Below are 57671 nucleotides of genomic sequence, written 5' to 3' on the forward strand. Positions count from 1 at the left end.
CATGCGCATGCGTTAAGATTATGCGTGTAAGCTTCTTATTTAGCTTCGCTTCAGTCTCCATAATTCCTTTTAGACTAAATGGCATAGCCGCATCTATTAAAGTCAATCCATCATTTTCCTCAATAATGTAACAATTCACTGGAAAAAAATTAGGCATCCAAGTCAACTGCAATAAATGACCTTCACGTGTTACTCTCATCCTTACCCCTCCGATAAACTAATGGTATTAGCTTAAATATAAACTAATAACATTAGTTTTGCAAGAGGTGGTTATCTTTAATCTTTAATCTTTAATTCTTAATGTTCTTGTCAGCATTTTTGTTGGATTTATTAATTATGTACCACATCGCCCAAGTGACCCCTATGAAAAAAACAACCGACCCCACGAGAGTACTCGATATATTTTTTCTAATATCCGCTTCTCTAAAATCAAGCAAAAATGTTAGCGTGGCCCAAATAATCGTGCTGATAACTCCCGATATTAAATGAATCTTCTTAAACCGTTTGAGTTCTCCTTCCTTACTTGGCAGCAGGTATATCCCATCTTTGACACAACGAACGGTAACATACAAGCAACCTAACAGCATAATCCCAAAAGTATCAACCCAATATTTGATGTCCCACTCCAGGATAAATACTTTTACCAAAAGGCTAATCATAAATCCCACTAACACAATCAACAATCCGTGCGTACTAAACTTCTGAATTTCTGTGATAATTCGTTCATCTTTAATCTTTGGCCCTTTCACAACTAATCCTCCCAAAAAATATCGTTTAATGACGTATCCAACGCCTTGCAGATGGCTATGCACAGCTTAATCGTCGGGTTATAGTTACCAGCTTCAATCAAGCCGATCGTCTGCCGTGTAACCCCTACAACTTCCGCTAACTGTTCTTGGGAAAGATTCTTTTGGATCCTAGCCAGCTTCAACTTGATGTTTTTGTTCTCTCCCACTCCATAACCCCTTTTAATGTTTGTCATGCATTCCATTTTCCACCATTGTAATCTATATCGGTCATTATGTACATTATATATTGCATTTAATTGGTGGGATCAACGTTTGACTTTAGGATCGACGTGTCATATTAGGATCGACGTTTCTTATTAAGATCAACGTTTCATATTAGGATCCAGACTTCATTTTCCATTCCCTGTCCGTCAGGAAATACTTTTCTCCCCACCGTTGGATCAAATTGTGAAGAGTGATTGTAACTGAGTACATAGCCAGTCAGCTGCGATGCCTAACTCACCGCCTTTGCTAGTATGTAAGCACACTTTTGCCAATGGTTCGGACTCAGATGACCTTATTTCTCCAATTCGCACTTTTTAGGCGAGCTATCGGACCCAATTGCAGCTATTTACTCAAAATCACACCAATTCTGCGACGTTACATGGTAATAAGAGCTATGCGGTCCGATACTTCTGCAAAATGACTTAAAAAGCTCAAATAGCTGTTATACGGTCCGTAACATACTGAGGGTCTTTAGTTAGTTTGGGTAGTTTAGGTTAGTTTGGAGTTAGTTCACTTATTCGCCGTTGCATCGGACTGAGGAGTCCTTATTTCGTAGATTTGCAGCTAATTGACGTGCTATCGGACCCAGTTGCAGCTATTTACTCATAACCACACCAATTCTGCACAGTTACAAGGTAATAAGAGCTATGCGGTCCGATAGATCGGCAAAATGACTCAAAAAGCTCAAATAGCTGCAATACAGTCCGATACGGAGATTTGTAGGAAGCCCACAAGAGGTCAGTAGGATAATCACTAGGAAGCCACTAGGAAGCCACTAGGAGGTCAGTAGGAAGCCCACAGAAGGTCAATAGGAGATACTATGAAGTAAGTAGAAGGTTGAGCCACATAAGCAGAGGACCGGCAGCGAAACGTGATCAGCACCCAGTAGCCCTTCCCCCCTCACCCGACTACGGCTATTCTAAGCAACAAAAAAAAGCATCCCTAAGGATACTTTTGATAATTCGACGCTTATGATCTTTTTGATATTTCGACGCTTTTACGATACTTTCGATCTTTCGATCTTTTTGATCTTTCGACGCTTTTTCGATACTTTTGATCTTTCGATAATTATGATCTTTCGATCTTTTTGATCTTTCGCCGCTTTTAATATACGAATGCCTTCGACTTTCCTTATTCCACTACGCCATTCTCTGGATAGAAGTCTACGATCTTCAGCAGCTCCGAAGCGTCTGTGCGTGGACGGCTGTCAGGTACAGTCTCCGGATATCCGGCATGGATCATGGCTACAATTTTTTCGCCAGGCTTCACACCAATTTTAGTGCGAAATTCAGGGTTGTTGATGTAGGGATCAGTCTTCCAAATCGTTCCTACACCTTGCTCCCAAGCTGCGAGCTGGAAGTTCTGTACAAGTGCAGACGCTGCTGCAAAATCCTCGTCCCACTCTCTCTGCCGAGGATCTTCAGGCATCACTACGATTACTGTTAATGGAATATTCGAGATATATTCTTTACGTTTAGCAGCCACTTCTGGATCAGCTATAGCACGTTTTACAAAAGCAAATGCAGATTCAGCTAGGAATTTCGAACCTTCCCCTTGAAAGGCAATAAATCTCCACGGCTCACGCACACCATGATTCGGTGCCCATACCGCTACATTTAATAATTCCTCTAAAAGGCCTTGTGGAAGTGGATCTTTTTTAAAAAGCTTAATCGAGCGTCGTTCTTTTATTATTTCGGCCACACTATTCTGTTGAGTCTGTTGAGATTGCGTCATAAGATCCACTCCCTAATATAGTAATAATGATAATCATTATCACAAATGATACAGCATCTTTCTACCTTTTGCAAATAACAGGTAACCATTCGAATCACAGTTAATTTCATATAAAAACAACCGATATACTTCGCAGAAACTTTCGGATGTTATTGTTTCTCTGCATATTAACTCTTGAATTCACAAAAAAACACCGTTCCCGAAGGAACGATGTTCACAGCTTCAGCCGAATCGGCCCATGATATATTCTTGCGTCATTTGATTCTCTGGATTGGTAAAGACTTTATCCGTCTTATCATATTCGACAAGGGAGCCAAGATAAAAGTATGCAGTATAATCAGAGATCCGAGCTGCCTGCTGCATATTATGTGTCACAATAACGATGCGAAGCTCTTCTTTTAACTCCTTGATTAGCTCCTCTACTTTACCTGTGGAGACCGGGTCTAGAGCTGATGCTGGTTCGTCCAAGAGCAGAATTTGCGGGTTAACCGACAACGCTCTAGCAATACAAAGACGCTGCTGTTGTCCACCGGAAAGTGCAAGCGCTGAATCTTTTAAACGATCCTTTACCTCATCCCACAATGCTGCTTTGCGAAGACTGCTCTCAACAATCTCATCAAGAGCCTTTTTACCTTTAATGCCATGATACTTAGGTCCAAAAGCGATGTTATCGTAAATCGATTTATAGAACGGATTTGGCTTTTGCCATACCATCCCGATCTTCTGACGCAGCTTAATCACATCCGTACCCGGAGCATTAATATCCACTCCATCAATCCAGATGCTTCCTTTTGTTTTTGAGCCAGAAATTTCGTCATTCATCCGGTTCAAAGAACGAAGAAAGGTTGATTTACCGCAGCCGGAGGGGCCGATCAGTGCAGTAACCGTATTTTCAGCAAATGGAAGGCTTATCCCCTTTACTGCCTCATATGTTCCGTAAAAAATACTCAGGTCTTCGGTTTGAAAAGATTCACGCACTGCTGTTGCCGACGTTCCCATCGATTACTCCTCCTACATCTCTACTTTAATTTGTATGATTAGTTCATTCTTTTTGAAGCTGTAAGCTTACGATAAATAAATCTTCCGAAATAACGTGCTGCCAGATTGAAGATTAACACCATAATTACAAGCACCGCCGAAGCTCCCGCAGCAATTTGTGCAGCATCTGGAGCTAGACCTTCACTGTTGACCTTCCAAATGTGGACAGCCAGCGTTTCCGCTGGACGGAAGGGATTCAGTGGTGAATTCGCACTAAGTGGATTCCAGTTAGTGAAATCTAATCTTGGACTACTCATCCCTGCTGTGAACATCAACGCAGCTGCTTCCCCAAAGACACGGCCAGCAGACAAGATAGTACCTGTAATAATTGTAGGTAATGCTACCGGAAACAACACCGAGGTAACAATTTTCCACTTGGACAATCCTAGTGCAAAACCAGCCTCTTTTTGTTGTTTTGGAACACTACGGAAAGCTTGCTCTGTAATCCGCACCATCAGCGGCAGATTAAAGACCGTCAATGCCAGCGCACCGGAGATTAAGGAGAAGCCCAGATTGAAATAGTTAACAATCAGCAATAGACCAAACAAGCCGACTACGATGGAAGGGAAAGATGACAATACTTCAACAATCAAGCGAATAAAGCCGGTAATCTTACCGGGACGAGCATATTCCGCCATATAAATACCGGCACCCAGTCCAAGCGGAACTGTAATAATAAGCGTCAGTACTAACAGGAATAAGGAGTTAAATAGCTGCGGTCCGATCCCTCCACCTGCACGAATCTTTTGCGGTGCGGAGAAAAGAAAGTCCCAACTGATATGGCTTAAGCCTCTAAAGAGGATATATCCCAAAAGTCCAAGTAGAATGACAACGATGAGCATCGCGAAAAATACAATAAGACTGGTGGCAATTTTATTTACGGTTCTCGGCTTCAAATTTTATTTCTCCTTTCAAGCATTCTCACAAAGAAGACAAATACGAAAGTCATCAGCATGAGAACCAGTGCCATACTCCACAGTGCATTATTGTGAGGTGAGCCCATGGTCGTGTTCCCCATACCGAGTGTGATCACACTGGTCAAGGTAGAAGCTGACTCAAAGAGTGATTTTGGTACGAATGGTGCGTTCCCGATAACCATTTGTACAGCGAGTGCTTCACCGAAAGCCCGCGCCATTCCCAATACAATCCCTGTCATAATGGCAGGAAAGGTTGTTGGAATAATCACCCGCGAAATCGTCTGCCACCGGGTGGCACCAAGCGCATAGGAAGATTCTTTTAAGTTTTGCGGCAATGAAGCCAGCGCGTCTGCAGCCACGCTTGTAATCGTCGGAAGAATCATTACCGAGAGCACAAGCGCGCCTGCAGCTACCCCGATGCCTTGGCCCGGCAGGTTGTTGCGTAGAAACGGTACAATTACACTTAATCCGATGAAACCATATACTACCGAAGGAATCCCTGCTAAAAGCTCAATAACAGGTTGAAGTAATTTTTTGCCCCACCCTGGAACAATCTCAGTCATAAATAACGCAGCGCATAAGCTAAGTGGACTAGCAATCAATGCGGCAAGCAAAGTAACCAGGAAGGAGCCCGAGATAAATGGAAAAGCTCCGAAGGAAGGCGTATCCGCTTCAGGCGACCACTTTGTACCGAAGAGAAATTCAGAAACTGTAGCATTGCCACTTGTGAAGGTTGAAATTCCTTTAGACGCTACAAAATATACCATCGATACAATGATTGTTATCAACAGTAATACACAGAAGGACATATAAGTACGTCCAACAAAATCTTCAATATGATGTTTTTCGAATCGTGAGTTCTTTAGTTTCACCCTCAATTGCTCCCTCTTTCTAAAGTGAAAAGAGAGGCAGATGTATCCGCCTCTAATCACTTGAGATTCTAATCAATAACATTGCCTAGAATTAAATTACTTAGCGGTAACAGTTCCTGCAACGTCGCGAACAACTTGCATTTTAACAGCTGGGATGTATCCAAGTTCAACAACTTCACCTGTTTGCACTTCGTCAGTTAAGAAAAAGTCGAGGAATGCTTTTACTGTTGCATTAGGTTCACCATTTGTGTACATATGCTCGTAAGCCCATACTGGGTATTTACCCGAAACAACATTGTCAACAGATGCTTCTACACCGTCAAGACTAAGTGTTTTAATGGAATCATCCAGGTAAGAAAGAGCAAGGTATCCGATTGCCCCTGGAGTTTCACCGATCATTTTCTTAACCGTACCGGAGGAATCTTCTTGAATCGAACCTGGGATATCTTCTGTTTTGGTTCCAAGTGCAAAGCTTTCAAAGGTAGCACGAGTACCGGAGCTGCCTGGACGGTTGATGATTTGGATTTTTTGATCCGCTCCGCCGACTTCAGACCAGTTAGTGATTTTACCAGTGAAAATGTCCACCAGTTGTTGTTTAGTCAAGCTATCCACACCAGCATCAGGATGAGATACTGCTGCGATCGCTACTACTGCTACTTGATGATCTACGAGTGCTGCTGCTTTTTCCGCATCTGCATCTTTTAATTTTTCTTCTGCGAATACGTCAGAGTTTCCGATATCTACTTGTTTCTCAGCTACTTGAGTAAGACCAGTACCACTGCCACCGCCTTGAACTTGAATGTCCACGCCAGTGTTTTTATCCATGAAATTCTCTGCTACCAGCTCAACCAAGGGTTGTAATGCTGTTGAACCTGAAGCCAGAATCGAACCACTTATTTCAGCGCCGCCGCTTCCTTCGTTAGTTGCTGCAGCGTTTCCTCCCGTGTTGTTAGCCCCGCCGTTACCGCAAGCCGATAGTGCCAGTACGCTTGTTAAAGCCAAAGTCATGATCCATGATTTTTTGAATTGCATTGTTTTGTCTCCTCCTAAATGGTTTGTTAGCATGGCTCCCTGATCAGTTCATACCAAACTGGCTTCGAAAGCTTTAACATGGTGTTGTGGAGCTTGGCCCCCATATGCATGGTTACTGTAAAAGTTCATCAAACGCATATGTTATATGTTGTCCGGGACTTCTTGGCCCCTCTGACTCTTCTTATTCTAGAGCTCGTTCGTTAGAGAAACTTCTTATCTTTGTAAAGCGAACGAAAAAAATACCAATATAAAGTGTATATCTGTATAGATATAATCTATAATGGAGATATAATTTATAATCCAACTTAGCATTATGTGGAGGAAAGTCATGAATATTATGAAATTGAACATCGTAGTTCTAATTGAAAAATATAAAAAAGTAACCGATGTAGCCGCAGAATTAGGCCTTAAACAACCTACTGTATCTTTTCATATGAAGAATCTGGAGGCTGAGCTCGGAACCCCTCTATTTCTTTACCGAAGCGGAAGAGTGCTGCTTACGGATGCTGGACGGGCCCTTTATCAATACGCCCTCAAAATCGTCTCTCTCACAGCAGAAGCTGAGCGCACAGTTAAACAATTTTCTTCCCCCTCAAAAGGAACATTAGAGCTGGAAGCCAGTTTTATTCCTGCAACTTATATTTTACCTAATGTGTTAATCCAATTCATGAAACTCTATCCGGGGATTAACAACTCTTTGACTGTTCAAAGCGATGCTTTGTTACGTGAGCGTCTCCGTAGTCGGGATATTCAGATGGCCATTTTACATACTGCGGATTGGCAGGACGAATCTTTTGATTTTCAGCTTATTGTCCGTGATGAACCTGTCCTAATTTTTGCAACTGGTCATCCATTTGAAGTCCTAGAGAAATTAACACCTGAACTAATTGCCAATGAGCCGTGGATTCAGCATGAGCAAGGATCTTGTTTACGAGGGTATGCCGATCAATGGGCACAATTCAATCAAATCCGTTTATGGAACCGATCCGAGTTGAATTCTCCAGAAGTGATTAAGCAGTTAGTTAGCGGGAGTGATTGTGTTGGTATATGTTCTAAAGCGGCGGTTAAAGCTGAGATTGAGCTAGGCAAGCTTAGCTATGCCAACCTGCCAGGGATTCTGCCTGAAAGCGGCGGGTTTGTGCTCGGCTGGCGTAAAGATCATATTTTAACACCGTTGCAGCAATCCTTTGTTGATATAGTAACGACTCTTGATCTTTAAAAAAACAAGGAAGCTTCTAAAGCCGCAAACGGTTTTAGAAGCTTCCTTGTTCATTTATTCTATAAAAGGAAACATTAATTTCTCATTTTCACTTAAATACATATTCTCCTTTGTGATGATCACGGAGCCTGTATCTATTATCCGTTCCACTTTCTCACCCTCAACAGCTTCAATCGCCGTCTTCACAGCTAAGTACCCCATATTAAAAGGCTTCTGCATTACCGTGCCAAGCAAGATCCCTTTTTCGAGGAGCTTCACCTCATTGCTAGAATTGTCGAACCCAAATAATTTCACTTTGTCCTGAAATCCCATATCCATAATCGCCTGCCCAGCACCTAGTGTAGAAGGTTCATTAAGACCTATTATCCCCTTTAGATTTGGCTCGTCCTTTAGTAAATCAACAGTTAACTGGTACGCTTTTCGCACGGAACCATCACTGTATAATGTAGGCTGCACATCATGAACTCCATTCTCTAAAAGGGCATCACGAGCCCCTCTTTCCCTCTCAATTGCGGTGGCAGAGCCTTGTACAAAGTTAACGATAGCGACTTTATCCTCTGGATCGATATATTTTCTTAACTCCTGCCCTGCCTTACGTCCTGCTTCATAATTATCTGTAGCAATAAAACTCTCTGATACACCACCGCTCAAGCCCGAATCTACAGTAATAAGTGTAATGCCAGCTGATTTGATCTTTTCCGCGATTGGAATGAGGCGATAATAATCTGTAGCAGATAAAATAATGGCGTCAGGCTTCTCCTTAATTGCTTGCTCCAGCAGTTCTATCTGTTGATCTACATCAAGCTCTGTATCCGTTCCAACCGTGCGAACCTCTGCGCCGAACTCCTTAGCCGCTGTTGCCACACCTTGTTTCATCACTTCCCAGAATTCAATACTGCTATCGATAGTCTTGGGTACATAAATAATGGTCCTTACCTTTGCGTCAAGCTCATTTGTAAACATACGATAGGCTAATAAACCCAAAGTAACAATGAAGAGCAGCAGCAGAGTATACAGGCCAATTTTTGACCGTAAAGCGCTCATTGACTCTCCTCCTCATAAATCACAGGTATTCGTAAAGTGGCCGTCGTTCCTTCCTCCATCTCGCTTGCAAAAGACAAACCGTATTTCACACCGAAATACAGCTGGATACGATGGTTCACATTCGCGACACCTACACCGCTGCCAGTCTTGAAATCTGATTTTTGCAGCAGTACCTTACCCATTTGCTCTTCATCCATCCCAATACCGTCATCAATGACCTGTACGATAATATCGTTCTGTTCTTGTCTTGCTCGGATCAGAATGTGCCCTTGCTCAGGATTATGTTTTATGCCGTGATAGATCGCATTTTCAACCAAAGGCTGAAGTACCATTTTTAAAATGCTGCTGGTTAGGATATCTTCTTGTACCTCTATGGAATAAGTGAATTTATTACGATAACGCATGTTCTGAATCGTTAAATAGTGCCGAATATGCTCTAATTCTTTGGCCAGCGGAATCAATTCCTCACCCTCACCAATTGTTGAACGAAGCAGCTTGGATAGAGATGAAGTCATCTCAACCACTTCCTCCATCTTTCCTGTCTCTGCCATCCAAATAATCGAATCAAGTGTATTGTACAAAAAGTGAGGTTTAATCTGCGCTTGCAGTGCCTTCAGTTCACTCACACGTTTCATCTCTTGCTCCAGAACGATCTGTCCCATTAACTCTTTAATCTTCATCATCATGAGATTAAACGTACGAGCAAGCTTGCCGATTTCATTCGTGCTCTCAATCTCCACGCGTATGTCGAACTCTCCACGTTCCGCTTTTTTCATATTCAGCTCCAAATTCTTCAGCGGTTTGGTCAGTGCGTAAGAGAGAAATATCGATATAGCCATAGCAAAAATCAAACTAATTGCTCCCCATAAGGCGGCGGTTCCTTGCATACGTTGCTTGTTCGCGACCAAATCATCCGGATAAGTGACTCCAACTATTTTCCAGCCAAAGCTGGTAGTGTCCACAGTGTACAGTTTCTGATCATTCCCCGTGTTAACCGTAACAGATCCACTCTTGATCCCAAGGACCGTCTCTAATTGTTCGAACTTGAGCTGGGAGTAGATCAACTGCTGTTGTGGATGATAGACAAGGCTACCTGCGGGATCGACGATAAAAACATAACCTCGTTTTCCCAGTTCGATTTGTTTACATAGATTATTAATTACACTGTAATTGAGATCTACGAGCAGTACACCTTGTTGATCCGCTTCCGTCATAGCAATCGCATTCGAGAGTTTTCGGCTGATCGAGACTACCCACCGGTATTCATCTTGAAAGATGTGCTGCACATGAGAGGAAGAAACTGCAACGTCAAGTTGATTCATAGCTTTTTGATACCAATCTTGAGCTATTAGTTCAGGAAGCGGTTTCAAAACAGCATGCTGTCGATCCGAAACGGTCATGCCATCTGAGCCTGCATATAATATAGAGGAAATATCCGAGCGGGACTGAACGACTGACCGGAGATAATGACTGGCAAGCAGTTTATTCTTAAGCGCCTCTTCTTCATCTAATTTCGAGCCTTTTATATATTTCTCTAGATCACTGCTAGTTAACACCAGAGCAGCTATGCTCTCCATATTACCAATGTAATTCTCGATATTTAGTTTTACTTGTTCTATTAATTGTGAAGTATAGGCTACAGAATTGCCCTTGACCGCGGCTGAGGACAGGCGATAGGAAGTATAACTCAGGACAATAGTTGTGCAGAGGATAAGAAGTGAAAAGGAGATTGCAATATTAGTATGAATACTTCGGCTGCGGAAAAAGCGCTGTGATCTCATAGAGAGAGATTCTCCTTCTGCCGGTGTCGATATTCCTTCGGTGTGCTTCCTACATTACGTTTGAAAATAACACTAAAATACTGTGGATCAGCATAACCAACTCTGGCAGCGATATCATATGTCTTCAACTGTGTGACCGTAAGGAGTTCTTTTGCTTTTTCCAAACGGAGTCGAGTCAGATACTCTATAAATGTTTCACCGGTATGCTGTTTAAAAGTTGCACTGAAATAACTGATGCTCATAAAAATATGGCTGCACAGCTCATTGAGTGAAAAGCTGTCATTACAATAATTCTCGCGAATATAAGCTTCTGCGGCTTGCATCTGAGAAGTCCGAACCGTTGTTCTCTGTTCCGATAGTTTAAGTATCAGCGCATGGCAAGTCCTCTCCAGATAATGCCTTGCTTCATCTAACGTCTTAAGCGTAGCAACCTCTGCAAACATATTATGCGAAACAACTACTGTATTTGGGAAGCCGATGTCGACCACATAGTTCATCAAAGAAACCAGCAGCTGATAGATGCTGCTACGGCAGCCTTCTATAGAGGAGGTATTACTTTTAAGCTCCTGAAACCACTTCAACAGAATTTCCGATACAGCAGAAGCTTTACCTGTCTTTAAAGCGGATATAAATTGCTTTTCCCATGAGGTGAAATGCGCCTGATCCAATCCCTTGCCAAACTCAAGATCCTGTATGGAGATAACTTTATCTATGCCTAAAAGGTAACGATATTCTATGGAGGAGATCGCTTCTTGGAAGGATTGTGGAATTTGTTGCAAAGTATTATATTTTCTACCGATGCCTATGGTGGATGACAGCTTCAAATATTTATTTAAGCTACCCTGGACTTGCTCTGCAAGATGCTGCGTTGCTACTTCTACCGTCTCTAAATTGCCGGATAATATCGCAGCGATTTTTCCATCTCTCGTCTGGAATACCACTCCCTCTTGCTCTTTCTCCAGCTGCTCTTGAACAATGTTAAAGGCACCGAAACGCAGTAGCTCTGCATCAAAAGCTAGGTCCTGGCTTCGTTTCTCCAGTTCTATATCTATAACGAGCGCAAGGTACACTTGACCCTGCAACGGAATATGAAAATAACTCAATTTATTCTCGATTTCTTCGCTTTTCATTCGAGTAGTTACCAGCTGCTCCAAAAATCGTTCCCGCAGCAATGGAAGACTCTGATTAAGTTGCATACGAAGCTTAACTAAATTCGCTTTTTGTAGATGCTCTTCATCTAAATCCTGCTTCATCTTACTTAGAAATTCAGCAAACTCACGTGCATTAATCGGTTTTAATAAGTACTCAGTCACCTTCAGTGTTATGGCCTGCTTCGCATATTCGAAGTCTTCATATCCAGTGACGATAATGACCTTCATATCCCGGTACCTATCCATCACAGCTCTGGCCAATCCCAGTCCATCCATAAAAGGCATACAAATATCAGTAATAATTACGTCAGGACGATGCTGCTCGATTGCTTCCAGTGCATCTCTGCCATTATCAAAATCACCAACCAGCTCAAACCCATATTTACTCCATGAGATCTTTTGTTTGATCCCTTCACGAACCTCATCTTCATCATCAACCAGAATTATCTTATACATCCAACACCTCCACAACTTTGAACTTATCAGCATAAGCATAATAGAGGCCGCCTGCGGGAGGCAACCTCTATTATTAAACTCTATTCGTATAGTAGAGGTTTGATCTCATCGGAATCCATATTGTTTTTATCATACCAGTGGAACCCCGTGTCGATGTTCTTTTCAACCGCTTCCCCTTTAATCGCTTGCACAGCTGCCTTCACAGCTTGATAGCCAATACCAATGGGGTCTTGTGTAACAGCACCAGCCACAACACCACTGCGGATAGCATCCATCAACTGCTTGCCAGAGTCAAAGCCGACGACTACGATCTTACCATTCATTTGCAATTCATTTACTGCATTAGCCACACCTACAGCAGAGCCTTCATTAGAGCCATAGATTCCTTTCAGATCCGGATTTGCCTGCATCATCGCTTTCGCAAGGTCTGTGGACTTTAACTGATCTCCACCTCCATATTGCGGCTCTAACACTTGAATATCCGGATATTTTTCTTTCATTTGTTCTAAGAATCCATCGCGACGCTGTTGCCCCGTGCTGCTTGTTTGGTCATGTATGACAAGACCCACTTTACCTTTCTTGCCAATCAGTTCAGCCATTTTATCTGCGGCCAACGCCGCTGCTGCTTTATTGTTAGTCGCTGCTGTTGCTACAGGGATATCACTGTCTACACCAGAGTCAAAGCCGATGACCGGAATCTTATTTTCCTTTGCCTTTTCTAGATAAGGAATCGCAGCTTTGCTGTCCAGTGCGGCTAGCGCAATTGCTGCTGGCTTCTTGTCGAGAGCGGTTTGCAGCATCTCAATTTGTTTATCCACCTGACTCTCATTTTCTGGACCTTCAAAGGTAATCTCAACATCAAATTCCTTAGCAGCTTTCTCCGCTCCTTGCTTCACCGCTTGCCAGAATTGATGCTGGAACCCTTTTGATATGACTGGAATGTATGGTTTGTCTGAACCGGATGCACTCTTGTTACTATCATTGTTGTTACATGCACTCAGCAATGTAGTGACTAATAATAGACAGGCAAGCATGATAAACCCTCTACGACGCAGTTTCATTTGAATCTTCCCCCTCGTCATTTGCTTTGTATATCACTCCGGATGGAGATCATACCAAGTTTATTGCTTACGGCGGCGTAGAATATCAGCGTAAACCGCAATAATGATTACAACACCGACAATGACCGTCCGCCATTCCTGAGCCACGGACATAATCTGCAAGCCATTCGTCAGCACACTCATAATCAGTGCGCCAATAATCGTGCCTAGAATAGAACCTACACCTCCACTTAAGGAAGTTCCGCCAATGACCACTGCCGCAATAGCCTCTAGTTCATAGCCAGTGCCCAGTGATGGCTGAGCTGAATTCAAACGTGATGCCATCAGAATACCTGCGATTCCACTAAAAATCCCTGTAATGGAATAGATAATAATCTTCCATTTGACTGTGTTCACACCTGATAAGCGAGTAGCTTCTTCATTACTGCCAAGCGCGAAGTTGTAACGCCCAATAATCGTCTTAGACAAGATTATGCTTGCGATCATACCGAGTAATAAGAAGATAACGATGGTGTTGGGTATACCAGGGATCATTTTACCCATGGCGATCTTGGCGAAGATCGGATCATCGTTGAAATAAATAGGTTTGGCTCCGGTGATGACAAGCGACAAGCCTTTGGTCACCATCATAATCGCCAGAGTGGCGATGAAGGGTGGAATGTTCATCTTCGCCACCATCAAACCGCTGATAAAGCCGCACAGTGCTCCAGCCAGAATCCCACCTACAATGCCTAACGGGACGGGCAGACCCCAGAAGGTAATAATGACTCCAACCATAACAGATGAGAATGTCATAACAGTACCGAGAGCAAGGTCGATGCCGCCCGTAATAATAACAAAGGTAGCTCCAAGCGCTAATACTCCGATTACAGCTGTAGAAACTAGAATTCCGACAAGATTTGAGAATTGAAAAAAGTTGCTGGAGGATAAAGAAAATACGATGACCAATATGATCAGACTGGCAAATGCCAATAATTTTTGTTTGAATCCGGATTGCCCTCCCGTTTGCTTCATACCCGCTGGCTGACTAATCTCTTTATCCGCGATCTTCATAGTCCTGACACCTCCGGTTAACTCTTGAACAGTTATGAACGTTTCGTCGCATATTTCATAATCGCCTCCTGCGATGCTTCTTCTGCGGGGAGTTCTCCTGTTATACGCCCTTCACTCATAATGATAATCCGGTGGCTCATTCTTAGAATCTCAGGAAGATCTGAAGAAATGATAATGATCGCCTTCCCTTCGCTCGCAAGCTGATCCAGCAGCTTATAAATTTCACTTTTCGCGCCTACATCAATACCTCGTGTGGGCTCATCGAAGATGAGTACATCACAGTCTCTAGTCAACCACTTGCCGATGACCACTTTCTGTTGATTACCTCCGGACAGAAACTTAACCTTTTGACCTACACTTGGAGTTTTGGTGGCTAGCGCTTCAACATGCTGCTCCGCTGAGCTTCGCATCTCCCGCTCCTTCATCCAGCCAAATGAATTACGGAATTTATAAAAGGAGGCAATCGCATTATTCATGCTGATATCCATATCCACAAGCAATCCGAAACGTTTGCGGTCTTCGGACAAATACCCAATACCATGCTGTACCGCTTGATGTGGCTGACGTATCCGAACCGATTTCCCATGGAGCATAATTTCACCCTCATCGATGGGATCCGCACCAAATACGGCACGTACAACCTCGGTACGTCCAGCTCCCATTAAACCAGCGAAGCCCAAAATCTCACCTTTATACAGATGAAAGCTAATATCCTTGAACGCATGCCCTCTAGAAAGCTTCCGAACTTCTAAGACAACTTGCTGAGTCTGTTTCGCAATCGTTGGTTTCGACGTTTGATATAATTCACGTCCAACCATCATGCTGATGATCTGATCAATCGTTATTGAATCGGTACGAACGGTATCTACATAACAACCATCACGCATTACTGTAATGCGGTCTGTAATTCGCTTCAATTCATCCATGCGGTGAGAGATATAAATAATTCCCACACCTTTATCTCGTAGCTGCTCAATCATTCGAAATAACTCGTTAATTTCTGTATCTGTTAACGCGGCGGTTGGTTCATCCATGATCAATACCTCGGCTTGGAAAGACAAGGCTTTAGCGATTTCAACCATTTGCTGATTAGCAACGGTCAGGTCTGATACCAAAACTCTGGGATCCAGCTTCAGATTCATTTGATCAAACAGTACCTGAACTTTTCGGTTCATCTCCACATCATCAACGAACCATTTCAGACCTTTTCGCGGCTCTCGTCCAATGTAAATGTTCTGGGCGACCGTAAGATGAGGCATTAAATTCAATTCCTGATGGATGATACTAATTCCAAGCTCCTGTGCTTCACGGGTATTAACAATCTCCACTTCATTTCCCTTGTACCACATTTGACCAGCATCCTTGGAATAGACACCTGTCGCAATCTTCATAAGGGTAGACTTGCCAGCGCCATTTTCTCCTACTAACGCATGAACTTCCCCACGCTTCAGCTCAAATTGACATTCATTCAAAGCATGAACACCTGGGAAAAACTTGTTGATTCCCTCCATACGAAGCAACACTTCGTTCATTTTGATATCCACCTCAAATTCTTTGAGAATGCCTTAACCCTTAAAGTAATCGCTTTCAATCCGGAATGTAAAATCATTGTATTCCCTATAAGTTGCCATTGTAATGGAATAATCTCCGTAAAAAAGTTTAAAATTTTATGTTTTACATACAAAAAAAGCTGAACCGAGAGCACCTCAGTTCAGCACAAATGTTATACCCTAAAAATCACATGTCAGCGAACCCTCCTAAAGGCTTGCGCCATTTCCAGCCACCAATGTGAAGGTCTTAGGAATTCCCTTATCATACACGTCGGAAGATAGATTAGGTTCTTCTACTAATTGGCGGATCACTAGTCCGCTATTAGCTGCTGCGGTTACAATTTCTCCGAGTGTCCAGCGGCGCCAATACACAACACTATGCTCTTGTTCACCTGCTGGTTTACCTGTGGAAGGCAAATACTTGGAATAGGATACCTTCTTCTCTTCCAATGATGAGTCAAAATAATCTCCGTTTACTTTGTGTTTGCGTACCTTCGCAGTAGATCCCTTCGAGGAAATAAGCTTGGTCGTTACCGGATGAAAATCGCGGAGTACAAATACACCTCCAGGAGATAGCAATCGGCGAGCTGTTTCCATGAATAGTGTAAGGTTGGTAAAGTAATGAACAATGCCTAACTCTGCAAAGACGATGTCATATGAACCATCAAGGACGTCTTCTGGCAGCTTAAGAATATCTGAGACGATATAGGTTAGTGGTACCCCTGCTTCTTGGGCAAGATCAGCCGCATATCGCGCATTGGCTTCCGAGAAGTCAGCAACCGTTACTTCCGCACCTAGTAATGAGAGTGCCACGGCCTTCATCCCGTTTGAGCCCATTAAATTCATCATTTTCTTACTCTTCACCTCTCCAAAAAAAGAAAGGAGCGGGTGAAGCTTTGCACTTGGTTCCTTTATTAATTTTGCAGCTGCTTCTGACGGTGTACCAAACCGAGTTACCCAAGCGGTATAAGTATCTTCGTTCCAAAGCTCTTCGCTTGTTGGCACAGCGTTTTTTTCTGCCTGATTATTTGAATATTGATTCTGCTCTTCCATCCATTGCTACCCCTTTATGTGTAAAATATCTGTTATGAAGCATTCTGAATGGCATCAGCCATCCGGATAGTTTTCCTTCTTCCCGCGTACAAATATACTGCGAGGCCAATCATAACGAGCAGCCCACCTGCCCATTGTAAGGTTGTTAGCTGCTCACCCAAGAGTAAATACGCTAAGATACTGGCACCCACTGGTTCTCCTAAAATGTTCATTGAAACCGTAGTCGCGGATACATATTGTAGTAACCAATTAAACAAAATATGGCCAAACACCGTTGGCACCACTGCTAACAATACAAAGATTCCCCATTCCTTGGCCGGATAATTAAAAAAGGAAATCCCCATGAACAGATTGTATACGGCAAACACGCCAGCGGCTGATAGGAAGACAATCAAGCTATATAAGTAAGAGGGCATACGCACCACTAGCTTTTGACCGATCAGCATATGTACAGCTACCGCGACAGTGCCTCCGACCGATAATAGATCACCTTTTAGATTATCCGCAGAGATGCCGATATCCCCCCAGCCGATAAACACGACACCGCCAATCGCAATGCCAAGCCCTAGAATAGCGGACAGAGCTGTCTTTTCCTTATACAAAAAATAAACACCCAGCATAATGAATACAGGCTCCAGGGCCATGATCATTGTTGAACTAGCTACCGAAGTATACTTTAATGATCCCATCCATAGCAAAAAGTGCAGCGCAAGCATTGCGCCTGAGAGGATGAGCATTAGCCAGTCTTTTTTACGAAGAGCAAAAGCAGCTCCACTATAGGGTCTTGCAAAAGGCAGCATCAGCAGTGAGGTAAATAATAATCTGTACATGCCTTGTATAGATGCAGGTGCATCAGACCATTTAATAAAAATGGCGGAAAAAGAGATGGCCACAATCCCTATCAACATTAATAGTGGAATCGGAAGTGGCGGTTTTTTAAGTTTCACATGTTACGCGTCCTTTCAATATCTTAAGTCACTTATGTTAATTTAACGCAGACCGTGAAAAAATGCATCTATTTTCATAAGATTTCACTAAAAAAAGCACAAGCAATGTCATTTCTGACGAAAGCTCATGCTTCTTAAAAGGCTACGGCTTCAGAACAACCTTGATGCAATCCTCTTTTTTCTCACTAAAAACGTCATAGCCATGCTCCGCTTTACTAATTGGCAGGCGATGCGTAATGATATCTGTAGGATCAAATTTATTTTCTTTAATCATCTTATACAGCAACGGCATATAGTGAATCACCGGCGCTTGTCCCATTTTTAAAGTAATGTTGCGTTCAAATAGATGACCCAAAGGGAACATATTGTAATTAAGCCCATAAACTCCCACAAGCTGAATAGTTCCGAATTTACGTATGATATCCGAGGCCATTCTAAATGCACTGAGTGAGCCTCCCTGTAGCTTCAGAGTGGTTTCCACTTTCTCCAAAGCAGATATTTTGGCATCTAAACCTACACAGTCAATAACCACATCTGCGCCCCCACGAGTGATCTCCTTCAAATGAGCCCCAATGTCCTTGATCTCTTCGAAATTATAAACTTCAACATTATTGGTCAGCTTCGCATGTTGCAATCGGTAGCCGATATGGTCAACAGCAATGACTCTAGAGGCACCTTTGATCCAAGCAAACTTTTGAGTTAGCAGTCCAACGGGCCCGCAGCCGAGAACAATGACTGTATCTCCCGGCTTCACTCCCGCGCTTTCTACTCCCCACCAAGCAGTAGGAACGATATCCGATAAGAAAAGAAGCCGCTCATCTTCCATTTCTGCATCCTCCGGAACGACAAAAGGGCCAAAATTACCATAAGGTACCCGCAGCAATTCAGCTTGTCCGCCTGCAAAACCGCCATAAGTATCGGAATAACCAAGATAACCGCCTGTGTCCTTGGCGTCATTAGCATTGTCGCATTGGCTCTCCATCTCATGCTGGCAGAAAAAACACTGCCCACAGGCGACATTAAAGGGGATGATGACTCGGTCACCTTTTTTGACTTTAGTTACGTCAGGACCCACTTCCTCAACAATCCCCATCGGCTCATGACCAATAACATAATCATCATGCATACCTGGAATTTCCCCGTTATAAATGTGCAGATCCGAGCCACAAATCGCCGTAGTGGTAATCCGAACAAGGATGTCATCTTTTTTCTCAAGCGTCGGATCAGCTACTTCTTTAACTTTCACTTTTTTCTTCCCTTGGTAGGTTAGTGCTTTCATGCTGTTAATCCGCTCCTTTGGAGATGGTCTAGAGATATAATTTTCATGCCTTTCTATGTTATATCCCTAAGCCCTAACCTCTTATCCATGAAGAAGCGGGAAATACATCATTAGTGCGTAATTATCAGTTACAGCTTCATCTCCAATTAGTTCTCCAGAACGTGTATATACTTTTCGACTGATCTTGTTACTGCGTATATATCCGCCCCAAGGCTCTAGACTAATCCTATGATCACTTTCGTATACTTCATAATCATAAAGCGCCTGCTCATTGCATCTCCACTCCCCGTGTAAATGGCTATCGTCCAGCCAGAGCTTTAGTTGATACGTTTGAGCGGTGTTATTTTTTAATTGAAGATCCAAATAGTTATAAGAACAGGTCGCCCCGCTTCCAAAAGGTTGCGTACGTTGTTCATCTGGAAATACATCATAACTGTGACGATGCCGTTCCATAACGGTAAGTGGCGTATGCAGTGCCATCCAATAGATCAGATTAGACAACTGGCATAAGCCTCCTCCAACCCCGGAATGAAAACCACCATAATGCAGCACCATACCCTCCAGATACCCTTTTCGCTTAGTGGGCTTACCAATACTTCTCCAGTAGGAAAAAGTCTCCCCCGGCTGCACAACAAGTCCATCCAGCTTCGCAATTGCCAGCCGTAAGTTAGTTATTTTATTGTATTGAAGCACCATATCTACATTCCGAAGACTTCTTAATAACGGGGTAGCATGAGTCATAGCTGCATAAGATAATGTTTCATCCGTACGCTGCCTCGCTATTTTGCTTCGTCCAGTGCACCATTTCAAATATCTTTTCCAAATAAAATATCGTTTGCCAGCAAACAATCTAAGGCGAGAACGCTGAATAGGCTTCATGGCAGCCTGGGGTGTATTCATCTAGAACTGAACCTCGCTTTCAGCTCGTAACTGGGCGAATCTACCTCCAATTATCGCATTATGATGCTTAACGATCTCCCTACTACTCAGAACCCCATTATCAAAGGTGCTATGAGCGTCTGAGACCAGTACACTTTTATATCCCATGCTGTATGCGCGTCTTATTGTCGTATCCAGACAGAATTCACTTTGCATCCCACAGATCACCAGATCCGTGATCCCGAGCTTTTGGAGTTCATCTTGCAGTTCCGTTCGGTGAAAAGCATCCCAAGTAGGCTTCTCAACGATAACTTCGCCTTCCTGCGGTGTGATGCGGTGACTGATCTGCCAAGTGGGTGTACCTTTTGTGTACTCCTCATCTTCGGTATGTTGAATATACACAATAGGAGTACCTGCTAATCGAGCTTTTTGCTGAAGGGAGACAATCCTTTCCATCACACCCTCTTCATCGTACAGCTTTAGATCATAGGAGAACATGGCTTCTTGAACATCGATAATTAATAATGCTGTTGATTGTTCCAAATGAATAACCTCCAAGAGCTTTTTTCAAAATCATACCAGAAACTGGGACAGACTATCTACCTACTAGAAGTTACAACTGTTAAAAATAAAAACCGAGTATCTGTAAGCAGATACCCGGACGATTTCATCAATCTTTTACTTGCCACGCTTATTATGCCAGATCAATGCATGCAGCTGTGGAAGTACACGAACCTTGTTCATATCCGAATCCACGATTACTTTATTAAACAACCACTCCAGCCTTCCCAGAAGCCGAGCAGAAATGTTGCCCTCTTCCGTGACATCATCATTACCAGGCTGCAGAAAGAGCTGCACATTCGGATATCGCTGGTGAACGTTTTTCGCATAATCAAAATCCTTATCATCAAACACTACGACCTTCAAGCTATGCGTAGAACGACCCAGTTTCTCCATCTTACTCATGATGTTATCTAGCATTTCCCAATTCGTTGTCATTCCTGAGCTTGGGGGTTTAGGACTGATTGTCAGCACATCCACGTCATTGAACCAATCCTGCCATTTACTCCCCTGAGTTTCTATCGCTGCTTTTATTCCACGCTCATGAAGCAGTTTGATGAAGGTACCCATTCCTTCACCAATCAAGGCAGGATTACCGCCTGAAATCGTAACACAGTCGAAATTATCTCCAGCTAATGCCAATAATTCATTTATGATTTCTTCTGCTTCCATCATGCGAACCTTATTCTTAGCCGTACCATCCCAAGTAAAAGCGGAGTCACACCAGCCGCAACGATAATCGCAGCCATAGGTGCGGACAAACATTGTCTTCACTCCAATTACCGCACCTTCGCCTTGAATAGTTGGACCGAACATTTCAATGACAGGAATCTTACTCACAGTCACAGCCTCCATACAAACGGTAGGATGGCCCTTCATCCGGAACATCTTCAGCCAGCACCTCTGCCCAAGAGGTTGGAGTCTCCCATAGCTTTACCGAGTACAAAGGCAACCCTGCTTGCTTAAGCTTGTAGGCAATATATGAAGACATATTCTCTACTGTGGTGCGGAAAGACAACAAGGCTACTTTGGAGCCCGTATTCGTTAACGTCTCTAACACAGGTTCATTTCCCATGGCAAGAAAAGCGTGATCTAAACGATCTACAAGGCTTTGTTGTACTGTCATTTTGATATCGCTGAAATCAATGACGAAGCCTTCATCCGAGTGGCCTTCCGCGGCCATAGGTTTGCCCTTAAGCACTACTTCGAGCTTATAAGTATGTCCGTGCAGGTTGCTGCATTTCCCTTTGTGTCCCACTAACTGGTGTGCCGCATCGAACGTAAATATTTTGCAGACTGAAACCTCGTTAAGCATTAAGAACCGGCCTCCATTCTCTCCGCCTCATATTGCTCAAGACCACGCTGACGCAATAGACAGGCTGGACAAGTACCGCAGCCACTGCCAATAATACCGTTGTAACAGGTCAGTGTGTGTTCGCGAACATAATCAAAATACCCCAGTTCATCGGCCATTTTCCACGTTTCTTTTTTATCCAGCCACATTAGGGGAGTGTGGATCGCAAACTCATAGTCCATAGATAAGTTCAGCGTAACATTCAATGATTTCACAAAAACATCACGGCAGTCCGGATAACCGCTAAAGTCCGTTTGGCAAACCCCAGTGACGATATGGGAGTACCCCAGTTGTTTAGCTAATATTGCGGCAAAAGATAAAAACAACAAATTCCGTCCATCGACGAAAGTACTTGGAAGCTCATCTCCTTCACCAGCCACGATATCTATATCCTGACGGGTAAGTGCATTGGGTGCCAGCTGATTGAGCAGCCCCAGATCAAGAATATGCTGTTTTACATTAAACTTAGCTGCTATCGCTGTTGCAACTTCGATTTCAGCCGCATGACGTTGATTATAGTTGAAAGTAACTACCTGCACTTCCTCATACTGCTGCAATGCCCAAACCAGGCAAGTGGTGCTATCTTGTCCGCCGCTGAATACGACGAGTGCTTTTTTGTTCATATGAATCTCTCCTTATCACAAGTTGGAATTTAGCGGTTGTCCACTTTTTCTGGATAGAGGTCGTGATTGATTAAGCGGTGTTCCGCCATCGCCTCATACTTCGTACCCGGTCTTCCATAGTTGCAATAAGGATCAATTGAAATGCCTCCGCGCGGAGTGAACTTGCCCCATACCTCAATGTAACGCGGATCCATCAGTGAGATCAGATCATTCATAATAATGTTGACACAGTCCTCATGAAAATCACCATGGTTGCGGAAGCTAAACAGATACAGCTTTAATGATTTGGACTCCACCATTTTTTGTTCAGGAATATACGAAATATACAGCGTGGCAAAATCCGGCTGACCCGTTACAGGACACAAGCTAGTGAACTCAGGGCAGTTGAATTTAACAAAATAATCACGCCCGGGATGTTTGTTATCAAACACCTCCAGAATGTCTGGATCATAACCAAACTTGTACTGTGTTCCCTGATTACCAAGCAAAGTAACTTCTTGCATTTCCTCTTTCAATCTTCCTTCTGACACGACAAAAAACCCCTCTCTTTTCCTTCGGCCTTGGCCGGTAATGGAAAGAAGAACGAGATTTCGAAAACTTGGCTCCACTAAGAAGAAACGGAAGCAACGTCCGGATAAAGGACAGCAACCGCTTGTACTGTTTAATATATTCTTAGTTTTTTATAGAGGGAGTTCGCGAACCTCTCCTGCACAACTTAGCGCAGACTTCTTCTTAAAGCATATTGCGTCTTGAACTATACCATGGGTAGCCCGCTCCTGACAAGTTCTACTCTTTACTGTTACCTTATATAGATCAGCAAATAACTCCAGATTAACGTGGATAGACCTGCGTATGTAGAGATTAGGAAGCTCAAAAACCACGGCAATTTGATCGCGGATTTCTTTTTAATCACATAAACTATTCATATGGTTAATTAAGATGTGGCAAAAAAAAGGATTCAAATCCTAAGAAAAGGGTAACTTATTCATAATAATCTTCGAGCTAAGGGTGGGAGCATTTTATGGAACAAAGTATACAGCAGCTTATGGATTGGCTTAACAATCATTTGAATGTAACAATCGCTATTGAAAAGAAAGAACTTCGTGATTTGGATAAAGTTCATTTCAATTTAGAGTCCGTAGATTTCCGGAGTGCAGACGACGTAATTGATGAATATCTTGGAAGTGCACTGATATTAAGAGGTTTCGGCAGCACACTTAACGCCGATGGTGAACTGGTATCCCTGCCACAATCCACTTATGATTTAGCTGTTGAAGGTCTTCAAATCGTAGACTTAGCCGACCGCAAGGCAGAAATAACTACGGACAGAGCTAATTACACCCTTTCAGTAGATTAAACGAACATGATTATGATAAGCAAAAAGAGCCCACAGCGATCTGCGGGCTCTTTTTGCTTATCATTTATTCTTCTCCAATGATCTCCACTTCCGTTTCCAGCTCTACACCGAATTTATCCTTCACAGTCGCTCTTACATGGTGGATTAGCCCGATGTAATCACTGGCTGTTGCATTATCTGCATTCACAATAAATCCCGCATGCTTCTTGGATACCTCAGCACCGCCGATTCTTGTACCCTGTAAGCCGCTCTCTTGAATTAACTGACCTGCAAAACGGCCTGGAGGCCGCTTAAATACACTCCCACAGGATGGATACTCAAGCGGTTGCTTCGATTCACGTAAATAAGTTAGTTCATCCATTTTTGCCTTGATCGTTAAAACATCACCGGAAGTCATAGCAAATTTGGCCTCAAGTACAATATACTCACCGCTTGCGAATACACTTTTTCTGTATCCCCATTGCAGCTCATCTCCTTGCAGAGTTACCAATTGCCCGTTCTTATTTATAGCTAGTGCACTATGCAGGACATCTTTGATCTCACCGCCATAAGCACCTGCGTTCATATAGAGCGCTCCACCAACTGTTCCTGGAATGCCACAGGCGAACTCAAGACCCGTAAGCTCCTTATCACGCGCATATCTGGAAACATCAATTATTTTGGCACCACATTGCGCATATAAGAGATTGTCGCGAATTCCCATTTCGGTAAGTCCTGCTGTTTGCAGAACGATTCCACGTACCCCTCCATCACGGATAATCACATTGGAGCCATTCCCAAGTACCGTAAGGGTTATCCCATTTTGTTCTGCATATGTAACGATCTTTTGAATTTCATCATAAGTAGCTGGTGCAGCCAAAATATCAGCTTTGCCGCCCATTTTAGTGTACACGTGATCTTTTAAATTCTCATGACTTTTCACTATTCCTGCGGTCATTAGCTGCTCTAGATCATCTTGAATTTTGTCAATATTCATGTTTTCATGCTCCTTTAACCATGTATAAATGATGGTCCTTGATCTATTTTAAAGAGTTATTATGAAATTGTAGGCAACCACAACTGTAACAACGAACAGGCTCCCTTGTCAATGACGGGAGCCTGTTCGTTGTATGTTTTTAGATGATAATTACACAGCTTTATAGGCAGCAAGCTCGTAAGGAAGACACAGTGGCACACCCGTACGTGGATCCGGAACGATATCCGCTTCAATTCCAAACACTTCCCGCAATACATCTGGTGTCATAACCTCAGTAGGTGAGCCTTCGCTAACCACAGTACCGGACTTAATCGCTACCATATGCTGCGCATAACGAGTAGCATGATTCAAATCATGCACGACCATGATAATGGTACGGCCTTCTTCCTCATTCAGCTTTTGCAAAAGTTGAAGAACTTCGAGCTGATGCGCCATATCTAGGAACGTTGTAGGCTCGTCAAGGAATAAAATATCTGTTTCTTGAGCCAACGCCATAGCGATCCAAGCGCGTTGACGTTGTCCACCAGAGAGACGGTCAATAGGGCGATCATGAAAAGATTCCATGCCCGTAACAGAGATGGCGTTGGAGATGATGTTGCGATCCTCTGCGGTCATCGTGCCAAATCCTTTTTGATGAGGGAAACGACCATAGCTGACCAGCTCAGATACCGTCAGACCGTCAGGAGCCGTTGGGTTCTGCGGTAGAATCGCTAGCTGACGAGCAACCTCTTTAGTTGAAAAGTTATGGATCGATTTGCCGTCCAGCATTACGGTGCCACTCTTCGGCTTCATAATCCGGGCCATCGTTTTGAGGATTGTAGATTTACCGGAGCCGTTAGCGCCCACTAGTGCGGTGATTTTCCCCGTAGGGATAGACAAGTTCAATCCCTTAACTATAGTAGCCTCAGCATACCCAATACTTAATTCTTCTGTATTCAAACGTTCTGACATGATCTACAACTCCCTTAAAAGTTTTATGGAGCTATGCTCCTAAGTATGAACTAATTTACGCTTTCGACTTGGCGAGTAAATATAAAAAGTAAGGTGCGCCAATAATCGCAACCACAATGCCAGTAGGAACTTCGGCAGGTTGCAATACCCATCTACCAATGGTATCAGCGGTAATCATAAGAAGCGCCCCTGTCAAAGCACTAGCAGGTAATAACACCTGATGACGGGGTCCCACCAGCCTGCGAGCCAGATGTGGTGCTATCAGGCCGACGAAGCCAATACCTCCGCTTACCGCGACGCAGGAGCCGGCAAGCGCTACGGCTGTTACCAGAAGGAGAATACGTTCCTTCTCCACACGCATTCCTAGACCTAATGAAGTATGGTCCCCTAGATTCAATACATTTAGAACCCGGGCTTTATAGAAGGCGAACGGTAACAGAATCGCGATCCAAGGCAGCAAAGCAAGGACGAATCTCCAATCCCCACCCCATATTTTCCCGGCGATCCAAGTAGCTACAAATTGATAATTATTAGGATCAAGCCTAAGTGCCATTACAAGCTGGCAAGCATTGATTCCTGCAGCGACCGCAATCCCGATAAGGATCAGCCTTGTAGGAGACAGACCATCTGCCTTCCGGTAGGCAAGAATATAGATTAAAGCTGCGGTCAGGCCAGCCCCACCAAGTGCTAGGAGAGGCAAGACAAATACCGGAGCTGCTGTTGTAGCCGGAAAAAACGAGATAAAAATGATTACCGCAAAACCTGCACCAGCACTTATGCCCAGCGTAGCCGGTTCAGCGAGTGCATTACGTGCGAGACTTTGTAGAATACAGCCCGATACTGCAAAGCCCGCTCCAACTAACAATGAAATTACGATGCGGGGTAATCTGAAATCAAATAAAATAAGCTTTTGCTGATGTGTTCCATCACCCATGAGTGTATGTAATACCTCTAGTGGGGATAGACGCATAAACCCTGTATTCATACTGACTATAAACACAACGACGATCAGTATAGCAAGGAGCACTAACACCGTTAAGGCGCGTGTGCGGCGTTCTTTTTCATCTGGAGTAAGGGTTAATTTGGGCATTACAGCTCCCCCTTCCGCTTACTCGCTAAATAAATAAAGAACGGTACGCCGATGATGGCAATTAAAGCTCCTAGCGGTGTCTCATAAGGTGCATTTATCATTCTTGCGGCAATATCTGCAAAGATAATCAATAAGCTCCCTAGAACTGCCGAGCAAGGGATAATCCAGCGGTAGTCCACTCCAACGAAATAACGTGTAACATGTGGAATAATTAGTCCTATAAAAGCAATCGGGCCAACCGTTGAAACCGCACTTCCAGCTAAGATAACCACAACAATCATACATGCCAATTGAACTAACCTTGTCCGCTGCCCCAGACCAACCGCAACTTCTCTTCCTAAGCTGAGCAATGTGACGGATCGTGATAACATCATCGCTGCAATTAAGGCTACGGCCACCCAAGGGAATATAATCTTGATCTGAGTCCAGCTAGCTCCACCCATCCCACCAGCTAACCAGAAGGCTATGTCCTGAGATAAGTTGAAAAGAATAGCTACTCCCTGACTAATAGCAACCAATAAAGCACTAACTGCCGAACCTGCTAATGTCAATCGCAAGGGGGTCAGGCCATTAAAAGAAAGCGAACCGATTCCGAATACGATAAAAGAGGCCACAGCGGCACCGATAAAGCAATACAACATTAGTGAAGTGAATGAGAGTGAGGGTGCAAAAGCAAATACTATGGCCAGCGCTACCCCTGCTCCTGCATTCAAACCTAACAGCCCTGAATCCGCAAGCGGGTTTCTTGTCATCCCCTGCATGATAGCCCCTGCTACTGCGAAGCAAGCACCGACTAAGGCGCCAGCAATAGCACGTGGAAATCGCAGTTCTCTAATCACCTGATGTTTTTGTAAATCTGGATTGAAATGAAATATAGCTTCCCATACCGTAGCTAACTTGATATCTGCCGCACCCACTGAGACCGAAAGTGCCAATCCGAAGGCAATGGCAGCAAGTCCAAAAATAAGAATACCAATGGCAGCTGCCGGTCGGGTATGTAGAGCTTTTTTGGGTTCATTTTTAATACGATTTGCGAAATCTGAGGGTGAAACCATGAGTCGTCTCCTTATTCAATAGTTACAATGGTTTATATGATAACAACAATCATTCTCATTATCGCAAAAATATTTATGTTGTACAATTGCAGGAACGATTTTTCCGTACTATGGGATTGGTTTATAAAAAAATGGTGCAGATCTTTGTATCCCGAGATACTTGATCTGCACGCCCTTCCCCACCGAAATGATCAGTCTCATTCATGGTGAATTACGACTTTTATTTCACAAGACTTTTTAGCACATCGTCAATGATTTTGCTGCCAGCGTTCGCCCCACTGTAAAGCCAACTGCTTGTTGAGCTCATTTCATGCACATTTCCAGCTTTTACAGCTGGGATGCCCTTCCAGATTGCACTATCTAGAATCTCCGAACCCTCAGTCTTATCACTATTTACAAGGAAAATATGATCTGCGGTCAGCTCAGAAAGCTTCTCTAGTGAGATCGGATTCCAAGTTGCTCTTGTTCCTACTGGGATCTCTGTTACTAAGTTAGGCAGCGTTACGCCAAGGTCTGTATATAATACAGCTCCACTGCTGCGGGTTTCGTCTACAATATAGAAGTTTTTTTGCACCAACCATAAAATAGCCGCGGACTCTTGTCCAATAGCTCCTGTAAGCTGTTCTTTCGCAGCCGCTGCTTTAACATCATAATCTTTAATGGCTTTTTCTGCTTCAGGGGTTTTGTTCAAAATCTCACCCATCTTGAGCAACGATTTGCGCCAATCTTGATTTAGTTCATCCCCAATTACATAAGTGGGTGCAATCTTATTCAACTGATCGTAAATCCCGTTCTGAACAGAAGACTCCGATGGGATGATAATAAGATCCGGAGCAAAGCTGGTTACAGCCTCTAACGGAAGGTCGTAACTAATTGTAGGAACATCCTTCAATTCAGTGGCCAGATAATCCTGAACGCCATTTGTAACTGACCATTGAGCTACTGGAGTTACACCCAGAGTTACCAAAGAGTCTTCCAAATATGAACCCAGAACGCGCTGTGGATTAGCCGGAATCGTTACTTTATGACCCATTGCATCTGTTAACGTCTTAGGTGCAGCAGGTGCCTCTGTAGATTCTGCTGTAGGCGCTGTTGTAGGCGCTGTTCCTGCATTTGATGAGCTTTCAGCATTATTATTACCACAAGCGGAAAGTATTAGCGTCATCACTATTAGTCCGCTCATCGTCACTTTCATGCTTCCTGATCTTTTTCTGTTAAGCCAAAACATTAAAAACCCTCCTATATGTAACTGCTTTGATATTCAAAGGTGACCTTTACCTCTGCTTCACTTTTAAATGATATTGATTCTCATTCTCTGTGTCAACATATAAATTTCAAATTCTGTGGATTTGCAACAATTTCCTTCATATAAAATACAAAAGAGGTTATATTCCGAACGTTCCGGATATAACCTCATCTTTAATCTTCTACTTATTTATTTAAATGATACGGGACAGTCGCTACTACAACGTCCTTTTGATTCATTAGATACGAGCGGATTAAAAAGCTGGTCTGATTATGAAGCACGGCTTGCCACCAATGTTTGGTAATAAACTGTGGAATCAGAATCGTGATGTGATCCGTCGCAGCGGTCTTCCACTCTACCGTATCGATAAACTTCACTAACGGACGAATGATACTACGATATCTGGAACGAAGTACAATCAGGCGTACACCTGGATTCCATTCCTCCCACCGTTGCTCCATCTTATGAATGTCTTCTTCATCAAAGCCTACATACACAGCAACAACATTATCTGTTAGAGACTTCGCATAGCTGATGGAATGTAATACAGCACGTGTAACCCCTGCAACAGGAACAACTACAGTACTTCCTTTAATTACAGGTTTATCCGTAGCCGGACATATACGCAGTTGATCCGCAGTGTTCAAATAGTGCTTATGAATACGGTGGAACACGAACATTACAGCAGGTAAGAAAATGAATGCCATCCATACACTCGAGAATTTAGTAATGATAAATATAAGCGTAATCGTCAATGTAGTCAGCATACCGATGGTATTTACTACAAATCTTTTCACCCATCCAGCGGGTCTTGTTTTGATCCAATGCACCATCATCCCCAGTTGGGATAAGGTAAAAGGAATGAACACGCCTACCGCATATAGTGGAATCAAACCTTCCGTATTCCCATGGAATGCAGTCACAAGTATGATAGACATAACTCCTAGAAAAATAATGCCGTTTGAGAAGCCAAGGCGGTCACCACGGACCATAAATGCATGTGGCAGATATTTATCTTTTGCAAACATAAAGGCAAGCAGCGGAAACGCTGAATATGCTGTATTAGCTGCCAAGAACAAAATCACTGCTGTAATCCCTTGAATGAAAAAGTACAATCCGCCACGGCCAAAGGTCGATTCAGCGATCTGAGAGACAACCGTAGCCTTTTCATCTGGCACAATCCCATACCAATACGCCAGCACAGTGATTCCGGTAAACATAAAGCCAAGGATAAGTCCCATGATCATTAGCGTCTTGGCTGCATTCTTCTCAGCGGGTGCTTTAAAGTTTGGGATCGCATTAGATACGGCCTCAACCCCCGTTAGGGCTGAACAACCAGAGCTAAACGCTTTTAATAGTAGAAACAAACTTACATTAGATACGGCGCTGCCTATTTCAGGAACATTCGCATGCGCGCCACCCATTGCATATTTAACGATACCGGAGATAATCAGAACAACAATCGAAACCACAAACAAATACACTGGAATTGCGATAAATGAAGCCGATTCAGTCACTCCGCGAAGATTAATGATTGTTAATAAAACGATAACAGATACAGCGATGAGAACAGTATGATTATGAAGACTTGGAAAAGCCGATGTGATCGCATCCGTCCCTGCCGAGGCACTAACCGCTACGGTAAGAATGTAATCCACCAATAATGAACCCCCAGCGAGCAGCCCTGTCGGAATACCAAGATTACTCTTGGCTACGATATAAGCTCCGCCTCCTTGCGGATAAGCAAAAATCGTCTGCCGATAGGATAAAATCAGGATGGCCAGCAGGCCCAATACGGCTAATGCAATTGGCAGGGAATACCAGATGGCAGTAAACCCGGCAGCCACTAGTACAATCAGAATTTGTTCCGTTCCGTAGGCTACAGACGAGAGCGCATCAGAAGACAGAACAGCCAGTGCTTTAACCTTGGATAACTTTTCATGATCGAGTTCATTCGACTTCATCGGACGTCCGATCAATAGTCGTTTTACCTTGCTTACCATGGTGGATACAGTTCCTTTCTTTGGGAGCTGAAACGGAATTTCCGTGCGCTGTTTTCATCGGTGGATTTCATAAATGCAGACACAAAAATAAGCATACGGAAATGATCCGCATGCTTATGCATGGTCATTTTCCCACCTTGCTTACGAGGTTAGCTGGCGGATTCGGGCTGTGGTTATAGCCCTACGGTAGAGGTCTGTTCGACCCGGTTCCGATTCACCCCATTGGCATGAATGCCAAGTTTGGTTCCCCCGTTTTTCCTAAGAAAATTCAGCGCATATTCAACTTCTCACAAGGTCTAATATTAGTCTACAAAGTGCCTACAGTAAAGCGTTGAAAAAAATGAAAAAAGAATGAAAAAACATCCAATAAGCTCAAATATAGCGTCTTATTGGATGCTCTCTTTCATTATCTTCAATTATCCCTCTAGCCCGTGATTTTAATACCTTTTCAGCTTTTTTGTACCTTCCAAAGTAAAAACTAAAATCCTAAGCTCTCCTCAGCATCTACTTCAATCACTTCTTCTTCCCTACGTCCATACCAAAGAAGGAGACTTATTAGAGCAAACGCTATTAAAGCTAACAAAGGAATCGTTATAAATCCGAAGTAGTTCAAGTAATCTTTATTACAAGGAACACCAACTGTACAAGGTAGAACTTTACTTAACGCTGGAATCTTCTGTTCCGCATAATGATAGATTGAGATACTGCCACCAATCAAACTTAATGGAAGCACATAAGGAATGATGCGCTTATCTCCACGGAAAGTGGCAATTCCCAATAAAAATAACTGCGGATACATAAAAATCCGCTGAAACCAGCAAAGCTTACAAGGTTCATACTTCAAGACTTCACTTAAATACAAGCTACCAGCTACAGCAACCAAAGAGACGAACCAGGCCAGATAGAGGCAGTTACGCTTGCAAAAAGATAGGAATTTTGTCACTTTGCCTCCACTGCTTTTGCGGCGGTGTTAATTTCAGATGTAATCGCTTCAATATCGAAAGGTTCAGCCGTTTTCACTCCATTAATGTAGAGCGAAGGCGTAGTTGTCACGCCTGCGTCAGTTGCCAACTGAATGTCTTTCTTCAGCTCATCTGCATAAGTTTTCTCTTGGATGTCTTTACGCAACAGATCATAATCGATCGCTAATTTCTCTTTTTCAGCAAGGCTTACCAAGAAATCCTCAGTGGCCCATTCCACGCTCTCATCCCCTTGCTGCGCATACACAGCATCATAGAACTTCCAGAATTCATCCTTATTCTGATGGTATACAGACAATGCAGCTAGTGAAGCTGTCTCAGAGTCAGGACCAACGAAAGCCATATTTACAAAGTAAAGAGCTGCTTTTCCCTCGTTGACAAAATCTTGAACAATTTTCGGTTTCATGGAGCCAGCAAATTGGGAACAAGCTGGACATTTGAAATCACCAAATTCAACAAGCTTAACAGGTGCATCCTCATTACCAATCCTAGGTAGCTCACTGTAATTGAATTCTACCGGTTCTCCTGTAGAGACATTCTTTGCTGCATCTTTCGAAGCTAACATAAACAATCCAACAAAAATGATAACTACTACAGCTATTGAACTAATAACTAAAATTCTCGTTTTCTGCTTCTGTTGCTCCTGTTCTACCCGTCGTTTCTCTTGTTTGCTCAACTGGGGAACATTTGGACTTTTTTTAGGTTTACTCAAGGAGAATTCCTTTCTGTCCTCTAGGGACTAATGTAGTTTTTATCATATACATTTAAAATTATATAATTATTAATCTCTTTTTGGCAAACAGTATGGTCAAAAAAAACAGCGTAACTCCAAAAGGAGAAACGCTGCTCTTATTTTAAAAATATATAATTCCATTAAGCTCCAGCTTCTTCATTCAATAACTGTAACCGCAATAGCTTAATTCGAGAAATTCGCTTATTCTCAGTCTCTTCTACAATAAATAGATGATCATCAAATTCTACGGATTGCCCTTTTTGAGGTGGATTAACCTCCAATTTAGAATACAGCCAGCCGCCTATCGTATCGTAATCCTCAGTCTCCATATGAAGACCTAAAAGATCATTAATCTCTTCAATAAGCATCAAACCGTCAATGGAGTGTTCATCCTCGCCAAGCTTCTCAACACCGGGACGTTCCTCATCAAATTCATCCTGAATTTCTCCAACAATTTCCTCCATGATATCTTCCAGTGTCACCATTCCTGAAGTACCCCCATACTCATCGATCAATATGGCGATTTGTGTCTTCGCACGCTGCATAACTTTCAGCAAAGCACTAATCTGAATGGATTCCGGCACGGTCAATATTGGACGAATTAATTTCTGATAACTTTGTGGACGATCCTTAATTAAGTCCTTTATATGGATGAAGCCTAAAATATGATCCTTATCACCGTCACAGACGGGATAACGTGTCCTCATGCCATCATAGGCAATCTCAAGGTTCTCCTCAGCAGAAACATGATTATTCAGACAGATCATCTCTGTCCGCGGAATCATGATCTCCCGAGCCATGGTATCCACAAATTCAAAAATATTGTCAACTAACGCCATTTCAGTATTATCGATAAAGCCGCTTTTGTTACTTTCCTGCATGATAATACGAATTTCTTCTTCCGTATGCGCCGTTCCCAGCTCTGAAGCCGGGGCTAATCGGAAAATTTGCAGTAAACCACGCGCCAGCCCATTAACGATCCATATCACTGGATACATGATTTTGTAAAATACATTCATCGGTCCTGCTGTTAGTAAAAGGACAGATTCAGCCTTGTTAACAGCAATGGTCTTAGGTGCAAGCTCACCTAATACGATATGCAAGATAGTAATGAACATAAGAGCAATAACCAAAGATACAACATTAACAGCAGTTTCTCCTAAACCTATGCTTCCTAATAAAGGCCCGATAAGATTAGCTATAGCTGGTTGACCCAGCCACCCTAATGCAAGCGAAGCCAATGTAATGCCGAGCTGACAGGCTGAGAGATAGCCATCCAGGTTGCTGACAATGCTTTTTGCATTAAAAGCTTTTTTACTACCTTCTTCAATCAGGGTATCAATTCTACCACTTCGTACTTTCACCATTGCATATTCGACTGAAACAAAAAATCCGTTTAACAATACCAACAAAATAATAAGACCAACATGTAATATACCGGGTAAAGGGTCGCTCAATTTATACTCCTATCCACCATTTTCCGTACATGGATGGATAGGCCCACCTCCTTCGTTTTTTCAGAGTATTGGCAAAATGCTTGCCGTTTGTTCCTTTCAGTATCAATTTCCCAATGGTTTCATCTCCAGTCTAGAATCACGTTTTTGAATATATACTTTATTATATTAATATATTGGGGCAAACCGCAAGCATGCGTGTCCTTTCGAAAAAAAATGGGCGATGATTATCAAGATTATTCCATAAAATCATCACAAATAAAAAGAACTCCTAACCTTTTGGCGTTGGAGTTCTTCTCATCGAAGATAGGTTAAATTTAGCGACAATTTCTCATCGTTGGAGGATTGCCAATTACACCTGGGTATTGGTAAGTAAGGGGCTCATCGAAGGTAGCATAATCAAAATAAATCATAAGTAAGACGGTGCGTTGGCCGGTCGCAGGGTCACTGATAATAATGTGGTCACGGCCTGCCGCTTCCAGCACACCCTTGTAAACTTTGGCATTCCAGTCTTTATTGTTCTCATAAGTAAAATAAAACGTACCTACTTTTCCTAAATTCAGGCGGAAAATATTCTCAATGTAGGATTGTTCGAACGATTGTGGTGGATTTTGAACTACTACTCCCCCTGGAGTCATTGGACTGCCACTGCTTACTTGGGGTGGCATGCTGCCCATGCCTTGCATTCCTGATGACATCGGCATTCCGGAAGACATTGGCATACCTGAAGAAGAGACACTACCGATGGTATAAGTTACGGGGCGGTAAGGTTGAACGATCATTTACTGAAACCTCCTAAATGTTTATCAGAGCATAAGCTCCTTTGGACACTAATGAAACTTACATTTGGACACAATTGAAATCACACTTACTTCTGTGAGAATTACTCATTTTATTGAGTAATTCTCTTTGCACAGTTACCATCCTAATTGCCGATAAATACAGTCGGGCAATCTTCTCCGGTCGGAGTAAAGAAGCAATGGGCTTTAAAGCGGCCTGTGTTTTGTTGGTTATACCAGGTTGCAGGACAATCACCTGCGGGTCTGAAGAACCACAAAGCATTGGTAGCTGGCCAGGTTCTTTCACCAGCAATTACACGTTTGGCTAGACGGATATCTGCTTCTCTGGCTCGCTGGTAGAAGTATCCCTTCTGCGGCGCTTCGAAACCTCCAGGACTTTGATAGACCATATCATTCACATTCCGAATGTTATTAAAGTCCAAGCAATTGCCAAGAATCCGGTTGACGCCAACATTGCCGACCATGAGCATGCCGAGATCTCCATCTTCCTCAGCTTCCGCTCTCATCAACCGCGCCAGCACCTTCACATCTTCCGAGTTCGTTTTGATGACGGCCACGCTGTCTCCTCCTTGGGGTCACTTCTTGTAGCAACCTCGTTCTTAACTGCATGCTGTATAGTATGTGCATTCGCCTAAGAGGTGACAGTTCCCGCCTATTTTTTAGAGTAGGGATCTTTCCTTTTAACCACTCAGCAAATCCCCTTTAGCGACACTCTAAGCTGCGTATGTCCGCGCTAAAGCGTCAGAGTCGGGGTCGGTGGCAGCATCAGAGTCCACGTCGGTGGTAGCGTCGAACGGTGCTGGAATCGGGCTCGGTGTTAGCAACAATGTCCACGTTAGATCAATTTTCTTGTTAGCAACTGCGTCAACGTCAGCACCCGCTCAGAAGGCGCTATCGGACACAGCTGACCTTATTCGCGATATTAATCCACTTTTCGGATTCTAACGGACCCCAAAGCCCCTATTGGCCCGCAAAGCACCGATTATAAGCCTCTTTCTACTGAATAGCTGCATTGGAGTCCGAAACTAGGCTCAAAAGACTGTGAATTTGCAAATAACGTCATCTGGGTCCGCAAGGTGAGAGGGTAATGAAGATCTGACACTTAATAGATGATCGCACCTACAGTTAGCTTTGAGAGCTACGGGATCAGTTAGCTTTGAGAGCTACAGGATCAATGAGCTTGAATGGTACATAACCAAAACGCAAAACAGCGATCCACCATGAGCATGAGGATCGCTGTTTTGATTTAATACATATGACTACTCCGCAGTTGAGTATTGTGCCTGTCGTTGGAATCCATGATATCTGGTTCCTTGATAAGTAAGCATTCCTCTATCGCCTTCAGCACTCAAGCCATATTCATGGCCATCTACTTTAAATTCCATGCGACTACCGCCCTCCAGCTCGTACGTTAAGTAGTAAGTTGTACTTGTACGAGTTGAGCCATTCTCTTCCTGAAGCTGCTGCTGTCGTACTTCAGTCCGTTTGCTAACGATATGCGCAGGGATTGTTAGTATGGGGGAGCCATTGTTCCTGCCCCATTGAAGCAAGCCCCTGCCTGCTGATATAGCAAGAATACCAATCATAACAACGATAAAGATCGGCATCACCGTTCCGGCAAAATCAAACATCCATGAAAGATCCGGGCCCATTCCCATGACAGTTTCCCCCTTCTTCCTCTTGTTATTCAGCCTAATTGCTGCGTTCTGGGTACTTCTGTACATGTATATGCCTCATCTAGTCCAGAAAGCATTAAATAAGTGAGACTAGATGCAAAAAAGACCACTTCGTTTTCTTAGAAATCAAGAATTCGAGTGGTCTCTATACAGAGTTTTCAGTTATTAAATTAAGCATGAACTAGGTCTAGCAATTTCTTAGTTTCGTCCGTCTGATCGTCTAACATTCCATTCTCAGCCCAGCAAGCTCTGCATTGTTCTTCAGTTTCACAAAGATGAGCGTCATCACAGTTGTAGCAAAGTTGCAAAAGGTTTCTTGTCATATAATCTGTTTCGAATGTTTTCATTGTAATCTCTCCTATTCGATGTCTGAGTTTGTGAAAATTTGAACTTGTTTTCTATGTGTTAAATATATCACAGGATTCTTTAAATGTCATGTGATTTTTTTCACATTTATAAAGAAAATTTTAAATAAGTTTTTTCCTTATATTCAATCATTCACAAACAACAATAAACCCCCACTCTGCTAACAACAAAAGAACCTACCATCAGGCAGGTTCTTATTCCTTATTACATTACACGCCAGCTGATACCACCATTCGTAGTCTGTAACAGTATCGAGCGCTTGTCCTCTTTTTTCTCAATCAAAAGCCACCCCACCTCAGTGGAAAAAAACTGTAGCTTTACAATCTCCGGATATTCCAAAAGCTTAGATCGCAGTACACTGCTCTCTTTAAGCGGTAACCAGGTCGCTCCTTGATCAATCGTATGGTAAAGGGTGTCGCCGAGTATGGTCCAACCGATCTGTGAATTCAAAAAAGTCGGAGCAATTAGACGATTAACACCAGCTTGTGCGTTCAATCCAAAGGAAGCGAATTTCCAATTAGCGCCGCCGTTAGCTGTAAAATATCCATGGTAAGTGATCGTTTTTTCTTTATCCTTTTGACAGCCAACAGACATCCAACCAGTAGACTTACTAGCATCGAAGAACTCCGGTTTGCCAGTAATTACTCGGTCACAATCTTCTAAACGTTCGTTAACTAGAAAAGCTGGCCCGAGGCTCCAGCTCTTACCGCCATCTTTTGTCATAAAGATTTTGGGAAGAGCACCTGTCTGTAGTGTCACAAATCCATGTGTACTATTGCGAAAAATCATTCCAGTGGTGACCCCGGCAAACGGTATCGAATCATTTGGGAAATTCGGATTGTATTGCTCATTCTGCATCACTTCTTCCCAAGTGGCCCCACCGTCTGTCGTTGAAAAAAGTGCCTTGTTCTCTTTATTGGAAGAAGCGTTCCATGAGGTCATCAGCCAACCCTTTCTGGGTGAGTTGAAATATACAGAGGATACTGTATTCACATCTCCTAAAGATGAGATTTTCCAGCTTTGGCCACCATCTGTGGTTCGCAGCACAATCGTTTCTGTCGAGCCAAAAGCACTTCTTATAATCCAACCATGAGATGGATCCGTGAAGAAAATCCCCTTCCCATACACAGGATTGGAGAGGAACTGCACATTTGGTGCTGGTGAAATATTAGCCCAAGTTGCTCCGTTATCCCGGGTCAAGTACAACCGGAGTTCGTTTTTGGTAACCCCCCAGGCCAGACCCTCACTTTCACTAAGCAGCTGAAAATCTGTAAGACGAGTCTGAATTTGATATTTCGGAGCGCTATCATTGTCAATATGATTGGCGTCTGGAGTAATCAGGGTTATCGTCTGACCTTCTTCAGGTGCCTCTGTCGGCTGGGGCTGCTGAGTAGGTTCCGGGGGAGGAGATGAACAAGCCGTGACCACCCACGCTAACAAAATCAGCATCAATATTAATCTTATTCCCTTCAATCCAGCAATCTTAGATGCCAATAACCTCTCTCCTCTCGGATGGATTGAATCTTATTTATGATTCAAATTACTATTACGATAGCCATATAGTGCATAGATTAGAAGTCCAACAACTGTCCAAATTAGAAAACCAATCCAAGTCTCACTTCCTAGATTATACATCAAAATACCACAAGTTGCCGCACTTAACAGCGGAATGAAAGGTACCCAAGGAACTCTGAACCCTCTTTTTAAATCCGGATGAATATATCTAAGCGCGATTACCCCTAAAGACACTACAAAAAAGGCAAACAATGTTCCTATGCTTGTCAGATTTGCCAACCGGTCCAGTGGGATGAAACCCGTTAACACAGCTATTAAGATACCTACCATCCATGTGCTTCGTACAGGTACCTGTGTTTTAGCATTAATCTTAGATAAACTTATGGGCAGTAGGCCATCACGTGAGATGGCAAATAACAGCCGAGTTTGACCGAATAACATCACGAGCAGTACCGTAGTCATTCCCGCAATGGCTCCAACAGAGATCAGACCGGCAATCATATCCTGATTTACAAAGCGAAGCGCATAAGATACAGGATCACTAACATTGAGATCAGTATATGGAACAATACCCGTTAATACGAGTGAGACAAGAACGTACAAGACAGTACAGATAGCAAGGGATGAAATAATTCCAATCGGCAAATCGCGTTGGGGTCTTTTCACCTCTTCAGCAGCGGTTGCTAGCGCATCAAAACCTATGTAGGCAAAAAACACTGTGGCCGCGCCATTGATCACGCCATGGTACCCAAAAGGGAGAAACGGAGTCCAATTCTCTGGCTTCACATAGAAAAATCCTGTTACGATAAATAGAAGCACCACTGCTATTTTGATAAAAACCATGATTGCGTTAAAGCGTGCCGTTTCTTTGGTTCCCCGAGTCAGTAAATAGGAAATTAACAAAATGATGATTACTGCAGGCAGATTTATTATTGTACCCGCTTCTGCATTATAAGCCCCCGATAGTGCGGTTGGAAGATGTATCCCAAAGCCCTCTAATAACCCCTGAAAATACCCTGACCAACCGCTGCTTACAGCCGCTGCGGCAACTCCGTATTCCAAGACAAGATCCCAGCCTAAGATCCAAGCTAATAGTTCTCCAAAGGCTACATAACTATAAGCATAAGCACTCCCGGAAACAGGAATGGTCGAAGCAAATTCCGAATAACATAATGCCGAGAGCACACAGGCAAACGCCGCTAGTAAAAAAGAAATTATAAGACCAGGACCTGCATGTTCTGCTGCGGCAACTCCTGTCATTACAAAAATACCTGTGCCGATAATGGCTCCTACCCCAAGCATTGTTAGATCCAGGGCACCCAACGTCTTGTTTAACTGCGTCCCCTCAGAACTTGTGGGTATGTGTAGAGCCTTTTTACGAAATAAATCCATCCTTACATTCTCTCCTGTCTAGTCTTGCTAAGATAATGAAATAAAAATCACATTTTAGTATGGCCTTAATTAGGGTAATGCATTAAATAAGATCAGCTTGAAAACACTACCGTTAACGATTATGATGGACAAGATTGAAACCAAAAATTTGAAATATTAAGGAGATGGAGACATGGCCCCCCCAAAACCCAATCGGGTCGTAGTTATCGGTACTGGAGCAGTTGGTACAACTACAGCCTATACATTATTGTTACGTAGACGTATGCCCGAACTCGTACTTATTGACGTTAATCATCAGAAAGCACTTGGCGAAGCACTGGATATGAATCACGGCATGCCTTTTGTCGGTGGTGTGAAGTTATGGGCTGGTACTTATGAAGACTGCCGTGAAGCAGATATCATTATAGTCACTGCCGGTGCATCACAAAAACCGGGAGAAACCCGGATAGATCTGCTTCGTAAAAATATTTCGATTTTTAAAGATATCATTGAAAAAATTACAAAGTATAACCAACATGCCATTCTACTTATTGCAACTAACCCTGTAGATATTCTGTCTTACGCGACTTTGAAAATAAGTGGGTTTGACCGCAGACGTGTAATTGGTTCTGGTACGGTACTTGATAGTGCTCGTTTTCGTTATTTGATCGGTCTTCACAAAGAAATCGATCCTCGCAGTATTCACGGACAGATCATCGGTGAACATGGAGATTCAGAGCTTCCGGTTTGGAGTCTTGCGAATGTAGCTGGGATTGATCTTGGTTTTGACGAAGCAGAACGCGAAGAAATCTTCCAAGATACCAAGAATGCAGCCTATGAAATTATTGATGCCAAAGGCTCAACCTCTTATGCAATAGCTCTTGCACTGGACCGAATTGTAGTCTCCATTCTTCATAATGAAGGCGCCGTGTTGAATGTTTCTACTTTATTAAATAACTATAACGGGGTTTCGGATGTCTATCTCGGTGCACCTTGCGTAGTAGACCGCTCGGGTGTTCGGCAGGTACTGGACCTCCCACTCAATGAAACCGAACAGGCTTTATTCCAGAAATCCGCTGAGAAGCTAAAAGCAGAAATAGCTAAGCTAGAATTGTAAGCGTATATGGCTGGAAACAGCCTTTTTTGAATACAAAAGACACAAGAAACCGTCCTTTTTATGCGTGGAGCGTTGCCTCCACTATGAAAAGGACGGTTTTTAATATAACACGAATTAACTTAGCCTGCCAATGACAAAAAGATCCTTTAGCAGGCCAGGCTCACCTGAAATTCCGGATCTTTTTTATCAATTTATTTAGTGATAGGCTGCTTGTAATATTCTTTGAGAACTTGTTCGGCTTTTTTGCCATAAATATCAAAACCACGGTCAATGGAAGCCTCTTCCAAGGCATATAATTTCGTGCTCCAGTCCCACCAGAAGTAACCGGCAAACCAAGGTTCATTCCAGAATGCTTCCAGCGCTGACCGATAGAAGTTGGCTTGTTCATCTTCTGAATACGGTAAGTCTGTGTATGTAAAGTCCCATGGCATGGTGGCACATCCATGCGCACTTCGGCATCCAATCTCGATGAATACGAGAGGCTTGCCAAATCGCTCAGAAAGTGACTTAAGCCGCGGTTTCTGCCGCTCCCAACCTGCCAGCATATTCTCATAAGAATCTCCCGGCACGGAAGCTACCGGATAATAAGCGCTGGTTCCGATAAAATCCACCTCATCCAGCCACTCGATTCCTTCTTCTTTGCCATGATTGGCATTATAAATGATCGGCCCTGTATAAAGATTGGTGACCTCTTGAATCAATTGTCTCCATTCCGCAGTTCTAGACTCTGTGCCTACCATTTCGCAGCCGATACAGAACATCTCACATTCAAGATCTTCCGCCAACTCTGCATAGTGTTTAATGAAATTTGTATAAGAACGGAACCATGCTGCCCAATAAATCTCTCCCTCTTCCGGAAATCCAATCCTAGCTCTCCAAATGCCATCCCTCGAATTCACAACCGGTTTAAGACAAACTTTAAGACCAAGCTGTTTTGCCAGTTGTACCGCATGTGCGAGATCACGATCTGTCACCGTGTAACCGTAATCATAATGAATTTCTGTTGAATGCACTGTGTCTTGCCATGTCCAAAAAGATAAGGCGATCCATTCACTTCCTGTCTCCGCCAGCTTTCTCATCGAATCTTCTGCATATTCTGTACGGTATTCACCTCGTTTTGATCCCCAGCCATAAGTCATCCCTTTTAGAAATACATCCTTCACGATTAGGACCTCCTATAAAAAACTCTTAATAACTGTTAGAATAAATCAATACCGTTATAATAACAAGTTATTTTTTGTTATCGATTTTCTAAGGAGGTTTCTTTCTTTTCTATCACAGCTGGATTTGCAATTTAGACATAGCCTCTTCCTTCTCACGACTGGTAATATGTGTGTATACGGTTGTAGTCTGGATCGAGGAGTGACCAAGCAGTTCCTGTACAGTGCGCAGATCTGCCCCTTTTCTCAGCAGCATGGTTGCAAAGGAATGTCGGAGCTTATGACTTGAATACGGACGTCGCTGTGCTGCTGGCACATCCCTTTGGAAACGATCAAAGGTATCTGCTGCAATTTGCTGAATGCCGCGGATCGACAACCTGCGTCCTTTTTGTGAAATGAACATCGCTTCCTCTTTACTGCGCCAAGGATCTAACCTTTCTGCTAACGCAGAATCCAGAAAAGGCACTACATCCTCGGGAACCGGCACATTACGCCATTTACGCCCCTTCCCAAACACACGGAGAGAATGTCTTTCTACATTATAGTCACTCAAATTCAGTGTGTGGACTTCCCCCACCCGAAGCCCCATATAGGACATCAACAAAAAAACTGCTAAATTGCGCTTTTTGTATTTACCATCTATAGAAGATAAAAACCGCCCCAGATCACTTTCATCTAAATAGACCGGCTCACGATTGATCTCCGTTTTGGATTTCTTAATCCCGGCTGCCGGGTTGTTCTGAAGTAATTCCAGCTCGATCAATGCCTTGAAAAAACAGTTAATCGCAGCATGCTTCCGGTTACGGGTCGCATCACTCACTCCACGTTCGCGGACAGAGGTCAAAAAAGAAATGACATGCAGCTTCTTCACCGTCTCAAGCTTTTTACCATTCAGGCTGTCTAAAAATTGTTTCACATCTACTAAATAGGATTTTTGCGTATAGGGAGTGTACCCGGCATCCTTCATCCAGATGAGAAAGGCCTCCAGCCCTTCTTCGTAGTCTTCACACCACTCATTCATGCCTTAGAGCCTCCTTGTTAACGTTGATCTATATTAGACTTCTCCATTGCTCAGCATGTTTTTGTATCGCAAGTAAGAACTCCGTCAGTACGGGCGATTTCCATTTCTTATGATGATAGGCGATCTGCGTCGCCACACGCTGTGATTCATCATTCCAATTCAACCTGGCAAGTTTGCCTTCGGCGAGTTCATTTTTTACAGTAATTAATGGAAGAAAGGCAATGCCAAGATCAGCCATCACACATTGCTTTATCGCCTCGATGCTCCAAAACTCTAACGTGGGGTCAGGAAAAACACCGTAACTGTTCAAATGCCGTTCAAATAAAGTCCGGTAGGAACAGCCCGTTTCGGTATGAAGTATGGTCACTCCTTTTAAATGAAGGGGTTCTACCTCAGCAAGGTTTAATAAGGGATGATCTGTCGCTGCGATCAGCGTCATCGGCTCATGTACTAATGTTTCTATATTTAAATCTTTATCTTCCGTCTCAGGTTGCAACAAGAACGCTAAATCCAGTTCACCCGAACGCACAAAATCTGATAGTTCCCAGCAAGCTCCAGGCTTCAGAAGAATTTGCACCTTCGGATATTTAGCGCGAAACTCCTTAATAATACCTGGTAAGCGAAAAGCAGCTAGAGATTCAGGAGCCCCAATCCGTAAAGAACCCGTAAGCTCACTATCCGAACGTAACGCGTCCTCTGCTAAAGTGTGCATTCTGGATATTTCTTGAGCGAACGGGAGCAACCGACGCCCTGCGTCGGTTAGGATAATCTTTTTACTGATCCGATCAAATAATGGCTGGCCAATTTCAGACTCTAGTGCTTGGATTTGTGCAGTAATACTGGACTGTGCATAATCAAGCTTCTGTGCTGCTCTAGTAAAACTGCCCGTCTCCACTACCACTAAAAAGGTAAAAAGATGACGTGACTCCATGAATTTCCCCCTAAATGAAAATGAACCATCGGAATATCGAATGGATACTATTCAAAAATTCTGTTTTTCCAATGGATCTATTATCTGCTACTCTAGAACAAAAGACAAGGAAAGCAGGATAAAAAAACATGAAGGAATCCGGTTCAAACACTTTACAAAAAAACATTGGCATGCCTCAGGCTATTGCCCTTTACATCGGGGCTGTGTTGGGTTCTGGGGTCTTAATTGTTCCTGGTTTAGCTGCAGAAATGGCGGGTCCCGCTTCATTACTGGCGTGGGGATTTATGTCGTTGCTGATTTTGCCGATGGCCTTATCAATGGGTCTGCTCTCTGCTAAATTCCCTAACGCTGGAGGCGTGTCCCATTTTGTAACGCTTGCTTTTGGTCCAAAAGCTGGCTCACTGGTAGGATGGTTTTTTCTGATGTCCGTTCCGATTGGCGCACCTGTTGCTGCACTGACTGGAGCTGGTTATATGACCGCCGCTATGGGCTGGGACGAATCTGCAAGAATTACTATTGCCGCTATTATGTTGGTCATTGGCCTGATTACGAACTGGATTGGTATGCAGGTAGCTGGAAAGGTACAAATAGCGGTAGTTATAGCGATTGTTGCTGTGCTGGTCTTCTCCTTTGCTACTGCACTGCCCCGTATGGAAGTCGAACACTTCACTCCCTTTATCCCACATGGATGGATGAGCATTGGCCAGGCTGCTGCAATCTTATTCTGGTGTTTTATTGGCTGGGAGGCTGTCTCACACCTATCTGAGGAGTTCAAGGACCCACAGCGTGCCGCCGTTAAAGGAGTAACTATCGCCGCTATTATAGTAGGGATTCTATATTTTCTCTCCGCACTAGCAACTGTTGGTACACAAAGCTACCTCAAAGGTGGATCAAGCACTTCACTCGTCTGGATTATTAGTCAGCCTCTTGGGCGCTGGGGAGGATTTATTGCCGGACTTACCGGTCTGTTCATCTGTACAGCCACAATTATTGCCTATGCAGGAGCTGCCTCACGTGTGGCTTATGCTTTATCCCGCCAAGGCTCTGCGCCGAAATGGATGGGTAAAATATCCAAACAGTATCATACCCCTATCGGTGGCATAGCTTTTCTTCTGCTCTGTTTTGTATCGGTGATGACGCTGTATGGCAGCGGGTCCCTCTCCATCACCACTCTGATCCAGTTTCCGAATGCTACTTTTATCCTGACTTATATCGGAGGTTGTGCTGCAGGAATACGTCTGCTCAAAGGAAGTCGCTTAGGTGTGACGATAAGCTGGATTTCTTTTTTAGCAACAGCTGCTGTGTTTCCTTTTACGGGCTGGGCGATAGGCTATCCGCTACTCATTACTTTGGTATTCGTTTGGATTATCCGTAATAAGCGTAAACAGAGGATACGTGTCACTGAAGAGATTGGTCCTGAAATGCATAAGGAACAACAAAAGGTGTTGTAAGGCTCTAACTGCGTTTGAACTTCTCCTTAAGGAATAGTTGTACTGGTGTCCGAAACCGTGCTCAATAGGCGATAAATGTGCAAATAGCGTCAAATCTCTAACTAGTCCTAAACGGGCATTCGTTTCAGCAGCTGCTTAGATGGTTATGGAATGAAGAGGGTATACTAGACTATGACCAGTCAAAGGAGACGATAAATCATGCCAAACAAAACTAAGATTATTCTTGAGCCAGCTGCTCAAAAATTTGCCGATGATAATGCGAAACCTCCCTTTCTACCTGACCTTGGGCCAGAAAAAGGCCGTGAAACGGTAGATAGCGTACAATCCAGTGAGATATATAAACCTGAAGTTGATATTGAAGATCTAATGGTGCCAGGTGGACCTAACGGTGATGTTTTCATAAGAATCGTTCGTCCCCCAAGCTCCTCATCAGCGTCGCTGCCTGTTATCCTGTACATTCATGGCGCAGGCTGGGTGTTTGGGAATGCTCATACCCATGATCGCCTGATCCGTGAACTAGCTGTCGGAGCGGAGGCCGCAATTGTTTTCCCAAATTACAGCCTCTCCCCAGAAGCTAAATATCCTACAGCTATTGAAGAAATCTATGCAGTACTCCAGTGGACAGCTGAAAAAGGAAGCGAGCACGGATTAGATACTAGCAAGCTTTCTATAGCCGGAGACAGTGTAGGTGGGAATATGGCCGCTGCTATTACTCTAATGGCTAAAGAACGGAGTGGGCCGATGATAGCGAAACAACTACTATTCTATCCGGTAACGGATGCCTCGTTTGATACTGAATCCTATCATGAGTTCGCCGAAGGCTATTTCTTGCAGCGGGACGGCATGAAATGGTTCTGGGATCAATATACTACTGACCCTGAGGAACGTAATCAAATCACGGCCTCCCCTCTTCGGGCTAGCCTAGAACAGCTGCGGGATTTACCAGATGCACTGGTCATTACTGGTGAAGCAGATGTGCTACGGGATGAGGGTGAAGCTTATGCCGCCAAATTGCGGGAAGCTGGCGTGAATGTTACGGCTGTCCGCTTTCAAGGCATCATTCATGATTTTGTCATGCTGAATCCTTTAGCCGAGACTCATGCTAAAAAAGGAGCTATCAAGTTAGCGACAACATGGCTTCGTGAAGGTTTCTAAACAAATCAACTATTGACATATTCCTTTACTAGGCGAATTGGTTCCCACAAGAATTCTTGTGCGAAACTGATTCGCTTTTTATTGTTAACATAATATTTATTATGTTAACAAGTGTATTTTTACAATTGAGAAACAAATATCCATTCTCTGCGTCAATATATTATAAATGATGTATAAGGAGCTAAAATCGTGAAATATGTACCGTTTATCCTAAAGACCGTTATATCTTCCTCCTTGCTCGTATCTGGAACTGGTATATACTTGTCTAGTGCTCAAGCAGCAGTAACAACTCCTGCCTCCTCTTCAACAACCGTCGACTCTATCACCACAATTAAACCCTTATGGCACGACAAGGCAGATGGTCAAGGAATTTATAGCCAACAGGCTCCTATTGCAAATAAATTATTCTATTATTCATCAGGCGGGACACTAAAGGCCGCCGATCTCACTACAGGCAAAGTTAAATGGTCCTACAAAAACGGAACAAATCCTGAGATTATAACGAATAACTCGGTTTTCTTTATCACTTATGAGGGTTATCTTGTAAAAGTTAATGCTCAAACGGGGAAATTGCTTTGGAAGGTTAAGGCTGCCAAAGATCCGATCGAGATCGGTGCTTTCGCGGAGTTAGTTAACGGAGTGATATACTTCCGGAACGAGCATGGTGGAATTGCAGCTTATCATCCGGTTACTGGTAAAAAGATCTGGGAGAATAAAGACATCCCTATGTATGTAGGAAGTATCGACGGTCTTTATAACGGGGTATTGGTAGTATCCAGTACCGTTGATAATAGACGCACACAGTTTTTCGGACTCGATCCGGCTACAGGCAAGAAGTTATGGAGAATTCAGGGATTTTATAGCTTTGTTGCTTACCGGGATGGTGAATTATTACTCCGCGAACAAGCCAATGCTGCAAATGATGCCTCTAACGAGCCTCTTAAAGGCTATCAGTTGACCTTGATACATGTAGATGTTAAAACTGGAAAAGCGAAGACCAATAAGAACTACAAACCGCTCGAAGATGTCAGTAGACTCGGTAATTATTTTACATCACTTCAAGGCTCGTATCTATATACAGTCGATGGAGGTTTAGACCAATGGGGTGGTCATCCACTATACCGCTTTACCTTAGGTCAAGAAACAGCGAGTGAACCCAAAAGTTATGAGGAGTACGGAAATTGGGTGGCTGGTCCAGTAAATAACATGGCTTTTTTCCAAAAGGATGCACAGATCACTGGCGTTCAAATGAACGATAATCGCATTATAAGCTTCAACGGTCCGGACAGTCCCGCGCTTAGCGTTCAATTTCTGGGTAAGGGGATTTACGCTGGCTATGAGAATGGCTACTTCTATATCATAAATGCAGAAACAGGCAAAGCGCTTGGCAAAGTAAAGACCGGAGCACAACAATACGGCACACTATTTAGTGCGAATGGTATTCTCTACATCCAGACGGAGCACGATATATTCGCGATTTCCCTGCCAAAAGAATTAAAATAGTTGTTGTTACTCCTCATTTTTTGCAGCCACTTCTCGTTTAAACTCACTGGTTCGACTCTCCAGATGAACTGACCCGCTGTTTCCAATCTGGAAGGTCGTGCCAGTCCCGATCGAAAGAATTTTAATATATTGTATATTAATCGTTGTTTCCACGGAATCCTTTAATATCACAAATTCATCCGCTTCATTCCCTTGGTTTGTCCATACAGGGATAGGAATATCTATGAGTGTAGTTTCTTTCGTGTGATTATTAATCTCCTTTATGTTAAAAAGATAATTCTCCTTGCTTCCCAGGAATTTAGATTGAACCCGGTTTACAGATCCACATATAAAAATAGAACTGTCGGACAGATTGTTGATATAAACATCTTGTATGCGTGAGGTGTGCATAGGTTAACTGCCTTTTTTGACTTGATCTGGAGCACTCTGAGTATATTCTATTACGCTGTCAAACGCCGAGGAGCAATGAATGGATTGAGTATCCCCTACTAAAAATACTGATGAACCCGAGATCGAAACGACTTTCACTGCATTGACACTAATATCTCTATTGATCACCGTTATCTTCATTCGTCTCCCGCCTTCCGGTTATATTTATTTCCAAATGCCGCTCTACTGCCATAACGATATCTCGTTTGATTTGCTCTACAATAGAAGCGCATTCCTCATCAGTGTATCCACGCCCTTCTTCTGTGGCAGGGAGTTGGTTTACATACTCGTTAATCCGTCCATCCATTTGATTCAGCAGATCCTGAGTCACCATTTGGATATATTGCTCATCAATGCTTAAATTCTTCTCTTTTTCTAAACGTGAAAATTGCGAGGGAACCTCTTCTTGCACATACTTCAAAATCTGTGGGCGAATCTGATCCGATAAGGCAGTTGTACCATCCTCCCGCTCCCCTATAGGTTTACCGTTGATCATCGCTTCATCCAGATTGTTTCCCTCATTCGGTGTAATGCCTATATTTAAAGTGCCTTCCAGCTTTTCGATTTTTAATTGTTCAAAATGATAATTGATAGGTCCTATACTTGCAGATTTATTGTTCTTTATGCTGTCTACATCGCCTTGCAAATCGCGAAGCTGCTTCTCTAACTGTTGAATCTTCTCCGCTTGCAATCTTAGTGTATTAAAAACCTGCTGAGCGTAATACGGATGCATACAACCCCCTCCTATGGTTTATTGTATGCGGGGACAAAGAGCCTAATTCAGATGTGCATATAGTTCCGCCGCTGGCGGTAAGGATACAAGGGGTGAAGCCATTTTTTCCACTGGAGTCGTTGGAGCCGATGATGGAGCTCCAGAGGTCTCATAATTATGAGACAAAGTAATGATTCGTCCCGATGTCCCTACCTGAAGAACCGAGGAATTAGAGATCGTGCCGATTTTTAGATTATAGATCGATATGCATTGATATACCGTAATGTTCATTTAAACCCCACCCTTAAGGAGGTGATACTTGATCCACCACATCTGAATCCATCGTATTTGTACTGCTGGCCGCATTATTCGTTATATTCGTACCTATAGAGTCACCTATGGAGAAGGAGTTGGCACCGGCATAAATTTTAGAGTTGCTGCTCAGGATAACGGATGCCGTATTTCCTACTAAGACTGTGGAGCTGGGGCCTACGCTATTGATTTTAATATTGCCGATGATTGAAACCACCAAACCACTCCTCCTTTCGGAATGATAAGCTATTCTATGTAGATATTCGCCCAGATGTCACTGAATAAGTCAAACGCCCATACAATGGATAAAAACCGTAGGAGGCGCAGAGCTATGAGTCCCAATAAGACGAACCCTTTAGATTGGATGAATGAAGATCCCTTTTTTAAGAAAAAGTTATCCTTGAAAGCTCTTGAAGAGCAGTGGAAGTTGGATCCTAACCAAATTGACGGGTATGTCGAAAAAGTAATCCGTGAAGCAACTGCAGCGACCTCCTCTTCATTTATGAACGAAACCACAAGTTTAAGTTTTGAGCATATCGACACTCATAATCACCTGATTACCAAAATTCGTATTCCAAACGGAATTCACCCCGAAAGTATATGGGCACAAATCAATCGCACACAAATTAAATTAACAGGTTTAGGAAAAGATCATAGCGAGATTATTCAGTTGCCAGTTCCCGTCATTCCAGATCAGAGCAGAGGCACTTATAAACAAGGTTCCCTGCAATTCAGAATGCCTAAAATGTCAGCGGGAAGATTCAAAGACATCGACATCCGTTATTTATAAAATATTCCTTTAAAATCCACCTGTTTTACTCGTCCAAGTGCCCCATTCCCCCTAAAAAAACGCCTCAAAATCAAAACAGCGTATAATTTAAGTTATACGCTGTTTTTTGAGGGTGTTTTTTGCCCCTTTTTCATCCGATTTTCTATTCTTTTCGCTCTTCGAACTTTAAGTTCTTCTTGGTCATAAGATGGAGTATCAAGAGTAAAGGTGGGGGCAAATTATGTCTAAAAACAAACGCGGCAAAGCACTTTGGCGCATTCCATCCCGGGCTAGAGGAACATGTCCGATCTGTGGCAGCACACGTATTAAGCTGTTGTACTTCGGGAAAGGCATTTCAGGTGAAAAGCTTAATGTATGTAAGAAATGTGATGGGAAGCAAAAGGTATGAAAGCATTTAGCAGATAATTCACAGAACGGGTTACCAAATAAAGTGCGACCTTAGCCTCGAACCTAAGCTCGACAAAAAAGCTATCGCACTTTGCTTGGTAATCCTTCACTTTCAAAAACTTTTATAGTTCAATCCGATAGCGTCTTTCCTCATTCGTTAGAATGAATCCGACAGATTCATATAGCCGTAATGCAGAATCATTTTCCGTAAGCACCATCAGACATGCCTCTTCCAGTCCGTGGGTTCTAAAATAGCTTAATGCTTGAAAAAGCATGTACTTAGCAATTCCGGATCTTCTCCATGGCTCAAGTACAAATACATTTTCGATGTAGCCACCCTTCTCTTCCTGCCAGACCATTAAGCTACCCGCAACCTTCTCCCCTTCTCGAACAACAAGTGATGTCCAGAGCGGATTTTGTTTAAATTCAGCTAACCGTTCTTTCCCTAGCGGAGTTTCCGGCCAAATCTCAGCTTCTAATTCCAAATAATGCTCGTCTTCTTCAGGCGTCTCCATATTCCAGGTTGCGAATTCAAGTTCCTTAGCCAGAGTGGGTTCAGACAAGCCATCACTTAGATTGTGTTTCATCTTAAATAAGCTATTATAATGAGAGAAGCCCTTCACTTTTTCGAAAAATTGAGTATTCAAGACTTCTGCCGAATCGTTCCCTACACATAGAGTGGTTTTGTAATCCTTTGATAACGTTTCTTTTAATTCGAGTGCTCTTAATAAGAGTGACTGATAAACTTTTTCTAATAAATCATAATCGCCTTCACGTTCTGGTATTGTTTTTAAGTTCAGGTAGATCGAATGTCTGCTATCCTTGGAACGGCCGGGCGGAACAATATTGATGATGCTCACTTGACCTTTGGCCACCATTTTACCGTCCTCGAAAGCGCAATATACATTTTCCCAATTTTCCTCTGTGCCAACCCACCAAAAAACAACATTCCCCTTTGAAGATACTGTGTTATAAAGTTCACCAAGTAATGGCATGTCACCTTGTTCGAAATGACGGATAGTAGTCAATACAAAACCCCTTTTCAAATCATTAATATGGAATATATTTATAATAACATGCAAGTCCACGCTTGATTTGGTAATGAATTTTTATAACTAACTTCTCCTTGTTGTAACATTTTTTAAGTAACCCCTGTCTTACTTATATAGGGGGACTGAAGGATGAGAAAACGATTTTTTATAGGGATTACGATATTTCTGATTACTTGTGGAGTTGCTCTTGGTGTTGGGACGATATCAAATCTTCTGAGTCCGTTTAAAAGCTTCTCAGTCATCGTAGATAATCAATCTGATGTTGATATTAGCTCTATCGAAGTAGGATTAATTCGTGCGGATTCAAAGAAATTGTATACAAGTCCAATAAAAGCAGGACAAAAGAAAAAATTCAAACCAAAATTGAGTTTAAATGGTGAAGGTGCTATATATCTTCGATATACCAACTCTAACGGACAGTCTAAAGAACAAACCGTGTGCGGTTATACCGAATATTTATCAGGTCATTCCAAAGTCACGATTACTAATGAACGCACAACCGTTGTTCAGCAATGTAATTAACAGCTGTTGCTTTAATTGCTAATATACAGCTAATTTCTTCATTAGTCATAAGCGGGCTGCAATCGTAATTTAAAATCAGAAGATTCCTCAGACCTTTCCGCTGCCTGAACACTAAGGGGCCGAGTACGTCATTTTACAGACGAACTCGGCCCCTTGTGATACAGAATATTATCTGACCGTGCAACACATCAATCGATTATACATTCCCCGAAAGATTTAATTGCCATGACACACCAAATTGATCCGCTACCCAGCCAAATTTCGAACTGAATGGATATTCGCCTAGTGGCATGAGCACCTGTCCACCCTGGGATAATGCTGCATAGACGCGGTCAATTTCGGCTTCACTTTCACAATTCACATATAAGGATACCGCTGGAGTAAAGGTGAATCCATGCTTCACGTAGCTATCTATACACATAAAAACTTGTCCATGTAATGAAAAAGTAGCCTGCATGACACTCCCTTCAGGGCCTGCTTCATTTGCTCCATAACGTTTAATACTGATGATTTCGGAGTGATCAAATAAAGAAGTATAGAAATTCATAGCTTCTTCAGCCTTTCCTTCGAACATTAGAAATGTCATTATCTTTTGATTCAGTTCCTTCATAATCGTCCAGCTCCTTAAAGTAATTTTATACAGATCATCTCATATCATTAACGCTTTCGTATACTTTCAAACGGGCATATACGGTTTCGAGAATAGGATACACAACTTGACCAGATACAGCCATCGCCAAAAGTGCACCATGCAGATGCTCAGCTTCCACTGGCAGATGTTTTAGCATATCCCTATGCATAGAGGAAGTAAATTCGGGTAGCACCGAATCCATCTTTTGCATCGTGGCAGTCACCATATCTGCTCCAACAGGCATACCTGCACTTTGCGCTATACTCACGATCTCATTCAGAAGCTGTTCATAAATAGTACGCGCTGTAGATGAGGCTAAAATGGGTCCAACCGAGCTATCCATTAAAGTTGTAATCCCGCTTAAACTAGCTACGAATATATATTTCTGCCACACTTCGTGCTGAATATCAGAGCTTAGTATCACAGTGAATCCTGCTTTATCCAAATGACTGAGAAGTTTCTGCGTTCGTTCTGACTCCCCACCCGCCCATTCACCAAACACAATACTATGAAAAGAACTACTTTGTATGATAGCTCCATTAGAACCTAACGTTGTCTCGATATAACAAAGACCACCCAGTACCTTTTCTGCTCCAAAATGCTGCTGCAAAATACCAAAATGTTTATACCCATTAAGGAGCGGGAGAATCATAGTATGTTCACCGACGAAAGGGGTAAGATCCATCATCACCTGAGGCAAATGATAGGCCTTCACTGCAATAATAATACAGTCAAAATGCGCTGCCTTCTCCCCATATGTAATCGTCCTAACGGGAGTCTGAAAGTCACCATGCACACTTTTTATTGCCAGACCCTCATCTTCTAACTGCTTTTGTTTAGTAGAACGGACTAGAAAAGTTACATCTTCCCCTTTTTGAACCAGACGTCCTCCAAAATAACCACCAATAGCTCCTGCACCCACGAATAGAAAACGCATGTAAGTCTCCCCTTTTTTCACCTAATTTTTAACAAATAAAAAGACCGCTTAGCTTATCCGCTAAACAGGTCCGAATGGCAAAAAAAGAGTCAAGTATCGACCGTTCTTTTGTCTCGGTCCATACGGATCTGAGCAAAATCCAACGAGTTCACCTCCATGGCTACAAATAAATTACTATTCATAAATCTGATCCATCTAGAGCGCCATTCGATTCTATCGATACAGCCTCCCTGGAAAGTATAACAAAAGAAAACCTTAAAGCCTAGTTTTAATCCATAACTTAGAGATGTCCAGAAACCCGAAGGAACCGGTGTGCAGACCAAACAGGCTTTGATTTAGCTGAGCTTTTTTATTCATATGACAGCCATGTAGCACCCAGTAATTGTCTCGAAGAATCTCCTCTGCTTGATTCAGCAGTTTCACCCGTTCATCCTTTGGAGATTCTGTGAAAGGACCTAATACCTTCGAAAACAATGAAATCTGGTCCTTTCTAAGCAAAGAGAATAAATAATTAGATTTATTATTAAAGTAGTTAATCATTCCCCATTGCCAATCATCTTCTAAAACCTCTTCAGCAAGCTGGATCTCGGCTGTTGTCTGTATATGATCTGCCTTAAATTCATTGAAAAAATATAACTCAATTTGCAAACCTACGGAGGCAGCGCGTGTTTGGAGCCATAACGCTTCTTCTCGTTCTTCTTTTTTATCCTTAGTTGCTAAAGTAATGACTTCTCCCTGATACCCATTTTCCGCTAAAAGCGCTCGGGCATGTTCCAAAGTTGGATCTAGAAGCTCTCTCTTACTGCTCTCCCATGGCAAAAAGCTATCTGCTGGAGTGATACGATTGCCACCCAATTCTTTTATTAAAGCCGTTCGACTGTAAAGGATACGGATGACTTGGCGAAACCATAGCTGCTGATGAATTCCCTCTCTATGAAAATTAAACAGAATATATCTGCAGCCTAAGGCCGGGTAATCTATACTGTGATTGCTGATGATATCAGGTAAAAGTTCCCCATGTTCAGGATCTGGCAGCTGGTATTGGCGTTCATTAGAAGCCTCTTTTGGCAAATACCAAATCTCAACACGATCCAGAAGCGGCCGAATTCCGAAATAAAAATCAAAAGCTGCGAGCACCAAAACATCCTCATTCAGATCCAATAAACGGTAGGGACCTGTACCGCTTACTTCACTAGTGATGTCTATATCGTAAGGGAGAATGGACATGTGAATACAACTGAACAGATGCAGAAAAAAGAGATTTGGACGTGACAACACAAACCGGATTCGATGATCTCCTTCAACCTCTACTCGTTCGATATCCTTATAAAGGCTAACCGCTGGGCTGTTCAAGTCGATAAGCCGTTGCAGCGTCTCTTTTACATCTCTCGAGGTCATGATTCTTCCGTGATGAAAGCGTACCCCCTTGCGGAGGTAAAAAATATAACTTGTATGCTCCTCATTAGCTTCCCACATATGGGCCAAACCAGGAATAAAGGTATCGGTCGTTGCGTCATAAGTAACTAGTGTGCTATAGATCTGACCCAGCAAATAGGATTCAAAAGCGGTGTATACATAAGCAGGGTCCAGCACTTCCATATGCCGGTTACGGGTAATCCGCAGGACGTCCAGCCCTGAGGTTGACTCTGCTTCACTACGGAAACCCATCTGTTTATTTAACATCGTTAATAATCGTTCCTTTAAGGGTCCGGTCACCTGATCGCTGCTCATCAATTCGATAGCTTCTTTTATCTTCCCTTTACTGACTAACTCCTGAAAGCTATCCTCGAATACCTCATCAATACTTTTTAAAAAAGTAAGTTGAGAGATATGCCCCCTGCCTCTCCCCGGCTGCCATTGAATATATTCCTGCTCTTCCAGTTTCCGCAGCACGAATTTAACATTACGTGGAGTGCAAATCAGGATCGAAGCCAATAAATCTATCGTCACAGGAACAGGTTCATTCACTTTGAACGAACTAGTAACGCCTGCTGCTAAACATAAAAAATGATTACTTATCTGGTCCAAATGGTTCACTCCTTTAAAGGTGAAATGGTCAATGTAATTCTTACACTTTTCCTTCCCCCTTTTATCATTATAATTATACATAAATCAACAAGGAATATGCAGCAACAATATTAGAGCAATAAGACTAGGAGATCGTAATCATTATGAATCAGCATCTAAGGCACATTCACCCACTAGCCTGGACAATTATCATCGGCACCATGTTCGGACGTCTGGTGACCTCGATGAGCATCCCGTTCTTATCCATCTATCTAACCCAAGTTCTTGGAGCTTCCCCGACACAAACAGGGATTACGGTCGCGGTTAGCTCGCTGGCAGGCGTATTGGCCAGTTTTTATGGCGGTTATATTTCTGATATTGTTGGCCGTAAAATCGTCATGTTAATCTCGGTATTTGGCTGGGCAGCCGTCTTCTTCGGGTTCTCAGTGGCTCAACATCTATGGGTATTTTTCCTGGTGAACACCTTGAACGGCTTATGTCGATCTGTATTCGAGCCTACTTCACGGGCACTTTTGTCCGATATTACACCACCCGAGAGTAAGCTGCTTGTCTTTAATCTTAGATATGCAGCAATTAATCTTGGTGTAGTATTTGGTCCAATCATTGGGCTACAGCTTGGCTCTGCGGAATCAACTTTTCCTTTTCTAATCGCAGGAATCGTATATGTTGCATATGGAATTGTATTATTCATGCAATTTAAGGCACATCGTTCAAGCATGCCCGCCCGTACACAAGCTCAAGCACCACGTTTACTCGAAGCTTTGACAATCACCGGTAAAGACCGTGTGTTCCTACCTGTACTCCTGGGTACCATCTTTTGTGTATTAGGATACGGTCACTTCGGCTCAACAATGGCTCAATATTTAGCGATGAATACGCATTTCACCAATGGTGGGCAATTATTCTCCTATATGTTGTCACTGAATGCTATAACCGTGTTAGTAGTGCAGTATCCCATTGTACGAACGGCAAGTAAATTCCCGCCGATTGTCCCTTTAATCCTTGGGAATATCTGCGTTGCACTTAGTCTTCTCTTAGTGGGGCTTGCAGGTGGTGTGGCTCTATTAATGATCAGTGTAGTTCTGTTCACTATAGGGGAAGTCTTACTCTTTACGATGATGGATATGTTGATCGATCGGATTGCCAAACCTGAAATGAAAGGAACGTACTTTGGTACGATTGGCTTTAATAATTTAGGGAGTGTTATGGCACCTATCTTCGGGGGTGTGTTGTTAGACCATTATGGCGCTCAGAATGGCCTTGCGATCTTCGTACCCTTGGCTTTAACAACAGCTTTTGGTCTTCCTTTTCTTCTCGTAGCGCACAAAAGACTTGTTGCCAGA

At 43.0% G+C, this 57671-nt stretch carries 60 protein-coding genes and 2 riboswitches (2 of these 62 cut by a window edge); of the genes, 10 read left to right on the forward strand and 50 right to left on the reverse strand.

Features of this window, described 5'->3' with window-relative positions:
• The 8 genes from MHH89_RS07645 to MHH89_RS07680 all read right to left on the reverse strand — a co-directional run.
• A protein-coding gene (locus MHH89_RS07645; RefSeq protein WP_341086758.1) for an MBL fold metallo-hydrolase crosses the window boundary here: on the reverse strand, window positions 1-199 show its 5' end (the start). The gene continues 518 nt to the left of window position 1, outside the view; only the first 199 of its 717 coding nucleotides appear in the window; its start codon is at window positions 197-199; its stop codon lies beyond the left edge, outside the window.
• A 91-nt stretch (window positions 200-290) separates the two neighbouring features.
• The gene (locus tag MHH89_RS07650) at window positions 291-749 is read right to left on the reverse strand and encodes a DUF6773 family protein (RefSeq protein WP_341086760.1); all 459 of its coding nucleotides are present in this window, start codon (window positions 747-749) and stop codon (window positions 291-293) included.
• Between the two features lie 2 nt (window positions 750-751).
• Window positions 752-955, reverse strand: a complete 204-nt coding sequence (locus MHH89_RS07655) for a helix-turn-helix transcriptional regulator (RefSeq protein WP_036676881.1) — start codon at window positions 953-955, stop codon at window positions 752-754.
• 1189 nt (window positions 956-2144) lie between these two features.
• Window positions 2145-2747 (reverse strand): nitroreductase family protein, encoded by a 603-nt coding sequence (locus MHH89_RS07660; protein WP_076099095.1) that lies wholly within the window; start codon window positions 2745-2747, stop codon window positions 2145-2147.
• Between the two features lie 222 nt (window positions 2748-2969).
• A complete protein-coding gene (gene pstB / locus MHH89_RS07665) occupies window positions 2970-3746 on the reverse strand; it encodes a phosphate ABC transporter ATP-binding protein PstB (protein WP_036687516.1) in 777 nt (258 codons plus the stop codon).
• A gap of 38 nt (window positions 3747-3784) precedes the next feature.
• Window positions 3785-4681 (reverse strand): phosphate ABC transporter permease PstA, encoded by an 897-nt coding sequence (gene pstA, locus MHH89_RS07670; protein ID WP_076184366.1) that lies wholly within the window; start codon window positions 4679-4681, stop codon window positions 3785-3787.
• On the reverse strand, window positions 4678-5580 hold the full coding sequence (gene pstC / locus MHH89_RS07675; protein WP_036687519.1) for a phosphate ABC transporter permease subunit PstC: 903 nt from the start codon (window positions 5578-5580) through the stop codon (window positions 4678-4680). The genes pstA and pstC overlap by 4 nt, the downstream gene beginning before the upstream one ends.
• Window positions 5581-5670: 90 nt before the next feature.
• Window positions 5671-6606 (reverse strand): phosphate ABC transporter substrate-binding protein PstS family protein, encoded by a 936-nt coding sequence (locus MHH89_RS07680; protein WP_076126671.1) that lies wholly within the window; start codon window positions 6604-6606, stop codon window positions 5671-5673.
• A gap of 328 nt (window positions 6607-6934) precedes the next feature.
• Between MHH89_RS07680 and MHH89_RS07685 the strand changes: the two genes are divergently transcribed.
• Window positions 6935-7825, forward strand: coding sequence for a LysR family transcriptional regulator (locus MHH89_RS07685; protein ID WP_076217761.1), 891 nt, complete (start codon window positions 6935-6937; stop codon window positions 7823-7825).
• A 54-nt stretch (window positions 7826-7879) separates the two neighbouring features.
• On the opposite strand, the gene MHH89_RS07690 is transcribed toward MHH89_RS07685, so the two are convergent.
• The 15 genes from MHH89_RS07690 to queF all read right to left on the reverse strand — a co-directional run bounded on the left by MHH89_RS07690 (window position 7880) and on the right by queF (window position 23120).
• On the reverse strand, window positions 7880-8869 hold the full coding sequence (locus MHH89_RS07690) for a substrate-binding domain-containing protein (protein ID WP_076281750.1): 990 nt from the start codon (window positions 8867-8869) through the stop codon (window positions 7880-7882).
• A complete protein-coding gene (locus MHH89_RS07695) occupies window positions 8866-10650 on the reverse strand; it encodes a cache domain-containing sensor histidine kinase (RefSeq protein ID WP_341086761.1) in 1785 nt (594 codons plus the stop codon). The genes MHH89_RS07690 and MHH89_RS07695 overlap by 4 nt, the downstream gene beginning before the upstream one ends.
• Window positions 10647-12257, reverse strand: coding sequence for a response regulator (locus MHH89_RS07700; RefSeq protein WP_076281748.1), 1611 nt, complete (start codon window positions 12255-12257; stop codon window positions 10647-10649). The genes MHH89_RS07695 and MHH89_RS07700 overlap by 4 nt, the downstream gene beginning before the upstream one ends.
• Before the next feature lie 80 nt (window positions 12258-12337).
• Window positions 12338-13318, reverse strand: a complete 981-nt coding sequence (locus MHH89_RS07705; RefSeq protein WP_076302571.1) for an ABC transporter substrate-binding protein — start codon at window positions 13316-13318, stop codon at window positions 12338-12340.
• A gap of 60 nt (window positions 13319-13378) precedes the next feature.
• Window positions 13379-14371 (reverse strand): ABC transporter permease, encoded by a 993-nt coding sequence (locus MHH89_RS07710; RefSeq protein WP_051491519.1) that lies wholly within the window; start codon window positions 14369-14371, stop codon window positions 13379-13381.
• 32 nt (window positions 14372-14403) lie between these two features.
• Window positions 14404-15903, reverse strand: coding sequence for a sugar ABC transporter ATP-binding protein (locus tag MHH89_RS07715; protein ID WP_076302572.1), 1500 nt, complete (start codon window positions 15901-15903; stop codon window positions 14404-14406).
• A gap of 225 nt (window positions 15904-16128) precedes the next feature.
• A complete protein-coding gene (locus MHH89_RS07720) occupies window positions 16129-16974 on the reverse strand; it encodes a class I SAM-dependent methyltransferase (protein ID WP_076217755.1) in 846 nt (281 codons plus the stop codon).
• A 32-nt stretch (window positions 16975-17006) separates the two neighbouring features.
• Window positions 17007-17921: a DMT family transporter gene (locus MHH89_RS07725; RefSeq protein ID WP_175618917.1), complete on the reverse strand. Its 915-nt coding sequence runs from the start codon at window positions 17919-17921 to the stop codon at window positions 17007-17009.
• A 142-nt stretch (window positions 17922-18063) separates the two neighbouring features.
• The gene (locus tag MHH89_RS07730) at window positions 18064-19200 is read right to left on the reverse strand and encodes a zinc-dependent alcohol dehydrogenase (RefSeq protein WP_341086763.1); all 1137 of its coding nucleotides are present in this window, start codon (window positions 19198-19200) and stop codon (window positions 18064-18066) included.
• An 81-nt stretch (window positions 19201-19281) separates the two neighbouring features.
• Window positions 19282-20100: a VanW family protein gene (locus MHH89_RS07735; RefSeq protein ID WP_341086765.1), complete on the reverse strand. Its 819-nt coding sequence runs from the start codon at window positions 20098-20100 to the stop codon at window positions 19282-19284.
• Window positions 20101-20622 (reverse strand): cysteine hydrolase family protein, encoded by a 522-nt coding sequence (locus tag MHH89_RS07740; protein WP_076126689.1) that lies wholly within the window; start codon window positions 20620-20622, stop codon window positions 20101-20103.
• A 135-nt stretch (window positions 20623-20757) separates the two neighbouring features.
• On the reverse strand, window positions 20758-21480 hold the full coding sequence (queE, locus tag MHH89_RS07745; protein WP_076279356.1) for a 7-carboxy-7-deazaguanine synthase QueE: 723 nt from the start codon (window positions 21478-21480) through the stop codon (window positions 20758-20760).
• Window positions 21473-21955 (reverse strand): 6-pyruvoyl trahydropterin synthase family protein, encoded by a 483-nt coding sequence (locus MHH89_RS07750; protein WP_036687544.1) that lies wholly within the window; start codon window positions 21953-21955, stop codon window positions 21473-21475. The genes queE and MHH89_RS07750 overlap by 8 nt, the downstream gene beginning before the upstream one ends.
• A complete protein-coding gene (queC, locus tag MHH89_RS07755) occupies window positions 21955-22617 on the reverse strand; it encodes a 7-cyano-7-deazaguanine synthase QueC (RefSeq protein WP_076126693.1) in 663 nt (220 codons plus the stop codon). Before queC ends, MHH89_RS07750 begins: the two co-directional genes overlap by 1 nt.
• 29 nt (window positions 22618-22646) lie before the next feature.
• Complete coding sequence (gene queF, locus MHH89_RS07760; RefSeq protein WP_036687775.1) at window positions 22647-23120, reverse strand: preQ(1) synthase; 474 nt, start codon at window positions 23118-23120, stop codon at window positions 22647-22649.
• Window positions 23121-23283: 163 nt separating this feature from the next.
• A riboswitch (PreQ1 riboswitch) is annotated at window positions 23284-23327 on the reverse strand.
• Window positions 23328-23638: 311 nt separating this feature from the next.
• Here queF and MHH89_RS07765 point away from each other — a divergent pair.
• The gene (locus MHH89_RS07765) at window positions 23639-23974 is read left to right on the forward strand and encodes a hypothetical protein (RefSeq protein ID WP_076308310.1); all 336 of its coding nucleotides are present in this window, start codon (window positions 23639-23641) and stop codon (window positions 23972-23974) included.
• A 64-nt stretch (window positions 23975-24038) separates the two neighbouring features.
• Here the strand turns inward: MHH89_RS07765 and murB are convergent, their stop codons facing one another.
• The 15 genes from murB to MHH89_RS07840 all read right to left on the reverse strand — a co-directional run bounded on the left by murB (window position 24039) and on the right by MHH89_RS07840 (window position 40211).
• Window positions 24039-24950, reverse strand: coding sequence for a UDP-N-acetylmuramate dehydrogenase (gene murB, locus MHH89_RS07770; protein ID WP_076304129.1), 912 nt, complete (start codon window positions 24948-24950; stop codon window positions 24039-24041).
• A 150-nt stretch (window positions 24951-25100) separates the two neighbouring features.
• A complete protein-coding gene (locus MHH89_RS07775; protein WP_036687549.1) occupies window positions 25101-25901 on the reverse strand; it encodes an ABC transporter ATP-binding protein in 801 nt (266 codons plus the stop codon).
• A 55-nt stretch (window positions 25902-25956) separates the two neighbouring features.
• Window positions 25957-26991 carry a FecCD family ABC transporter permease gene (locus MHH89_RS07780; protein WP_076308311.1) on the reverse strand — a complete coding sequence of 345 codons (1035 nt, stop codon included), beginning with the start codon at window positions 26989-26991 and terminating at the stop codon, window positions 25957-25959.
• A complete protein-coding gene (locus MHH89_RS07785) occupies window positions 26991-28046 on the reverse strand; it encodes a FecCD family ABC transporter permease (protein ID WP_076217749.1) in 1056 nt (351 codons plus the stop codon). The genes MHH89_RS07780 and MHH89_RS07785 overlap by 1 nt, the downstream gene beginning before the upstream one ends.
• Window positions 28047-28266: 220 nt before the next feature.
• Complete coding sequence (locus MHH89_RS07790) at window positions 28267-29274, reverse strand: iron-hydroxamate ABC transporter substrate-binding protein (protein ID WP_081387190.1); 1008 nt, start codon at window positions 29272-29274, stop codon at window positions 28267-28269.
• Between the two features lie 203 nt (window positions 29275-29477).
• On the reverse strand, window positions 29478-31295 hold the full coding sequence (locus MHH89_RS07795; protein WP_076126699.1) for an APC family permease: 1818 nt from the start codon (window positions 31293-31295) through the stop codon (window positions 29478-29480).
• A gap of 124 nt (window positions 31296-31419) precedes the next feature.
• Window positions 31420-31579: riboswitch (cyclic di-AMP (ydaO/yuaA leader) on the reverse strand.
• Between the two features lie 194 nt (window positions 31580-31773).
• A complete protein-coding gene (locus MHH89_RS07800) occupies window positions 31774-32238 on the reverse strand; it encodes a disulfide oxidoreductase (protein WP_076126701.1) in 465 nt (154 codons plus the stop codon).
• Entirely contained in the window at window positions 32235-32987 is a 753-nt protein-coding gene (locus tag MHH89_RS07805) for a DsbA family protein (protein ID WP_081386224.1), read from the reverse strand. The genes MHH89_RS07800 and MHH89_RS07805 overlap by 4 nt, the downstream gene beginning before the upstream one ends.
• Before the next feature lie 161 nt (window positions 32988-33148).
• Entirely contained in the window at window positions 33149-34465 is a 1317-nt protein-coding gene (locus tag MHH89_RS07810) for a hemolysin family protein (RefSeq protein WP_036687555.1), read from the reverse strand.
• A 314-nt stretch (window positions 34466-34779) separates the two neighbouring features.
• Window positions 34780-35244, reverse strand: coding sequence for a spore coat protein GerQ (gene gerQ, locus MHH89_RS07815; protein ID WP_341086768.1), 465 nt, complete (start codon window positions 35242-35244; stop codon window positions 34780-34782).
• Between the two features lie 143 nt (window positions 35245-35387).
• Window positions 35388-35819: a cell wall hydrolase gene (locus tag MHH89_RS07820; RefSeq protein WP_076126705.1), complete on the reverse strand. Its 432-nt coding sequence runs from the start codon at window positions 35817-35819 to the stop codon at window positions 35388-35390.
• A 702-nt stretch (window positions 35820-36521) separates the two neighbouring features.
• Window positions 36522-36914, reverse strand: coding sequence for a DUF2500 domain-containing protein (locus MHH89_RS07825; protein WP_076190442.1), 393 nt, complete (start codon window positions 36912-36914; stop codon window positions 36522-36524).
• Window positions 36915-37108: 194 nt separating this feature from the next.
• Window positions 37109-37285, reverse strand: coding sequence for a hypothetical protein (locus MHH89_RS07830; RefSeq protein WP_169744776.1), 177 nt, complete (start codon window positions 37283-37285; stop codon window positions 37109-37111).
• A 223-nt stretch (window positions 37286-37508) separates the two neighbouring features.
• Complete coding sequence (locus tag MHH89_RS07835) at window positions 37509-38798, reverse strand: VPS10 domain-containing protein (protein ID WP_081387523.1); 1290 nt, start codon at window positions 38796-38798, stop codon at window positions 37509-37511.
• Window positions 38799-38828: 30 nt separating this feature from the next.
• Window positions 38829-40211: an amino acid permease gene (locus tag MHH89_RS07840; RefSeq protein ID WP_076126707.1), complete on the reverse strand. Its 1383-nt coding sequence runs from the start codon at window positions 40209-40211 to the stop codon at window positions 38829-38831.
• A 172-nt stretch (window positions 40212-40383) separates the two neighbouring features.
• Between MHH89_RS07840 and MHH89_RS07845 the strand changes: the two genes are divergently transcribed.
• Window positions 40384-41307: an L-lactate dehydrogenase gene (locus tag MHH89_RS07845; RefSeq protein WP_036687562.1), complete on the forward strand. Its 924-nt coding sequence runs from the start codon at window positions 40384-40386 to the stop codon at window positions 41305-41307.
• 191 nt (window positions 41308-41498) lie between these two features.
• Here the strand turns inward: MHH89_RS07845 and MHH89_RS07850 are convergent, their stop codons facing one another.
• The 3 genes from MHH89_RS07850 to MHH89_RS07860 all read right to left on the reverse strand — a co-directional run bounded on the left by MHH89_RS07850 (window position 41499) and on the right by MHH89_RS07860 (window position 44419).
• Window positions 41499-42470, reverse strand: a complete 972-nt coding sequence (locus MHH89_RS07850) for a glycoside hydrolase family 113 (protein WP_248548697.1) — start codon at window positions 42468-42470, stop codon at window positions 41499-41501.
• A 112-nt stretch (window positions 42471-42582) separates the two neighbouring features.
• The gene (locus tag MHH89_RS07855) at window positions 42583-43488 is read right to left on the reverse strand and encodes a tyrosine-type recombinase/integrase (protein ID WP_076106781.1); all 906 of its coding nucleotides are present in this window, start codon (window positions 43486-43488) and stop codon (window positions 42583-42585) included.
• Window positions 43489-43516: 28 nt separating this feature from the next.
• On the reverse strand, window positions 43517-44419 hold the full coding sequence (locus MHH89_RS07860; RefSeq protein WP_076126709.1) for a LysR family transcriptional regulator: 903 nt from the start codon (window positions 44417-44419) through the stop codon (window positions 43517-43519).
• A gap of 128 nt (window positions 44420-44547) precedes the next feature.
• On the opposite strand from MHH89_RS07860, the gene MHH89_RS07865 reads away from it, so the two are divergent.
• The 3 genes from MHH89_RS07865 (at window position 44548) to MHH89_RS07875 (ending at window position 48528) form a co-directional block, all read left to right on the forward strand.
• Window positions 44548-45870, forward strand: coding sequence for an APC family permease (locus tag MHH89_RS07865; RefSeq protein ID WP_076184385.1), 1323 nt, complete (start codon window positions 44548-44550; stop codon window positions 45868-45870).
• A gap of 198 nt (window positions 45871-46068) precedes the next feature.
• Complete coding sequence (locus MHH89_RS07870; RefSeq protein ID WP_076126713.1) at window positions 46069-47025, forward strand: alpha/beta hydrolase; 957 nt, start codon at window positions 46069-46071, stop codon at window positions 47023-47025.
• Between the two features lie 189 nt (window positions 47026-47214).
• A complete protein-coding gene (locus MHH89_RS07875; RefSeq protein WP_341086771.1) occupies window positions 47215-48528 on the forward strand; it encodes a PQQ-binding-like beta-propeller repeat protein in 1314 nt (437 codons plus the stop codon).
• Window positions 48529-48534: 6 nt separating this feature from the next.
• Here MHH89_RS07875 and MHH89_RS07880 read toward each other — a convergent pair whose 3' ends face one another.
• Genes MHH89_RS07880 through MHH89_RS07900 form a run of 5 tightly spaced genes read right to left on the reverse strand, consistent with a single transcriptional unit; the run spans window position 48535 to window position 50198 of the window.
• On the reverse strand, window positions 48535-48918 hold the full coding sequence (locus MHH89_RS07880; protein ID WP_341086773.1) for a hypothetical protein: 384 nt from the start codon (window positions 48916-48918) through the stop codon (window positions 48535-48537).
• Between the two features lie 3 nt (window positions 48919-48921).
• Window positions 48922-49098, reverse strand: coding sequence for a spore gernimation protein GerPD (locus MHH89_RS07885; protein ID WP_111504304.1), 177 nt, complete (start codon window positions 49096-49098; stop codon window positions 48922-48924).
• Window positions 49076-49690, reverse strand: a complete 615-nt coding sequence (gerPC, locus tag MHH89_RS07890; protein WP_076126719.1) for a spore germination protein GerPC — start codon at window positions 49688-49690, stop codon at window positions 49076-49078. The genes MHH89_RS07885 and gerPC overlap by 23 nt, the downstream gene beginning before the upstream one ends.
• Window positions 49691-49732: 42 nt before the next feature.
• Window positions 49733-49960, reverse strand: a complete 228-nt coding sequence (locus tag MHH89_RS07895; RefSeq protein WP_341086775.1) for a spore germination protein GerPB — start codon at window positions 49958-49960, stop codon at window positions 49733-49735.
• A gap of 13 nt (window positions 49961-49973) precedes the next feature.
• Window positions 49974-50198 carry a spore germination protein gene (locus MHH89_RS07900; protein ID WP_036687577.1) on the reverse strand — a complete coding sequence of 75 codons (225 nt, stop codon included), beginning with the start codon at window positions 50196-50198 and terminating at the stop codon, window positions 49974-49976.
• A 114-nt stretch (window positions 50199-50312) separates the two neighbouring features.
• Here MHH89_RS07900 and MHH89_RS07905 point away from each other — a divergent pair, with 114 nt between their 5' ends.
• Together MHH89_RS07905 and MHH89_RS07910 are read left to right on the forward strand one after the other, a co-directional pair.
• On the forward strand, window positions 50313-50771 hold the full coding sequence (locus MHH89_RS07905; RefSeq protein ID WP_076126722.1) for an Hsp20/alpha crystallin family protein: 459 nt from the start codon (window positions 50313-50315) through the stop codon (window positions 50769-50771).
• A 220-nt stretch (window positions 50772-50991) separates the two neighbouring features.
• Window positions 50992-51159 (forward strand): hypothetical protein, encoded by a 168-nt coding sequence (locus tag MHH89_RS07910; protein ID WP_175618918.1) that lies wholly within the window; start codon window positions 50992-50994, stop codon window positions 51157-51159.
• A gap of 121 nt (window positions 51160-51280) precedes the next feature.
• On the opposite strand, the gene MHH89_RS07915 is transcribed toward MHH89_RS07910, so the two are convergent.
• Window positions 51281-52153: a GNAT family N-acetyltransferase gene (locus MHH89_RS07915; RefSeq protein WP_339248782.1), complete on the reverse strand. Its 873-nt coding sequence runs from the start codon at window positions 52151-52153 to the stop codon at window positions 51281-51283.
• Window positions 52154-52339: 186 nt separating this feature from the next.
• Between MHH89_RS07915 and MHH89_RS07920 the strand changes: the two genes are divergently transcribed.
• Window positions 52340-52732: a hypothetical protein gene (locus MHH89_RS07920; RefSeq protein ID WP_076184390.1), complete on the forward strand. Its 393-nt coding sequence runs from the start codon at window positions 52340-52342 to the stop codon at window positions 52730-52732.
• A 196-nt stretch (window positions 52733-52928) separates the two neighbouring features.
• Here MHH89_RS07920 and MHH89_RS07925 read toward each other — a convergent pair whose 3' ends face one another.
• The 3 genes from MHH89_RS07925 to MHH89_RS07935 all read right to left on the reverse strand — a co-directional run bounded on the left by MHH89_RS07925 (window position 52929) and on the right by MHH89_RS07935 (window position 56328).
• Window positions 52929-53342, reverse strand: a complete 414-nt coding sequence (locus MHH89_RS07925) for a VOC family protein (RefSeq protein ID WP_076217738.1) — start codon at window positions 53340-53342, stop codon at window positions 52929-52931.
• A 34-nt stretch (window positions 53343-53376) separates the two neighbouring features.
• The gene (locus MHH89_RS07930; protein ID WP_341086778.1) at window positions 53377-54300 is read right to left on the reverse strand and encodes a ketopantoate reductase family protein; all 924 of its coding nucleotides are present in this window, start codon (window positions 54298-54300) and stop codon (window positions 53377-53379) included.
• A gap of 255 nt (window positions 54301-54555) precedes the next feature.
• Window positions 54556-56328 (reverse strand): ABC transporter substrate-binding protein, encoded by a 1773-nt coding sequence (locus tag MHH89_RS07935; RefSeq protein ID WP_341086779.1) that lies wholly within the window; start codon window positions 56326-56328, stop codon window positions 54556-54558.
• A 143-nt stretch (window positions 56329-56471) separates the two neighbouring features.
• Here MHH89_RS07935 and MHH89_RS07940 point away from each other — a divergent pair, with 143 nt between their 5' ends.
• Window positions 56472-57671, forward strand: the 5' portion of a protein-coding gene (locus MHH89_RS07940) for an MDR family MFS transporter (protein ID WP_076126732.1). The gene runs 45 nt beyond the window's last position; the window shows 1200 of its 1245 coding nt (coding positions 1-1200); it begins with the start codon at window positions 56472-56474; its stop codon lies off the right edge, out of view.

Source organism: Paenibacillus sp. FSL H7-0323, assembly GCF_038002725.1.
GTDB classification, from domain to species: Bacteria; Bacillota; Bacilli; order Paenibacillales; family Paenibacillaceae; genus Paenibacillus_AQ; species Paenibacillus_AQ odorifer.

Excerpts from the sequence above, each read along its gene's own strand:
- MHH89_RS07660 (WP_076099095.1), bottom strand. The coding sequence starts at position 2,747 with ATGACGCAATCTCAACAGACTCAACAGAATAGTGTGGCCGAAATAATA.
- pstB (WP_036687516.1), bottom strand. The coding sequence starts at position 3,746 with ATGGGAACGTCGGCAACAGCAGTGCGTGAATCTTTTCAAACCGAAGAC.
- MHH89_RS07680 (WP_076126671.1), bottom strand. The coding sequence starts at position 6,606 with ATGCAATTCAAAAAATCATGGATCATGACTTTGGCTTTAACAAGCGTA.
- MHH89_RS07685 (WP_076217761.1), top strand. The coding sequence starts at position 6,935 with ATGAATATTATGAAATTGAACATCGTAGTTCTAATTGAAAAATATAAA.
- MHH89_RS07690 (WP_076281750.1), bottom strand. The coding sequence starts at position 8,869 with ATGAGCGCTTTACGGTCAAAAATTGGCCTGTATACTCTGCTGCTGCTC.
- MHH89_RS07695 (WP_341086761.1), bottom strand. The coding sequence starts at position 10,650 with ATGAGATCACAGCGCTTTTTCCGCAGCCGAAGTATTCATACTAATATT.
- MHH89_RS07700 (WP_076281748.1), bottom strand. The coding sequence starts at position 12,257 with ATGTATAAGATAATTCTGGTTGATGATGAAGATGAGGTTCGTGAAGGG.
- MHH89_RS07705 (WP_076302571.1), bottom strand. The coding sequence starts at position 13,318 with ATGAAACTGCGTCGTAGAGGGTTTATCATGCTTGCCTGTCTATTATTA.
- MHH89_RS07710 (WP_051491519.1), bottom strand. The coding sequence starts at position 14,371 with ATGAAGATCGCGGATAAAGAGATTAGTCAGCCAGCGGGTATGAAGCAA.
- MHH89_RS07715 (WP_076302572.1), bottom strand. The coding sequence starts at position 15,903 with ATGAACGAAGTGTTGCTTCGTATGGAGGGAATCAACAAGTTTTTCCCA.
- MHH89_RS07720 (WP_076217755.1), bottom strand. The coding sequence starts at position 16,974 with ATGGAAGAGCAGAATCAATATTCAAATAATCAGGCAGAAAAAAACGCT.
- MHH89_RS07730 (WP_341086763.1), bottom strand. The coding sequence starts at position 19,200 with ATGAAAGCACTAACCTACCAAGGGAAGAAAAAAGTGAAAGTTAAAGAA.
- MHH89_RS07735 (WP_341086765.1), bottom strand. The coding sequence starts at position 20,100 with ATGAATACACCCCAGGCTGCCATGAAGCCTATTCAGCGTTCTCGCCTT.
- MHH89_RS07750 (WP_036687544.1), bottom strand. The coding sequence starts at position 21,955 with ATGCTTAACGAGGTTTCAGTCTGCAAAATATTTACGTTCGATGCGGCA.
- queC (WP_076126693.1), bottom strand. The coding sequence starts at position 22,617 with ATGAACAAAAAAGCACTCGTCGTATTCAGCGGCGGACAAGATAGCACC.
- queF (WP_036687775.1), bottom strand. The coding sequence starts at position 23,120 with ATGCAAGAAGTTACTTTGCTTGGTAATCAGGGAACACAGTACAAGTTT.
- MHH89_RS07765 (WP_076308310.1), top strand. The coding sequence starts at position 23,639 with ATGGAACAAAGTATACAGCAGCTTATGGATTGGCTTAACAATCATTTG.
- murB (WP_076304129.1), bottom strand. The coding sequence starts at position 24,950 with ATGAATATTGACAAAATTCAAGATGATCTAGAGCAGCTAATGACCGCA.
- MHH89_RS07775 (WP_036687549.1), bottom strand. The coding sequence starts at position 25,901 with ATGTCAGAACGTTTGAATACAGAAGAATTAAGTATTGGGTATGCTGAG.
- MHH89_RS07780 (WP_076308311.1), bottom strand. The coding sequence starts at position 26,991 with ATGCCCAAATTAACCCTTACTCCAGATGAAAAAGAACGCCGCACACGC.
- MHH89_RS07785 (WP_076217749.1), bottom strand. The coding sequence starts at position 28,046 with ATGGTTTCACCCTCAGATTTCGCAAATCGTATTAAAAATGAACCCAAA.
- MHH89_RS07790 (WP_081387190.1), bottom strand. The coding sequence starts at position 29,274 with ATGTTTTGGCTTAACAGAAAAAGATCAGGAAGCATGAAAGTGACGATG.
- MHH89_RS07795 (WP_076126699.1), bottom strand. The coding sequence starts at position 31,295 with ATGGTAAGCAAGGTAAAACGACTATTGATCGGACGTCCGATGAAGTCG.
- gerQ (WP_341086768.1), bottom strand. The coding sequence starts at position 35,244 with ATGATCGTTCAACCTTACCGCCCCGTAACTTATACCATCGGTAGTGTC.
- MHH89_RS07825 (WP_076190442.1), bottom strand. The coding sequence starts at position 36,914 with ATGGGCCCGGATCTTTCATGGATGTTTGATTTTGCCGGAACGGTGATG.
- MHH89_RS07830 (WP_169744776.1), bottom strand. The coding sequence starts at position 37,285 with ATGAAAACATTCGAAACAGATTATATGACAAGAAACCTTTTGCAACTT.
- MHH89_RS07840 (WP_076126707.1), bottom strand. The coding sequence starts at position 40,211 with ATGGATTTATTTCGTAAAAAGGCTCTACACATACCCACAAGTTCTGAG.
- MHH89_RS07845 (WP_036687562.1), top strand. The coding sequence starts at position 40,384 with ATGGCCCCCCCAAAACCCAATCGGGTCGTAGTTATCGGTACTGGAGCA.
- MHH89_RS07855 (WP_076106781.1), bottom strand. The coding sequence starts at position 43,488 with ATGAATGAGTGGTGTGAAGACTACGAAGAAGGGCTGGAGGCCTTTCTC.
- MHH89_RS07860 (WP_076126709.1), bottom strand. The coding sequence starts at position 44,419 with ATGGAGTCACGTCATCTTTTTACCTTTTTAGTGGTAGTGGAGACGGGC.
- MHH89_RS07865 (WP_076184385.1), top strand. The coding sequence starts at position 44,548 with ATGAAGGAATCCGGTTCAAACACTTTACAAAAAAACATTGGCATGCCT.
- MHH89_RS07870 (WP_076126713.1), top strand. The coding sequence starts at position 46,069 with ATGCCAAACAAAACTAAGATTATTCTTGAGCCAGCTGCTCAAAAATTT.
- MHH89_RS07880 (WP_341086773.1), bottom strand. The coding sequence starts at position 48,918 with ATGCACACCTCACGCATACAAGATGTTTATATCAACAATCTGTCCGAC.
- MHH89_RS07885 (WP_111504304.1), bottom strand. The coding sequence starts at position 49,098 with ATGAAGATAACGGTGATCAATAGAGATATTAGTGTCAATGCAGTGAAA.
- gerPC (WP_076126719.1), bottom strand. The coding sequence starts at position 49,690 with ATGCATCCGTATTACGCTCAGCAGGTTTTTAATACACTAAGATTGCAA.
- MHH89_RS07895 (WP_341086775.1), bottom strand. The coding sequence starts at position 49,960 with ATGAACATTACGGTATATCAATGCATATCGATCTATAATCTAAAAATC.
- MHH89_RS07905 (WP_076126722.1), top strand. The coding sequence starts at position 50,313 with ATGAGTCCCAATAAGACGAACCCTTTAGATTGGATGAATGAAGATCCC.
- MHH89_RS07910 (WP_175618918.1), top strand. The coding sequence starts at position 50,992 with ATGTCTAAAAACAAACGCGGCAAAGCACTTTGGCGCATTCCATCCCGG.
- MHH89_RS07915 (WP_339248782.1), bottom strand. The coding sequence starts at position 52,153 with ATGCCATTACTTGGTGAACTTTATAACACAGTATCTTCAAAGGGGAAT.
- MHH89_RS07920 (WP_076184390.1), top strand. The coding sequence starts at position 52,340 with ATGAGAAAACGATTTTTTATAGGGATTACGATATTTCTGATTACTTGT.
- MHH89_RS07925 (WP_076217738.1), bottom strand. The coding sequence starts at position 53,342 with ATGAAGGAACTGAATCAAAAGATAATGACATTTCTAATGTTCGAAGGA.
- MHH89_RS07930 (WP_341086778.1), bottom strand. The coding sequence starts at position 54,300 with ATGCGTTTTCTATTCGTGGGTGCAGGAGCTATTGGTGGTTATTTTGGA.